The sequence below is a fragment of the Anaerosolibacter carboniphilus genome, from assembly GCF_014205875.1.
In the GTDB taxonomy this organism is placed as follows: Bacteria; Bacillota; Clostridia; order Peptostreptococcales; family Thermotaleaceae; genus Anaerosolibacter; species Anaerosolibacter carboniphilus.
Genome location: NZ_JACHEN010000017.1, coordinates 1 through 57,671, shown reverse-complemented (window position 1 = coordinate 57,671; position 57,671 = coordinate 1). Strand labels below are relative to the sequence as shown.

Below are 57,671 nucleotides of genomic sequence, written 5' to 3'. Positions count from 1 at the left end.
GGTTTGGCCGCCATCCCTGATGAAGATTGCTAAATAAAATGTATCTAGGTTTAAAAGAATCCAGCCCCTCGGGCTTGGATTCTTTTAACATTTTTAGAAAATATGTATATTCCAGGGCACAGTGCCAAAAAATAATGAATGAATTCAGGTGAAGGAGGTTTTTTCATGTCAGATAAAGATATTCAAAAATCCTATGAACACAGTGCAGAAAGAATGCGAGGTGATAACAAAACCTTTGCTGCGGATCTAACCGATAAGGATTACAATGATCCTCTCCGCCATGAAGATATCCATGACAGAGTGAAGATCGACTATGACAAAATTGATAAAATGCCTGGTATGGAGGAAGTACATAAATGGCAGAGAGAGCACATCGCCAAGGGTGACCAGTCAAAAGAAGGATACCCTTTAAATGTAATCATTGACCCTGCCATGCGGGAAATGTATCAGGCCGTCCATGATGCAGGCATGACCAACGTGTTTGACCGATTCAGCCAGCAGCAACCTACCCAATGTAAATTCTGTATCGAGGGTCTATCCTGTCAGCTTTGTGCCAACGGCCCATGTCGTATCAGCAAGAATGCACCACGGGGTGTTTGTGGTGTAGATGCCCATACCATGGTATCTAGAAATTTCGTGTATCGCCATGTGACCATCGGTACATCTGCGAACATCTTCCATTGCCACCAGGCTGCAAGAACGCTAAAAGCAGCAGGACAGCACCCTGAAAGCGGTTTGAAGATTCGTGATCCAGAAAAGCTGAAAAAATATGCCGACATGGCAGGTTTAGATGCCAATCAGCCCATCGAAAAGCTGGCTGTTCAATTTGCAGATTGGGTAATCGATGATATTCATAGCCCTTATCACATCGAATCAAAGACCGTTGAAGCTTTTGCACCCACAAAGCGTAAGGAACTATGGAGACAATTGGGCTTATTCCCAGGCGGTGGCTACAGCGAAGTAGCTTATGCCCAAACCCGTTGTATGACCAATTTTAACTCTGATCCTGTAGAATTCTTGCTAAACAGCGTTCGTCTGGGTATCGCCAATGAATATCAAGGGCTGTTCCTATTGGATATCGTTCAAGAGATCCTTATGGGAACTCAGGAAATCGCCATGAAGCAGCAGAACATGGGACTTCTAAAAGAAGGTATGATCAACGTGATCACAAATGGACATATGCCACTACTAGCTCATGTGGCGATTGACCTAGCTTCTACAGACAAATGGCAGCAAAAGGCCAAAGATGCGGGAGCCGATGGTATCCAGATCCTTGGTCATGTATGTGAGGGGCAGCAGCTCATCAACTATGAAGGCACCCATAATCAAAAAGGATATGGCGGTCAGGAAGGCGAATGGCTATCCCAAGAATACCTATTGGCTACAGGCGTCATAGATCTATTCATGTTTGACTATAACTGTACTGTACCTACCATGCCTCTTTTTGCGAAACGATTTGGTACCAAGCTGTTAAGCACCCATCCAGTCATTAAACTTCAGGGCACAGATACCCTGGATTTTGTACCTGAAAAAATGCAGGAGCAGGCAGAGAAAGCATTGGAAATGGCTATTGAATCCTTCAAAAAACGTAAGGCAGAAAACAGAAAGACCTACATTCCGCCCCATGTTTCTGATTGTATGGTTGGTTTCAGCACTGAATCTGTAAGAAATGCACTAGGTGGCAGTTTCCAACCATTGATTGAGCAGATTGCCAACGGTAATATCCGAGGTATCGCTACGATCGTTGGATGTACCACAGCAAGATATGGTCAGGGTGGCAGCAACATCTTTAAAATTACCCAAGGCTTAATCAAAAATAATATTCTGGTACTATCTGGCGGCTGTACCTCCAGCGTTATGGAATACACAGGCTTAACCAATCCAAAGGCGGCTGACGAGTGCGGCGAAGGCTTAAAGGCCGTATGTAAGCAGTTAGGAATTCCACCAGTACTCACCTATGGTGCCTGCGTAGACATCGGTAAGATGACCCATACAGCTAAAGAATTGGCAGATGCTCTAAATGTGGACACCAACAAACTTCCATTGGTTATCGGTGCACCTGAATATCTGGAGCAAAAAGCTGTGGCCGATGCTTGCACAGCAGTGGCATTGGGTTGGCTGGTTCATGTAGCACCTGTCCCTTCCATTACAGGCAGTGACGTGGTCGTAAAAACCCTTACAGAGACAACAGAAACACTAGGCCTTGGCAAGGTTGTGGTAGAAATGGATGCAGAGAAGACCATCCAAATCTATGTAGACCATATTGAAAAGAAACGTAAGGAACTGGGATTAAATTAGAATAAAATTTGTAACAGGTGATAGGTGACAGGTTGGAAATGCAATTTGGTCAATACTTTTACCTATAAAAACCCTTAGGGAGATCATATCCTCCCTAAGGGTTTTAAATTTGAACTTCGTATATATGTGGGCAAAAACATTCTTTATACGGAACGACGAGGACGTCGATCCCTGCAACTTTCAACCTATCTCTTATCTCTTTTGTCTTATAAATCGTAATACATTTTATACTCCAGGGGATGGGGGACGATACTGACTTGGACTTCATCCCTTCTAATTCTTCTGAGTTGATCCTGAATTAATCCTTTCGAAAACACACCGCCTGCCAACAAGAAATCATGATCTGCTTCCAATGCTTGGGCGGCTTCTTCCAGTGAATTTGGCAAGCCCTTAATCTTTTCCTTTTCTTCATCAGAAAGGGCATAGATATTTACATCATAGGGACCAAAGCCTTCATCCTGTGGATTGATTTTATTCTGAATTCCGTCGATGGCAGCCATCATCAAAGCGGCATAAGCCAAGTATGGATTGGATGTAGCATCAGAAGGCCTAAATTCAAAACGTTTTGCCTCTGGACTGGTGGCATAGCCAGGAATTCTCACTACGGAGCTGCGATTGGCAGTAGCAAAGCAAATGCTTACAGGAGCTTCATAGCCTGGTACCAAACGCTTATAGGAATTGGTGCTCGGATTTGTAAAGGCCATAAGGGCCGGAGAATGTTTTAGTACACCCCCGATGGCATAGAGGGCTATATCACTAAGCCCTGAATATCCGTCCTTATCAAAAAACAAAGGTTTCCCATCCTTGAACAACTGCATGTGAACATGCATGCCACTACCCGCTTCTCCAAAGAAGGGCTTTGGCATAAAAGTAACTGTCTTGCCATTGCCCAATGCCATATTTTTTACAATGTACTTTAATTTCATGGTACGATCTGCCATTTCTTTCAGGGGGCCAAAGCTAACTTCGATCTCTACCTGACCAGGACCTCCATTCTCAGAATGGTGATATTTAATGGGAACACCGTTATCTTCCAATGCTCTTACCATTTTGTTTCTTAAATTGAAGCTCACGTCATAAGGAATGTCTGCATGATAACCCTTGTGATGCATCACCTTATAACCTAAATTCTTCTCTTCTTTTTTTTCTGCACTCCATTCTGCTTGAGCAGAATCGATGAATACCTCTGTATGATTCGGTGAATTTTTAAAGGAAATATGGTCTAGGATATAAAATTCAAATTCAGGCCCCAGTAGATTTTGATCAGCGATCCCTAGCTCTAGCAGATACTTCTCTGTTTTTTCTGCTATGTATCGCGGATCTCCTTCAAAGCGCAGTTTTTCTTCCCCCGTTAAATAAATATCGCCAATCATCGTCAAAGTAGGCAGTTCTGCAAAAGGATCTATAAAAGCACTGGCAATATCAGGTATGAAAACCATATCCGATTTCTCAACAGACAAAAATCCATAACTGGAACCATCAAAGCCAATGCCATTCTTTAGGGTCTTTTCATTGAATCGCTCCATAGGAATGGTTAAATGATGCCATCGTCCTGCCAGATCAATGACCTTGAAATCAACTAGCTGTATTTTTTTTTCTTCACAGAAATCCAGTAGCTCCTTGATATTTTGAAACATATATATCCCCCTTTTTAGTTGTCCACCTGAATTTTCGTCGTTTCTTTGATGGTAGATAATACAAGATAGGTATGGGTATTAGGTGCTGCATGATTGATCTGGTCAATCAAATGCTCCAGTTCTTTTGTATTTTTTGTTTTTACCTTTACAAGAAAGCAAGTATTCCCTGTAACTTTATGACACTCCTGGACCTGAGGCATATTGCTAATCATTTCTGCCATTTCCTGAATCGGCATATTGCCCACTGGCACAGAGATAAAAGCGGTGATATCCATTCCTGTCTTCTCTCCATCTAGAATCACTGTATAGTTTTTGATAACCCCTTCTTGCTCCAGTTTCTTTACCCGCTCACTAGTTGCTGAGGTAGATAGTCCGATTTTTCTCCCCAACTCTGCCATACTGATTTTTCCATTGTTTTGTAGTTCCTCTAGTATCAGTACATCATATCTATCCATATTTCACCTCCCTGAAAAGGTTTTCCTAAATCTATTTTACTCTTTTTTAGAAAATTTTCAATTATTTTAATTATAAATTTTAAATAATTTAGTGAATTTCACTATAATCAATAAAAATAACCTTACAATTTTGTTTTTCTGCATAAAAGGGACTAGATACACGTGCTTCCCATGTGTATCTAGTCCCTTTTATATATCATTCCGTTTTAAAGTCTTTATTCTTTTTTTTCAATCAGTCCTAATGCATAGTTAAACATAAAGTCGTACTCTTTACCCAAGGTACTCTCAAAATAATACAGTCCCACACCTTTTTTATAGGTTCTAATTTCTTTATAGGTATTTTCTGGCATATCTGCCATAGGCACGGTGTATACAATGGTATAGGTTTCTCGTTTGTCCTGGGGATCTACATCAACAGATTCAATGACAGCCTTCAATGTCTCTTCTCTTCCATCGATGAGCATCTTCTGCTCCCAGCGATTCCCTTTTTCCAATGGTAATCTAAGTACTTCTAGCTCTGGAATCTTATGGGGCAGTTTTTGACCTTGGAGGATTTTTTCTGTGATCTTCTCGCTATCTACAATATACTGCATTTCAAGGGTAAACTCCCCTGTGGCTTCTCCCCCAGAAGGATCGTCTACCATCCCTACCACATGATAAATCTTTTTCCCTTCCTCCTCATCAATACGCTCAATGGTCTGTATATGACCATATTCTGCAAAACCATTATAGAAATATTGATCTCCTGTTGTTGTAGGCAGCACCTCTAATAGTGCTTGGGCAGGCGGTTTTATTTCCTCCGTAGGTTCCTCTGGTTCTTTGGATGGATCAACCTTCTGCACACACCCAGTCAATATCACTATGATGAGCACGATGATAAATCCTATGTAAATGCTACGTTTCATCATTTCTCCTCCCTTCAACTATAAATTTATTATACCCAAAATAAAGTTGACTACATCAAATTATTTTCTTTATGCATCCGCTTACAATAAAAGTGAGGGAAGCTTTCCCCTCACTGCAACGATCGTCTTTCATCCATATGCTCTACTAAATCGATGGCACCTAGTACCACATGGGCTAGGCCAAAACCTACAATACCAGCTGCGATCATCGGTGCCATATCTCTTCTTTTCATCATGGCTCCTGTCGCTGCAACAGCAGTACCGAGAACAGTGGGAATTAATCCTTCACGTACATCCATGAAAAAATCCCTCCTTATTTTTTGTAATACATTATTATCATGCAATGATCTGTTTCTTTTTATCCCTGTCAAAAGCTTTCATATATACCAGAAAAAATTGATATTTATCACAAGCTGTTTGATCTGGAATAAAAAGCGCATAATATATATAGGGAGATGATTATAGAATTGACGCTTCATTTGTATCAATATTTAAATCAAAATAGTAATCTATCTGGTTAGAGGTTTGCATGTCTAACGCTTAGGTCTTTAGTAATTTAAGCCCTGCAAGGTTGATCTTAAAACTTCTAACTACTAACCCAAAAGGAGGAATAATAATGAATGCCATTGAATTGATGATAGAAGAACACAAGCATATCAAACGGATTTTAAAAGTTACTCGCCATTTTTGTATTCAAATTGTGAATGGTGCCCCAGTCGACGATGCAGCCTTTCGCAAGGTCATTGATTTTGTCAGGAATTATGCCGATAAGCATCACCATAGCAAGGAAGAAGATATCCTATTTAAGAAAATGTCTACAGAGCTGGGTGAGGCCGTCGAAAAAGGCCCCATCATGGGTATGTTCGCAGAGCATGATTTAGGCAGACTCTTTATCAGTAACCTGGAGCAAGCCTTAGATCAGGTAAAACAAGGAAATCAAGATGCACGGGTAGACGTGATCGCCAACGCCATCGCCTACACGGATCTCCTGCATCGCCATATCGATAAAGAGGATCATGCTATTTACACCTTTGCTCAAAAAAGATTAAGCAAAGAGGCTTTGGAGGACATAGAGCGCCAGTGCAAGGCCGTAGAAACCTCCGCCCAGGAAAGAAAAACCCAGGAATACTACTTAGGACTGATCCATGAACTAGAAGAACAAATTCGATAAAAGCATTCATTGATTTTTTTTCTAGCATCTGTTACACTGAATATGTTAATTGAATAATTAAACGGGGAGCTGGATGAGTCTGGCTGAGAGGGAGATCCTATTGATACTTCGACCCATATACCTGATCTGGATAATGCCAGCGTAGGAAATTTTAATTTAATTAGAATGAAATGCTGCATCCATCCGATGCAGCATTTTTTATTTGAAAATGAAAAGGAGAATGTGTGATGAGAAATTTTTCTACAAAAATGCTCGTAGAAGCGGGCATTATGATTGCTTTGGCACAAATTTTAAGCTATGTGAAGATCTTTGAAGCTCCTTATGGCGGTTCTGTCACGGCAGGCAGCATGGTACCGATTCTGTTTTATGCAATTCGATGGGGCGCAGGTCCAGGGATCTTGGCGGGAGCCGTTTACGGCATACTGCAATTCGTATTAGGCCCTAAGTATTCCTTCCACATCTTATCAATTCTTTTAGATTATGTAGTAGCCTTTGGATTGTTAGGTCTTGCAGGCTTGTTTAGAAAAGATTTTAAAGGCGTCTTTTTAGGGGTTTTCTTCGGAATCCTAGGCAGATTTGTGTCTACAGTACTTTCAGGCGTGATTCTTTGGGCATCCTACGCCCCTGAAAACATGAATCCTTGGATTTACTCTATCGTTTATAACGGTGCATACTTGGTACCAGAACTAATCATATCCTTTGTATTGGTTGGTATCCTATATCGCGCCTTTAAACGTATCCCAAATTAGTATGTAAGGGTGGACAACACTGTCCACCCTTTTATATTACGCTAGAAACCACGATCAGGCAAAATCGCCCAACCCTACAAAACCTCAAGATATCAAGATCCGATATATGAGAAAAATAGATCATAAAACGGGCTTGCTGATGGTTACTGTCTTCTTCTCTTCATCTTGTTTTACTTCAAAGCCAACTACAGCTAAATCCTTTATCAAAATAATATAATCACCCTTCCACTCATAGGCCGGTATAAATTTTCCATCGATGAAAACCTTCTTGGGCAAATATCCAATATGGCCCATGAAATCTCCTTCTTTCAGTCCCTCTCCCCATGTTCCTAAATCGCTTTTCTCTATACTCGCTAAGCCTTTCATGAAGCTAATATCTTCATTCTCACCCTCATACTTTATCGTGTAACCCCTTCCTACAAAGTCCCAGGGGAAAATGGCTAAATCTTCTCCTATATTGATCACTTTTATCCTATCTCCATTGAAATAGGCTTCCATACCGCTAAACTGGACCTTCCCAGATAAGAGTTTTGGCGGGATGGGTATATTGATATTCAAATTGTCTACCTTCATATTTTTTATCGTAACCCCTTGGGCTTCACTGGATTCTTTTACAAATCCCTGGGGTGAATAATAGCCACTATTTAGCAGTGGATAGGCTGGCCCAACCCACATACCAAACCTTGGTCTAAATATTCCATATAGTGTGAGGTCATACTGTATGATATAGTTTTCATTCGCTATGACATCCATCTCATAGTCGATGGATGTAGCATTTAGAGGAACCACAATATCTTTCACGATCATTTTAGATGAAGACGTATTATCTTCCTGCTTTATCGCTGAAACCCTTAACACCCTATTCTCTACTGCATCCTCTATGGCTATCTTCTCCGATAGGTGGACTGTTCCTGCTAGCTTTACCTTCTTGAAAATTTCCAGATGAAATTGATCATAATCCACTCTGAAATCCTCAAGGTCTCTTACAAAGGCACTGTAGTCTTCCCTGGCCGCACCGCTCTCCTCATATAGAGAGCCGCTGAAATATCCATAGCTATCGTCAATCTCATATCCTACATATGAAGGGTCATACATATCGTTCTTCACTATCATGGTATTTGTGGGTATATACATATCATAGGCAGACTTATTTGCACGATAATTTGCTTGACTAATTTCATAATTGCTAGAATTCTTACCTTCCTGGATTTGAAACTTTTTTACAATTGATTTCTCTGGAATCCCTCTGTGTCCATAACCATATACAATGATATTTCCCTTAATGCCGCCTTTAGGGGCCACGTCCCCTGCTGGCAGGCTAATTTTCCCTTTCAAAGCAAAGATCCGTCTCTCCTGATCATACTTTCTGTTGAAAACAATATGATGATTCTTCATCAGATCTGTAATCTTGATTAACGAATATCCACCTATGTTGAAACTTGGAAACAACACACCGTCCACATAAATCTGGATATCGCTGTAGTATATATTTCCATTCCCTTTAATGTGTTTTGTTGTTCCTTTTATATTTTTCCCATCAAAAGTTAAATGTGTTTGCCGTTTCTCTCCATCCCATTCTCTTTTATACCCATAGTATTCCAAGTCCTCTGCACAAATGAAAAGATCTCCATCAATCTGATATGTAGGAATGCTCTTCTCACCTATAATAACTTCTAATGAGGGGTCTATTCTTTCAATGGATACAACAGCAGTACTCTTTTGAAAAGAACCGATAATATCTCCTATTTTGTACGGTTTTTCAGAAGCATTCTGTCCGTGCACAGAGAGCATACTTGAAACTAGCAGTGCTATTACCGTAAAGAGAGTGATTATTTTCCTATGTAACATGTATCTTCCTCCTATTTCTTTTATAGTTTTATTGTATCATGTATGCACTTCCCAATCTCTTACAATTAATTTACAAATTTTTATACCCCATTACGAAACTACCTTATAACGATAGTGTAAATAAATATCTGAGAAAAGTAATAAAATGAACAGAGCAAGGAATCAAGTGGTCTATTCATAACAAAAGGGGTTGCATGCTGTGCAACCCCTTTTGTTATGCAATTAACAAGTCTCCAATAACCTTACCTACTTCTACACACTGGTCTACCCCTTCGTCTGCTGGTGCAAACTTTATCCTTAACGGCAGCTGTATATGGGTCATTCCTGTAGATTTAATAAGTAAAGATGAATCGACCACCTTCATACCTGATGTCATTAGGTAATCCTGGATCACCTGAATTGCCTCACCACTCCAACCATAGGATCCAAAAGCAATGGCTAGTTTTTCACTTAAATCCATATTTCTCAATTCCTTCAGCACATCTTCCAGTTTACCTACCATGTCTGCATATCTCGTTGAGCTTCCTAAGAACAGGGCGTCGGATTCCAGGATAGCTTCCTTGATTGTTTCCTGATCCGCATTATCTACATTAATGATTCTGAACTCAATACCTTTTTCTTCTAGTCCTTCCGCGATTAATTTTGCGACTTTCGTGGTATTCCCTGTCATGGTACTGAATAAAATCGCTGCTTTTTTATCTCCCTTTGGTTTACTCATTTCATCATAAGCTTTGATATATTTCTCCACTTCTGTTCTTAGAATATAGCCATGGGATGGCGCGATCATTTGAATGTCTAGCCCGCTGATCTTCTGAAGCATGTCTTGAACATAAGGTCTGTGAGGATGCATGATTAGCTGATAATATACGTTAAAATCAGGTGAAATATCCTCCTTCGCCAAATCATTGAATAGCTCATAGGTAGCCACATGAGAACTAAATTGGTCACAAGGATATAGGATCTTATCTTCAACGCAGTATGTCACCATGGTTTCTTCCGTATGAAGATAAGGTGTTTCAAAGAACTGCAAGGTTTTTCCCCCAATGTCCAGGGTATCCCCGTCTTTGATAATGACAAACTCTCTATTGTGTAGTCTAAACATATTCTTTAGCTCTTCTGCACCCAATGCAGTCGTCACAATCTTTGCATTTTTTGCTTTGCTTATCAACGCTGGCAATGCACCTGCATGATCTGGTTCCACGTGATTGATGACGATATAAGCTAGTTTCATTGGATCGATGATTTGACTTAAGTTTTCTACAAATACCTTGCCAAATTCGATATCTACTGTATCAATCAGGGTTGGTTTTTCTGTATCTAAAAAATAACTATTATAGGTTGTACCTTTCTCTAAAATCAAACGGTGAAATGGCACTTTTCTATCATCCACATAACCCACCCAGTATGCATTTGGGGCGATTTCTAATTTGTTTAACATATAAATTCCTCCTCTTTCTTATATCTCTTTCTTATGTCTTTATTATAGAGGAGATCTTCTATGGAGAATGTGATTCCAATCAAATGGAAAAAGATTATAAATAGTATTTTGTATAAACTCCATTCTTAGTGAAAAGGCTAATAAAAGAACGCAGCTATTTGCCATGCTAAACATGTTTTCTATCAAAATTAGGAGTGATATACATGAAAGCCTGTGTCTATGAAGGTATGAAAAATGTACAAGTTGCAAATGTAAAGGACCCTGTAATGATGAAGCCTGATGATATCATCGTCAAAGTTACTTCCACAGCCATTTGTGGTTCTGATTTGCACTTGGTTCATGGCAGGGTTCCAAACATGCCAAAAGGTTTTATTTTGGGTCATGAAACCATGGGAATCGTTATTGAAGCAGGTCCTGAAGTTACGAAGGTTAAAAAAGGCGATCGCGTCATTGTTCCTTTCCCCATCTCCTGTGGCCACTGCTGGTATTGCGAGCATGACCTATGGAGTCAGTGCGACAACTCTAATCCCCACGGAGAAGTAGGTGCTATTTTCGGTTATAGTGATACCTATGGTGGCTATGATGGCGGACAAGCAGAGTATTTAAGGGTTCCCTACGCCAACGTGGGTCCTACCGTAGTACCCGAAGAGCTCACCGATGAACAGGTTCTCTTTTTAACGGATATTCTTCCAACCTCCTATTGGGGTACAGATATTGGGAATGTAAAACCTGGGGATACCGTAGCTGTCTTAGGCTGTGGTCCCGTGGGACTATTAACTCAAAAATGGGCAGCTTATAAGGGAGCCAATCGCATCATCGCGGTAGACTATGTGGACTATCGACTTGACCATGCAAAAAAATATAATGGTGTAGAAGTAGTAAATTTTAGAGATCATAATGACACGGGAGAGTACATCAAGGATACAACCAACGGTGGGGCTGATGTGGTGATCGACTGTGTAGGATTGGATGGCGTCATGACAGCCTTTGAAAAACTGGAAACTATGCTCAAGCTGCAAGGTGGCTCTAAATCAGCCATCGAGATCGCTTCCAGATCTGTAAGAAAAGGTGGCACGGTGGCTTTAGTAGGTGTATATGGCACGCGATATAACCTATTTCCTTTGGGAGATTTCTTTGCAAGAAATATTACCCTAAAAATGGGACAATGCCCTGCCCACGCTTATGTGGAGCCTATCATGAAGTTAATCAAAGAGGGCCAATTTGATGCCACAGATATTATCACCCACCGTCTGCCTCTGGAAAAAGGCTCCTACGCCTATGGAATTTTTGATGAGAAAAAGGATGGCTGCATTAAAGTAGTCTTAAAACCATAAAACGGAGGCCATGGCCTCCGTTTTATGGTTTTAAGACTATTCTTATTGGTTTCCAATTTCGTCAGCATAGATTTTCAAAGATGGTCGCGGTGTAATCACCACGAAACAAGACATATTTTCACCGGTATCATTCTTCAAACTAAATGTCTCCTGCCCTACACAGTAAACCACATCCCCCGCGGTGATGCGCTCTACTTTTCCATCTACGGTCAGCTCTCCACCACCGATGAGTACATGAAGCACCAAATCACAATCCTCGTGCTGATGGGGTGGGATTACCTGCCCCGGTTTCATGTTCAACACAAAGTTTAATACTTTTTCTTCACTGAATATTACCCGCTTCGTAAAGGTCGCATCGGAGTAAACAATTCGCTCTGCTATTTTTTCAATTTTCATTTTTACACCCTCCTCAAAATCCTGCGGTTATAATAAAATCTGCTCCCCACCAATTCTCTTCAAAATCAATTTCTAAATAGGAAACATATTTTTCTTCCTCTTGGTCCATCATAAAATACAAATCCCCTACTTGATACAAGCGGTCACTATCCCTTGGTTCATCCTGAACCATTTGGTAGGTAATGCCTGCTCAAGTCTTTATCTTAGGAAAGATTCGTATCTTTTTCCCTTGAAACGTTTCCATGAGTTGTTTTTTTGCTGTATCTGTAATGATAAACTCCATGGACTCACCTTCTTTCACTATCCTAGGAATAATATCTCCCATTTCATTCTTTTTTATCGATACATCTATTCATCTGCTGTATGCTTCTGTCCTTATTCTATAGAAAATGCAGCTTGCAGGATGTGATTCAAATCAAAGAAGGGAAAATTAGTTTAAACTATTTCATGGTGCCTATCTGCTCCACCTTTGCTTTTACATGGACTTCTGTTTCAATCTGCGTAAAAATTTCATGCCATCGATCCTTCACCTGATCCCAGGTATCGGGAGCATATCGCTGCATGATCACATTGAAATGGAAAACATCGGCACCAAATTCATCCTGTACGTATTTCACCGTATCTTTCATTTGCGCCTCCATCAAGTTCTCTGCCTTTCTCTCTAACGCCTTTAGATATGCCTCATCTAAACTTTTTCTAAAATGGGCTTCTGTCTTCTCCGCCTGGTTAAAGGTTACCTCGGTCTCAATTCTCATCTTGATATCATGTTCGGTGATAATCGGCCTAACTTTTGTGTTTATCTTCCTTATCTCTAGTGTAACGATTGCCTCGGGATTTCCGGGCATATCTACGACGATGACACCCCCTAAAGCAGAATCTCGGATAATCTTCATATATGCCGTATCAATTTCTCCCAGCCAGCCAACCATTTTATCTCCTTTGAAAACAGCAGATCCTGCATCCTTGACTTCATCCTTGCTGGCAATGACTCTAGGCAGCACAAAGTCTGTTTTGGTATGAAGGCTTTGAGAGACTTCTCCCAGGTCTGTCTTATGGAGCAATCTGGAAGTTCTGTCGGCGTTGAAAGGCAAAGCTGCCAGATATATTGCAGGATAGTCACTAATCCTGGGTTTTACATCTAAAATCTTCTTCGCCTCTCCCGGTGCAATAAAGATTTTTGTTCTTCTTCGCATCTCATGGTCTCGCAGAAATAAATCCAGAACACGGCTAATCCCCTGGCGGGCCACATCCTCACTGATAACAATGGCTTGAAGATGCTCATAAAAAGGTGGATAATCTAATCTAGTGGAAAATTCTCGATTGACTTCCATAAAGGAGTTCCCCCGAATGGTCAATTCCCAGGATGCCGCTCCTTCCCCACCACCGCCAGTCGATCCAGTCGGTTGACTCTTTGCTAATGCGATGACCGGCAGTTCAATGGTAAAGGAATACTCAGGGTTTTTTCTATGGGTAGGCATAACTTCAAGGTCCCTTTCACTCATATAGGATTTTTCCGGCTCTTGGCCCTTGGGAAGAGGATGGGCTTTATCGATGGCTACCCCCAATATATAACCTCTCTGCTGGATCTCCTGATGATCCCAGCAGCCTGTAAGAAGTGTAAGACATAACACTATCAATCCTAAGTTACGCGCCATGATCTCCCCTCCTGTTCCTATAGAATGCGATTGCTGCCGCCACGGGCATAAATACTAAAACAATGATCCTTCCTAAGAAATAGACGTACTTTTTAAACACATCCAATTGAACCACATCTTGGGGCAGATAAACAAGGGCCATAATCAAAGGCATTTGCACATAAATCAGCAGATTATTCTTACTTGTCTGAAACAGGGCTTTTAAATTTAAAAGACCAACGAAATAGGTCAGAACGATCACTAAGAATGTATGTATGATCCAGCCTGCCATGAATAGACTTTCTGCCCGCTCAAAAAGTTGGGCTTTGAATTGAAGAGATTTCGCCAAGGTCATGGTGGGATATAGCAAATAAGTCGTCTCCTCCGCGCCAAAAACCATGATACACATGGATACGATCCCCAGATAAAGACTCGTAGCAATACCAATCCCAGCAGCAATCCATTTCGGTGTTCCCTTTGCCTCTTTGAAATAGGGCAGGATGTAAGCAATAATGGTAAAACTATAGATCACATCCAGCATCTCCAAAGCACCCATCGTTACAGGTTTGATTCCCCCATGCAATATCGGTAAAAGAGCCTTTACATCCATCCTGTTCATCGGCAGTAAAATTAAAGTGATCTTAATCAGTATGGAAATAGGCACCAGAATATTGATCAAAGCAGCAATGGTTTTTATGCCTTTCCTTAATGCATAAACACTTAGTAGAAGTAATATACCTGCTGTAACACCCAAGGGTGTTTCGCTTAAAAGATATAGGTGTATACTATCTCCAAAGGTGCGTAGGGACAGCCCCATGGTTGCGAGAGTATGGATGGAAATCACAATTAACCCCGCGCTTCCAAACCACTTTCCATATACCCTCAGGACGATTTCAGAACCATTTAGACCCGGATATTGACCTGCCAGCCAGTACAACACAAGAGCAAGAACAAGTACAAGGAAACCTCCAAGCAGCACGGAGATCCATGCATCATTCCCTGCCTCTTCCACGATATATCTGGGAAATGCCAACAGTCTTGTTCCCAAGGAAGCCTGGACGATAAAAGACATCATATCCACACTGCCTAATTCAACCTTTTTTTTCACAGGAATTCTCCTTACTGTTTTTTTCTAGTCCTCTGCCGCTGCGTATCCTCGGGCTTTAAAAACTCAGGCCGCTTGCCCATGAGATACTTGGGTACACGTATAAACGTATCCTTTAAATCCCTCAGCCGGAAGGGTGAGAAATCTTCTAAATACCCCACACCAAAGCTTTCCAAAGAAGACATATGGGTAAGTAAAAACATCCATAATACCATGATGCCGTATAATCCTAAAGTTGATCCTGCAATCATGAAGGGAATCCTAAGCACTCTCGTCGTAAGGTTCAGGCTGTAGCTGGAAAGGGTAAAGGAAGTGATGGCCGTCATAGCTACAATAATTACCACTACAGGGCTCACCAGGCCAGCCTGCACTGCTGCTTGCCCGATGACGATACCACCTACAATCCCCACCGTCTGTCCAATGGCTTGGGGGAGGCGAAGCCCCGCTTCATGGAGGACTTCTAAAATGGTCTCCATGGCAAACATCTCTACCACCGTTGGAAATGGCAGGGCTACTCTGGTTCCTGTAATGGATAGGGCCAATGCCACCGGCAGCATTCCCGGATGAAAGGATGTAATAGCGATATAGACCCCTGGTAAACTGGCTGATATGAAAAAACTCAAGTATCTAGTAAACCGTATAAGCGAGGATACGATGGCTCTTTCATAATAATCGTCTGGTGAGTCTAAAAACATGGAAAAGGTAGCAGGCGCCAGCAAGGCAAAGGGTGATCCATCCACTAGAACTGCTGCCCTCGCTTCTAAAATAGCTGCTACAGCTCTGTCGGGTCGCTCCGTATGCTGAATTTGGGGAAAAAACGTCCACTTGTGATCTTCAATGAGACCCATTAGTTCCGTGCTGTCAATAAGCCCATCCGTATCGACCTGCTGAATTCTCTTCTTGATCAATGCTACGATTTCCTGTCGCATAACGCCTTTTAGATAAACAATGGCCACATCCGTTTTAGATCTCCGCCCTACTTGCAGCATCTCCACCGCCAAATTTGGATCACGGATTCTTCTTCGAATCAGCACGATATTGTTCTTAAGGGTTTCTATAAAACAATCCTTTGGTCCCTTTACACTTTTCTCCGTCGTAGGCTCAGAAACACCCCTGCTCTCCCAGCCCTTACTCCCTACGATCAATCCATGGGCTGATCCCTCCATAAAAACAAGGGTATCTCCAGATAACAATGCAAGTACCAATTTATCAAAGGTTTCTACTTCATTTACCTCTGTGGCACTGACCAATTGGTTTTTTACTTCTTCCAGGGTGAATTTTTCTTTAGCCAGGAATGGGTTCATCTCCACCATCATGGACTTTAAAATTTGATCATTCAATAGTTTCTTTTCTGCCATGCCATCCACATAGACCAGTAAAAATTCCTGATTTATAGCTCTTATACTAAATTCCCTATAAATAATATCCTGACTTCCCTTTAATATTCTCTGTAGATAGTCTAAATTATCCTTGAGTTTCTTAGAAACATACGCTTTTTGAAATTCCTCATATTCAAATATTTTATTTTTAGCTGCTTCCCTTTTTCCAAATAGCCCTTTTATTCTATCCATCAGTCTCATCAGGAAATCGCTCCTATTCTTTGAGGATATTTTAGTTTGCCCCTAAGAAAATATAAAAATAAGTCGATCTTTGTCGATCGACTTATTTTTATTCCATTTAATAGTTCTCAGGTACTTTTTCAAGTGCCACCTTCAAGTCCTTCTCTTCTCCATTTCTCACAATCTTTAAATCAATCTTATCTCCAGCGCGGTATTGGTAAAGCTGTCTCACCAGCTGACTCATGCTCCCAATCTCTTGATCATTGATTCCTACAATCACATCCCCAGCGGTAAGTCCTGCCTTGGCAGCTGGGGAATCTTTGGAGATCTCTACCACATATACCCCTTTGTCCTCAGCCAACTGTGTTCTCGTTGCATTTTCAAACACATCCACATTCACACCCTTGATACCCAGATATACCTTGCTGAATTCACCCTTTTCAATAAACTGATCTACGATGGGTTTTGCTAAATTGATGGGAATAGCGAAACCTAAACCTTCTCCTGACTGAATTTTAGCAGTGTTGATTCCGATAACTTCCCCCTTGCTATTGAGCAAAGGTCCTCCGCTGTTGCCTGGATTAATAGATGCATCGGTTTGAATCAGGTTCTCTATGGTTTCGTTAGCACTAATCTCGATACTTCTTTCCAATCCACTGATAATTCCCGACGTGACAGTCCTTTCAAACTGCATTCCCAGAGGATTTCCAATGGCAATAGCAGCCTCTCCTACCTCAATGTTATCGGAATTTCCCAGATCTGCTGGGGTTACGTTCACTCCATCCACCTTAATTACCGCCAAATCCAAGGAAGGATCATTCCATAGGATCTTCGCCTCTTTATTGGTGCCATCATGGAATACAACGTTGACGCGTTCCACACTGCCGTTATTCACTACATGGGAATTGGTCAAGATATAACCCCTGTGATCCACTACAACCCCTGTACCTACTCCCTGAGACTTACGAGCGCCAAAGAAGAGGTCCTGTTGCACAGTCTCCGTGGTAATTCCTACCACCGATGGCATGGCTTTTTTTGCCACAGCAGAGATCAAGGATGTTGTATCTTGAGATTCCACATTGATGACCTGCTTTACGTCTTTTCCAAAATAATTGTCGGGATAGGGCAGTAGATTTCCAAAAACATATACTGGAAAAATATAACTGGATAATATCCCTCCAATCAGCGCTGAAATCAAAGCCGTGGTCCCAAGTTTCCAATTAAACCGTCTCTTTTCTCTAGGCGGTTTCTCCGGTTCCAAAATGGTAAATGCATTTTCAACGTTTCCACCATCCTCTAATGGATAGAGGTCCTCCATTTCTTGTGTGCTTTCCCTTTGTTCTTCATTTTCTGTATTCAATAGATTTTGTTCATCTTCAAATCTCATCTTCATAACCTCCTTGAGTAATATAGTTTTATTATAGAGGGAGGTTATGAAGAGAATATGAACAAATTATGAACAAGAGAAATTTGTTATGCCAAAATCTTCATGGCTGTATTTGTCAGAAAAAGAAGGATTTAAAAGAAATCTGTCAAATTTTTATAGTAACTGTAATTTTTATCCTATTACATAGCCATTTATCAAATTAAAATACACTTTAGGGAGAAATTTATGCATCGACTCAATTCGAAGAACATTGCTATGAAGATATTCATATTTTCCTTGTCTATCAGCATCTTGCTCACCACCGCTTTGGTGACCATCTCCTATTATTTGACGGAGGAGCTTACCTTTGACTTGGTCCACGATAACAGTTCAAAAAACATTCGAGCCCACGGAGAATCCGTAGGCCATTGGATAGATAAACAAATCACCGTTATGGAGACCTATGCCAGCAGTCCTACCATTCGAAGTATGAACTGGGATCAGATAGAGCCCTATTTAAGGAATGAAGTCCTTAAGGGTAAGGGGCCCTATGAGCAATTTTTCCTCGCTGACCCTTCAGGAAATTATCATACTACTGGAAAGCGTGATGCAGGCAATCTCAAAGATAGAGATTATTTTCACAAAGTAATGGCAGGAAACTCGGTTTTTACCCAACCCTTACTTTCAAAAACCTTGGGACGATTTACATACATCATAGCCATCCCTATATGGGGAGAAAAACAAGAAGTCATCGGTCTTTTGGGTGCCAGTATAGATTTTTCCACCTTGAAAGCCTATGTTGATTCATTCCGTGTAAACCATAAATCTTCCTATTCTTATATTGTCGATCAAAAAGGCTATGTAATCGCCCATCCCAATACCGACTATATAACAAAATTAAATATTACGATACCTTCCAAAGTCATCCCACCAGAGCTCGCCAGAAATGCATGGCAAGTTATTCAAAATGAGGAAGGCTGCATTGATTACACTTTTAAGGATGTAAAAACCTATGCCTATTATAAGAAAATACCTCATACTGACGGATGGACTTTGGTGACAAGAGTCCCCTTTGACTATTTATATGAGCCTATCAAAGCAAAAAACAGAAGGTTATTTATTATAGGATCCATCGCAACCATGTTTATCGGATTTTTCTCCCTTTTTATCGGGATGTTGGTTTCTAAACCTTTGGTTCACTTAAAAAAAACTTTGGAGGAAAACACCTCACTATTGGAAAAAACCCTTCGCCATGATCAGTTTAAGACAGAATTTTTTTCAAACATATCCCATGAATTGAAAACACCCCTAAATATCATCTTCGGAAACATTCAGTTGATGGAATTGGCGAGCAATCAAAAACAAGATAGTCCTAGTTACTTTAAAAGTACGAAATATTTGAGTGTCATGAAGCAAAATTGTTATCGTCTTATGCGTTTGATTGATAATCTGATTGATATCACAAGGATTGATGCGGGCTATATCAAACTCAATCTAGAAAACCATAATATTGTAGAAATCGTAGAGGAGATTACCCTTTCCACCGTTGAATACATTGAGAACAAAGGAAAAATGATTGAATTTGATACCGATACAGAAGAAAAGATGATGGCTTGCGATCCTGATAAAATCGAAAGGATCATGTTAAATCTCATTTCTAATGCCGTGAAATTCACAAATCTTGGCGATCTCATCCAAGTGAATGTTTTCGATCATAATGAGCGGGTTCTGATTTGTGTCAAGGATTCAGGCATTGGTATTCCAGAGGAAAAACAGCAACAGATTTTTGAAAGATTTGCCCAAGTAGACAGCTCTCTAAATAAAAATCAAGAGGGCAGCGGTATCGGCCTTTCTCTGGTAAAATCTCTTGTGGAAATGCATGGAGGCACCATTTCTGTAGAAAGTCAAGTTGGAAAAGGAACAGAATTCGTCATCAGCCTGCCTGTCCAACATGTTCATTCAGATGATAACACCATGGACGGCGCCCTGACTAGTAAACAAAATAAAGTGGAACGTATCCACATCGAATTCTCCGACATCTATTCATAATAACGATAACAGGAAATTCTCAACTGTCGATCAATAGAAAACCTCCAGGATTAAACTTATCCTGAAGGTTTTCTATTGATCAGCTATGATCAAACTGAATTGAAAAATCGTACCTTTTCCTAGTTCGCTCTCAACTTGAATTTGCTCCCCATGCCTTTCTACGATTTGCTTGGCAATATGCAGACCTAATCCTGTGCCTTCTTTGTTTCTGTTTCTTGCTTTGTCTACCTTGTAGAACTTCTCCCAAATCACCTGCTGTTCCTCTTTGGAAATTCCTATGCCATTATCCTTTACAGCAATCCATGCTTTGTTTTCCTTTTCCTGAATCCCTATGCCGATCTTTCCGTCCTCATCCACAAATTTTAAGGCATTTTCTATCAAATTAGCTAGTACTTGTTCTATTCCATCTCGATCTGCCATTACAGCAAGAGCATCCTTTTCAAAGTCCAGTTTCATTTTGATTCTTCTTCGCTCAATTTCCTCCTCGTATTTCAACAGCGTCCTTCGGATAAGCTCACAGATATCAAAACGCTCTGGATGGATGGGATAAGCATTGGATTCCATTCTTTGCAGATCCAGTAGATTGGTGATTAACTTTCCCAGTCTGGTTGTTTCCTTTAAAATAATCTGAAGATATTTTGATTGTTCATTCTCTTCCACGGTCCCATCCACAATTCCTTGTACAAATCCCTTGATTAAGGTAAGGGGCGACCGCAACTCATGGGCAACAGCTGAGATAAAGCTCCTTCGGTTTTCTTCCATCCTCTCCAGCTGCGCAGCCATATCGTTAAAAGTTTGAGTCACTCTTCCAATCTCATCTTCCGTATAGACCGCTACTCTTTGAGAAAAATCTCCCAAGGCCAGCTTTCTGGCAGCTTGATCCATAGATTGCAGCGGTTGAGAAAGTTTTTTGGAAAGGATATAAATGACCACAGAAGAAATAATAAAGGATATGGCCATGGTAACCCAAATAATCTTATGTACTTCCTGAATGGTATTGTTGATTACATATAGGGGTGAATGCATAATGATTGCATTTTCCACCTGCCCATTTACCAGGATGGGCATACCTACCGTTAACATGGGGGTCTGCCAAGTTCCTTGGAATGTGCCCTTCTTTACGATAATTCTCCCCTTTAAAACATCCACCATCTCTTTTGCTGTGATTTGCTTTCCAATCCATTCCTTTTCATTACTGGATACGCCATAGATATATCCCCTTTTATCCAGTATCCAGATACGGGTATCTAAAAACCGCTCCACAGACTGTAGTTCCAAATCCAAGCGTTCCTTCGTGATATAGTGATTCAGATAGTCAATCACCAAATCATTAATTTTCTCTCCCTCTTCCAGGAGCAGTTCTTCATGTTGGTCAAAAAAATAATTCCCCAGAAGTTGGGAAAAAAGCAAGCCTAACAATAGGAAGCTTACGATGATGATACCGAAATATGTGACCATTAATTTTTTAAAAACTGTATCAAGCATGATCCATCACCTCAAATTTGTAGCCCACACCCCAAACTGTCTTGATTTGATAGCGCTCTTCAATAGGCTCTAACTTCTCCCGTAGTCGCTTGATATGCACATCAATGGTACGGTTATCTCCTTCATAGTCAAAGCCCCATATTTGTTCAATCAGCTGTTCCCTAGTAAATACTCGGTTTTGGTTTTTCACTAGAAAATATAGTAACTCCATCTCCTTTGGTGGAAGCTCATACACTTGATTTTGTATCCTGATCTTATAAGCTTCCCGATCTACCATGAAGCTGGGTAAAATGATCTGCTGTACACCATGACTTTGTCTATGATATCTTCTTAAAACAGCATCCACCCTTGCCATCAATTCCCTTGGTTCAAAGGGCTTGACGATATAATCGTCGGCACCGATTTTTAAACCCAGGACTTTATCAAAGGTGTCATCCTTAGCCGTTAGCATGATGATGGGAATATCACTGATTTTCTTTAGTTCCCTGCATACATCCCATCCATCCATTTTGGGAAGCATAATGTCTAAGATTACGAGATGCGGGACCTCTTCCTTTACGGTTTCTATAGCCTTCAGCCCATCATGAACCATCACCGCGTCATAACCTTCTTTTTTTAAATAAAGAACAATCAACTCACAGATATGAACATCATCATCGACCACCAAAATTTTCTTACCCAACATCATACCTCTACTCCTTTTGATAAAGCTCTAGTTCTTCGTACTTTTTCATTTTTTCCATTACTTTTTTAGAATATGTAGTTATATAATGTCCCTTTTCTTTATAATAATTTTCTGCCTTATAGTATCCTCTATTGTATTCTGTAAAAATGCGATGGTAATCCTGAGGATAGGCTTTGTACAAATGCCATAGGTAAATGGTTCCCAGGGCAATATTATAATCTTCATCAAAAATTCGTTTGGGATCATATGTAATACCAAATTGTGCCCCATACTTCTTGCAAAGCCAGGCCTCCGTCTCTGGAATAATCTGCATGAGTCCCCGATCTTCACTGGTTCCCACCGCATCCTTGTTAAAACTGCTCTCCTGCTCCATGACAGCCAGAACGATTTTTACTGGCATCCCTGTTCTCTGCTCATATTGGAGGATTTGGGCGATAGCACCATCGGATAAGTTTGTCCTTTTTTTGATTTCAGCGGCCAGTTGATCTCTTTTTTTCTTTTCCTCTGCCAAAGCTCGATTTTCTTTGGTTTGAAAAATAGTCTGCAGCTTTTCACGGATACCAGCGATGATTTCTTTAAAGCTGATCTGCGATTTTCCGCTTTCCACTTTGACCTTGTCATTTATCTCCACAGGTTTCTTCATATCCCTTTTTCTGTCCTCGCGGTTCTTTACCTTTTGAGGCTCAGATTTTTCTTGGGTATTTACCTTTACACTAACGATAGGTGGATGCTGTCGTTTTTTCAAATATATGCGAATATCCTCCCCATAATTTCTCATCATCCAAAAAGCAAAAGCCATATCCATCAAGGCCAGTAATATAGCAAAGGCAATATAGGGTTTCCATTTTGTCATGTTGTCTCCTTATTAGATAATCTGTGCACAATCGCTTATCTATCTGTATTATAATTACTATCATGGTAAAAATCAACGCAGTCTACTACTCCCTTTTATATTCAAAGGAAAAAAATCCTCGGTAATTATTTCCTTGTTTACTTCCTTTAAAATTTCTATGCTATAATATATATCGAAACTATTGCTGGATTTATACAGTGAAAATAACCCGTACCGGATTAATAAACGTACAAGGAGTAATGCGAAATGCGTCTTATACCTGTTAATTGCATAAAAGAAGGCAGTACTTTGGCTCAGGCCCTTTATGACAAAGATGGCCGAATCCTTCTTCATAAAGGTGTTGAACTAAATGATGGTCTGTTAAAAAAAGTAGAAGATAGTGGAATCAGTATGATTTATATCAACGATGAATACAGTAGCAATGAGATTGAAGACATCATTGAACCGAAAGTTCGGATCGCTGCCATCAATGCCTTACGGGAGACTTTTACATCCTTTGAGAGAAATAATCAACAGTTAAAAGGAAAAACAAATTCCCTAAAGGAAAGACAATTGCTGAAGCAGCGAGATGATTATTTTCACAACCTTAATAGTCTTACAAAAAATATTGTGGATGAAATATCCTCGGCGAAGAGTGTCTTGGTAAGCCTGGTCGATATCAAAAGCATGGACAACTATACATATGAGCATTCTGTCAATGTGGCAGTGCTTTCCCTGGTATTAGGCACAGAGCTGCGACTAAGTAAAAATGATTTATACGATTTGGCCATCGGTGCCATGCTCCATGATATCGGAAAGGCCTTTATCCCTAAGGATATTCTACTAAAGAAAGACCCTCTTACCGATGAAGAATACGCCATTGCCAAGGAACACACCACCAGAGGTTATAGCTATCTGAAGGAGTTATATAGCATCCCAGGCCCTGCTCGGATTATTGCCCTTCAGCACCATGAGAAGGTGGATGGCACAGGATATCCCGGCGGTTTAACAGGCAATAAAATTAGCAAATTGGCGAAGATCATCGCCATCACCGATACCTATGACGCCATGACTTCAGACAAGCCCTATAAGAAGGCTGTGGCGCCCCAGGAAGCCATCGAGTATATCATGGGTAGTGCAGGTACCCATTTTGATTTTGAAATGGCCCAGACCTTTGTTCGCAAGGTGGTCCCTTATCCTGTGGGCACATTGGTTCGGCTAAGCAACGGAGATTATGGAGTGGTAGAGAAAGTCGTTCCTAATTTTCCCTTACGCCCTACAGTAAAAGTCATTCGTCAAACAGCTGTTAGCATTAAAATGGTAGAGATAGATTTATTAAAGGAAACCAATCTGGTCATTGAAGGCATCCAATATGAAACACCCGATTTATCCGTACAAACATATTTGAAAAAAAAATAAAACTTCCATGGCGTTGTCCATGGAAGTTTTATTTTGATTATAGCATCACGCTTAAGGTTTTACTGAAAGCTGCTAGCTTCGCTTTCGTTACTTCCTGATCATATTCATTCAATAATTTATCCAACTGTTGGCTAATGGTAAGGATTTCTGGGGATAGGAGATTCTCTTGTCTTTGAATCTTTTCATGCATTATTTTTCTTAGTCGTTCTATGGAGATCTCCAGCTTTTGAAGCTTTGCCATTCCAATACTCTCTTTTGTATGCATAAAACCTACCTCTTCCCTAATAATAATTCCTTTAAAGATATTCTAACTGGTTTCCTACTATTTTCCTATAGGACCCGAGCATTATCCTCTCTGGGCTTACTGTAGGGAATCCCATTACTAGAAGGCTATGCGTATTCATTTTCATAGGTCTATGGTCCTATCCAGCCTTTCCTTCTGCCCTTCCAAAAACCACAAGGCATGTTACCTACTCACCACATCCATGAAAATACGTACTTCTTTCGTATTTATACCCTCCGAAGTCAATATACTTTGCCACCTGAGCTTTGGGTCCAAGGACAACATCCTTTAAAGCATATTCCTTGAATACATGGTACCCTGTTCGATCGACGATATAACCGATATGCTCCTTTCCTAAAGGTGCTTCCTTATCAATATATTCCTCGATGAAGGTATAGGTATTGGTAATAATCTTAATGACAGTTTCTTCATCTACCCACTCCAAAAATGTTTCCGCCAATCTTGGATTCTTTTTACCCGTTCTTCCCATAATCACTACGCGATAATACTTTTCTGGATTTCTACGCCATGCCCCTGTAGGACATTTTAAAATACACTCACCACATCCTAAACAGCGATCTTCATCTCTCTTCACCTTATAGTTTTCCATTCTCAAGGCCCCTGTTACCCGTTTCTTACAATTCTTTACGCAGGCTTCACATCCTACGCATCGGGAGGCCTCATATACTGGCTCTACCTGACCAATGATGCCAAAGTCCTGCATATGGGCCTTGATACAATCATTGGGACATCCGGTACAAGCGATCTTTACATGGCGATCATTGGGGAAGATCGCTTTCTCAATCTTAATCGCTAAATCCGTAGTGTTATAGTTGGCAAAGGGGCAGACTTTATTTCCGATACAAGCGGATACGTTTCTGGTTCCTGCCGCAGGATAACCGTCTTCTATGTCGTCAATATTGACACCATAGTCTAACTCCAATCCTTGGATGATGGGAGCAATCATTTTATTGATTTCAGGAATTTTATCGAAATCAATGCCCGGCACCTCAAAGCCCTGACGAATGGTCATATGAACGCTGCCATCTCCATACTTCTCAGCAACCTCTTTGATAATATCAAAGTACTTTACATCCAGATGCCCCCCAGGCACTCTGATTCTTAAAGCCGTCTTTCCCCTTGTCTTGGTAACACGATAAGCATTCTTCTTTATTTTTTTTGTATTAATATCCATGGTGATCCCCCCTTAATCTATCAGTTTTTTTGCTTTGGTATAGTTGAATACGGGACCTTCTAGACATACATAGGTTTCATCAATCTTGCAGTGGCCACATTTGCCGATGCCACAGCTCATCTTTCGCTCGAAGGACACCCATATCTGTTTTTCCAAGATTTCTTTTTTGAGAAATTCTAATGCTGTAAATTTCATCATTAAAGGCGGTCCTACAATAATGACCTCCAGGTTCTCATCATTTCCTATTGTACCATTAGAGATATACTGGGTAATCAACCCCACATTTCCTGTCCAATCTTCATCTCCCTTATCCACTGTAAGAATGACATTGAACTTCTCATTTTTCATCCAGCCCTGGATCTCATCCATAAATAAAATATCTTTTGATGATTTAAAACCAATAAACAAGTCTAATTTTTGAATTTCATGGGAATTTCGGTGGAAGTAATTGATGATGCTTTTTACTGGTGCCAAGCCTGTTCCTCCAGCGGCAATCACCAAATGCTTACCCTTATAGTGATCTAGGGGGAATCCATTGCCATAAGGTCCTCTCAGATACATATGGTCCCCAGGCTGTAAGCTATGAAGATAATCCGTTACCTTTCCTACCCTTCGTATGGTCATATCGATGTATCCATCTCCGAAATCACTAATGGAAATTGGAGCCTCTCCAATTTTAGGGATAGAGAGTTCAACGAACTGTCCATTTTTGGGTTTTATGTCACAAGCCAAACGAAATGTATAATCGATATCCGTTTGATGCTGAATATGAAGAATGCTATATTTGTTAGGTATATATGGGTTTTTCATCATTTTCTCTCCTCCCCTACAAGCTCCGTAACCTTGTTGATGCAGCTGGAAAAAGATATATATTCAGGACAGATATCATCACAGCGGCCGCATCCTACGCACATATGATAGCCATTTCTTTTCTTGAAGTCATTAATCTTATGCATGGTCTTAAAACGCATACGATCCCCATAGTTTTTCCTAAAACCATGGCCGCCTGCCATATCTGTAAACCCATCTACATGACAGCCTGCCCATACCCTTCTTCGCTCTCCATTATTGCCGTTTTCATCGTATGCGATATCCTGCATTGTCCAGCAGCTGCAGGTCATACAGACAAAGTTACACCTACCACAGGCAATACACCTTTGCGTATATTCCTTCCACATGTCATCCTCAAAAATCTCTGTCGTAATTTTCTCTACATCAGGAAGCTTTACTTTCACTGAGTTCTCTTGGATAAACTGAGGTTGAAAATCAACGGTTTCTCCTTTTGTCCGGAAGGTATCCATCAGCGTTTCGTCCTTGATATCTAAAAGCATATCCTCACCAAAACGAATGGCGGCTGCATAATTCTCTGTTTTATTGGCTCCCATGGAAACACAGAAACAGTTATCAAAGCCCTCTGTGCACTCTATCATGAAAAACTTAACCTTCTCTCGCAGCCGCTCATAATATATATCCTTGTCATCTCCATTTTGTAAGAAAACCTGATCTAGCCTCGTCACTCCGTGGATATCACAAGGTCTTAGGAATATGATTAACTTTTTTTCCTCATCCTTTGGCTCTTGATAAGCCCCTTCTGTGAAATAGAAGAGAGTTTGGGTAATTGGAAATAGGATCTCCTTTGGTGAAAAATGAGCTTTTTCATGGACCTCAATCTCATCTACCGTAGAAACTTCTCCGTATCTTACCACATCCGTATCTGAAAATCGTCCCTCTCCTTTGATGCGGATGGGCCCATAGATCTTATATTCTTTTCCTAAATCCTTTAATACATCATCAAAGGCCTTTTTACTTAGTTTCAATGACATTTGTCTTCCCCCTTTTCTTAATGGGTTAGTGGATAGTCGATAGTGGTTAGTGGTTTTTAAAGACCTTGCCTCAGGTTTTAAATCCCAATTAGATAGACCCTGACGCTACTAACCTCTAACTTCTAACCTCTAACTACTCTTTAGATACATACCAATACATTGCTCCGATGAACAGGGCTCCACCCACTATATTTCCAGCGGTGGATGCCAGTAGATTTTTTGCATAGCCAGCGATGGATATTACAGCAGGATCATGAGGTATAAACAATGCCATCCCCATCATGGACATATTGGCAATACTATGCTCAAACCCCGAACCGATGAATGCAAACAAACACCACCAGATCAGAATCAATTTGGCCATATCTTCCTTGGCGCGGGTAGCTGTCCAGATCGCCAAGCATACCAGCATATTACACAGAATCCCTCGAATAAAAATCTGTAGGAAAGGTGCGTTCATCTTTCCTGCTGCCACTTTTAGAATAAAGTCAGATTGAGGCGCATTACTGATTAAACCTGACTTTGCTACCAAATAGGCTAAAAATAATGACCCCAGTAAATTCCCAATATAACTAAAAGTCCATACCTTCGCCGTATCTCCCAGTGTTACGCGTTTGGTCAGATTTCCTATGGTCATCACCATATTGTTTCCAGTGAAAAGTTCTGCTCCTGCAAAAATGACCAGTGTCAATGCTACCCCAAAGGATGCACCCATAATAGCCTTTGTAGCAGGAGAGCTTGCGGCTGCAAAAGGCGCCCCAATAGAAAAAATAAGCATAATACCAAATCCCACGTAGATTCCCGCCATGATGGAAAGGATCACATACTTGATGACACTTTTGTTCAGGTACTTTGCCTTGTTCACGGCACTGTCACCCATTTTGTTTACTGTTTCTAAAAACATTTCCTCCACCCTTTCTTGTTTTGTTGCGGTCATTGAAAGCCTTTTCCTTGTTATAAATATATCAACTATTTCAAAGGGATACTGTGAGGAATATCACAATCCCCTTGAAATTCTTTCCAAAAAGAACAAAGCGGACATTTTCATGCCCGCCTGCTACTCTTCTCTTACATCGATAATATATTCTTCCAATACCTCCATAATTTTATCCATCCATTCATACTCTTCTTCGCAGTCAAAAGGATATTCCCAGTCTTCCATTTCAGGACTCGTGAGAATCGTAGCCCGGGTGGTGCCATGGACATTGTCCACATGGATCATGAGCATAATCGGTCGGTTCTCCCGCTTATGGATATACTCATAGACCATATATCCAAACCCTCTTCCTTGGTCTACGGCACAATAGTCGCTATGAATCAAATCTCCGTCAATCTCTCCCATGGATAACTCCAGCACTTCTCTCGGATCGATGGATAATGATACGATTCTGGCACTCATGATAGGCCCCCCTCATCGGATTTATAGGTACGATCTTTTATTTTTATCTATATTCACAATCTATAAAATTGTTGCAATGAAATTTAACATTTTTGTTATAATAGGAGTGTTAAGAATTTGCTAAAGTGAGGGAATGATCATGAAATCTATCAACATATATACGGATGGTGCCTGTTCAGGTAATCAAAATGAAGAGAACATAGGTGGTTGGGGTGCCATCCTCTCATATGGTGAGCATACCAAGGAGCTCTGCGGTGGCGAAATCAATACTACCAACAATCGAATGGAAATGACAGCTCTTTTGGAAGCATTGAAAGTCCTATCCAAAGATCAGCTTTCTATCAATGTTTTTTCTGATAGTTCCTATCTGATTGAATGCTTTACAAAAAAATGGTATGTCAAATGGCAAATGAACGGCTGGATCACTGCCAGCAAGACACCCGTAGAAAACAAGGAGCTTTGGGAAGCCCTTCTTAGACAGATTGATCGCCAGAAGGAAATCAACTTTTACCGGGTCAAAGGTCATTTAAACGTGAACAAAGAAGCAGAACTGAAGAAGTGGTACAATAAATTTAAGGAATGGAATGGCCAGCACTTCTCCATGGATGATTTTCTACTGGCAACAAAAATGAACATTCAAGCCGATGTCTTAGCCAATAAGGGCATGGATATCATAAGGAAAACCCCAATCACAGACTAGCCTGTGATTGGGGTTTTCCTTATCTATTGAACATCCTGGAAGGTTGGTTAACTATTGCCATCCCTCTGTATTTCGCGTGTAATTTTTATCAATGATAGCGTTGGTCAGCTGATATAACTGCCCATGATGGGTGGCACCAAAGGATAAAGTCATCACAAAATGAATATGATCTGTACCACGGGTTCCTTGGTAAATATCGTAGGCACTGCCTATGTTTTCAAGATGATACCTTTCCTCAATACGATCCTTTACTTCATCCACAGCAGCATCAATAAAATATTCAGCCTGCTCTAACAGAGCAGAAGTGTATTCTTCTTCATCATCGCTCATGTAACCTTCCTCTTCCAGGTCATGCTCTATCTCCGTTTCTAGGATGGATTGATCCAACTTCACCTCATAGGCAAATACATCATCATCATATACATGGTCACTGATATCTCTTACTTCCTCAAAGTAGTTGCTGTTGCTAACGATCTCTTCAATTTCCCTACTGTTTATACTGACTGTACCATTGATAATACTGGCTCTAATTTGCTTCATATGTATTTCCTCCTCGTCCATATATATTTCTATAATTGGCAGGAGGTCAATGATTTATACCTTACTTCAAGCTTTCTACAAATAATTTAACTTCACTATTTCTTAATCTGAATAGCCACATCTACATTGAAATTTGGCATCAAGAATCCATCATTGTTCTCGATGGAAATTTCCACAGGAATAATGGTTTCGCCATTTTTTTGCACTGCTATGCGGGCAATCCGATTTACCTTTCCCTTATACACTTTCTCCTTATTGGCTGCAGGAATAATTTCCACCTCTGCTCCCACGTTTACATCCTTAATGAACTCTTCCGGCACCTCCGCTTCTACCATCATCGTATTAAGATCCAACAGACTTAGAAGCTTCTTCGATTCATCGATCAAATCCCCTGCTTGATAGCCAATATCATAAACTACCCCGTTGGTTACATCAGCAACGATGGTATTTCCCTGCATATATCCCCTATTTGACTTCTCCTGCATGGCTTGTAGTTCAAATGCTGCAGAAGCTATTTCCTCATTCTTGATTTTCAGATCATCTAGCTCTTTCTTTTTGTTTTTCTGGATATTCTCCAGATCATAACGGGCGTCTTCCTGTTCTTTATATCTCGTATCCACTGTCTTTTTAAAATTATCAAATTCTGACTGAGAGATAGCGCCTGCTTTAAGTAGAGCTTCCTGGGAAGCTAGATCCTTCTTGGCTTGAATATAAAGATCCTCAGCCAGCTTTAACCCATTGACTGCCTTCTTTATGTTGGGATCATTCTGCTCATCCCCAAGTAGATCATTTTGAAGCTTATTTTTTTCCAGCTGCACAATGCTTAATTTATAGGCTTTGTCTTTTAGGGCTGCCTCATAATCCTTCATATTCAGAGTAATCAGCACATCTCCAGCCTTGACTTGCTGACCCTCCTGGACATGAACCGCCTCCACAGACGCTGAAAAATCGACCATGACATTTTTTATATTCTCTGCCTTAATAATGCCAAAGGCTTCTACCATTTCTCTCTCCTTGGGAGCTTCTACCTGATCCATATTAGCTTTTTCCTCTTTTTTACTACAGCCTACTGCCAGCATCAACGCTCCTAATAATGTAAATATTAATAGACGCTTCATCCTTTGCTTCATCGCTCCCACACCTTTCCATCTTTCACATAGATAATCCGCTGACCGTAATCAGCCGCCTCCCTTGAATGGGTTACTTGAACGATATTTTTCCCTCTTTCTTGATTAATTCTCCGGAGCAGCTCCATCACCTCAGTTCCTGTCTTGCTATCCAGATTCCCGATGGGTTCATCGGCTAGGATGATATCTGGATCATTCATCAGGGCTCGAGCAATCGCTACCCGCTGCTGCTGCCCCCCCGACAGCTCTCTAGGGGTATGGTGTCTTCGATCAGAAAGTCCTACCACTTCTAAAATCTCATGAAGTCGTTCCTTATAGTCTTTCATCTTTTTTCCATCTAATAGAATAGGCAGCATGGTATTTTCCTCTACGGTTAAATTGGGAATCAAATTATAAAACTGAAAGACAAAACCCACATCTCTTCTACGCATGACACTTTGTTCTTGGTCCTCCATCTCTGCCAGTTCTTTTCCATTGATTTTGATACTGCCAGAAGTAGGTTTATCCAATCCTCCCAGAAGATACAAAAGGGTACTTTTCCCAGAACCCGAGGGTCCCATGATGGAAACAAATTCTCCTTTTCTGATGGTTAGATCAATATTTTTTAATATTTCCACGTCCAGCACACCTAACTTGAATGTTTTACACAGATTTACCGCCTCAATAATTCCTTCCATTCCCTCACCTCTATTCATACTTGATAGATTCAATAATATTTAGTTTTGTTGATTTAAAAGAAGGACTTACCGAGGAAATCACCGTTATGATGACCCCGCTGACCATGGCATTGATAAACATCGAAGGTACATAATGCATCTGAATGGGTAAATCCATGGCAGTCAGTATAAAAGGCATCAATAAGATGAAACATAGTCCCCCGAAGGCTCCAGTTATTCCGCCAATCAGACCTCCAGTAAGGGCCTCAATAAACAGCATCTTGGTCGTCTGCTTTTTACTCATTCCTACGGAGCGCATTACTGCTAAAGATCGTCTTCTGCTGAGGAAGTTCACCACAAAATTATTCAATACGCCAAAAACCCCGATTACCATCGTCATGAAAGAAAAACCCTTTAACAGAACAAAAATCTGGGCATTACTTTCCATATTGCTGCGTTCCATCTCATTCAATGTCATACCAAATAGCTGATCCCTTTTGAATTTTTCCTTTATCCTTTGGAGCACCCCTTCAGGATCTTCATGGGTTTTCACATATAGATCTGAATAATATCGCAGCTTCATATCCTGCTTTAGATATCTCTCTGGAACCAGTGCAACATTTCCATTCTGCATGAGGGTATCGACAAAACCGATTACTCGATAGTCTTTGTTTCCTCTCTCCGTTTCCAAGGTAAGCATATCCCCTTCCTTTAGTTCCAACTTATTTTTCAAGGAACTGCTGAGGATAACATTCCTACTTCCATCGAATTTATCCAATACCTCTGTCCGTTTTCCTACAAACTCAAAATCCCAATTATCGAAAAATTTATTTGGATCAATACCATAAACACTTGATATCTCTTCCTTTGTCCCTGCAACCTTTACATTTCTTACCTCATAAAGACCATAAGTAGCGCTAACCCCTTTGACGCCCCGAAGCCGCTGCTCTACATCTTTATTCCCTTTAGGGTGATTCAGTAGGATATCAAATTTACCCTCATTATAAACATTCAGAACTTCGATACCCACACTATAGCTTAGGGTATTGATCATCAACAGGCTGGCAATACCAATGGATAACAGAGCAATGTTATTTAACACACCTTTGTTATCCCTCAGATTCTTCACCGCAATAATTCCTATATTCCCAAATAAATAACGATAGATTTTTTCTAACAAACCGATACATTTTTCCGTTATAAAAGGAATGAATAAAACCAAGGCCATAGAAATCAGTATGAGACAAATACTATTGACAAGCAAAGCGATTTCTCGAGGAACTACCAAAGGAATCGTCGATGCAAGAAAAAATAGTAGAAACCCAATCATCATACTCTTGTTCTTATTTCCTTTCTTGTTCTCATAGGTGTTCAGTACAATATCCCGCACGGAAACCTTTGAAACCACCAAGATAGGCACCGCTGAACTACCGAAGGATAACAGAACCGCTCCAAGAAACGAAATCATCAACTGTCCGAAGGTTATCGCTAACTCTACTTCCATCTTTGTCGACTGGTAGGGGTCAGATGCCATCACATGGATCATGCCATACAGAATCAGATACCCTAGGCCACAACCCAAGATTCCTCCCACAATCCCATAAAGGATGCTCTCTGCCAGCAGTAAGAAGTCTGTCATTTTCTTCGTGGCACCGATACTTCGAAAGGTTCCAATCAGAGGCATTCGCTCCATGGAGATGACCTTAAAGGAGGTATAAATGACAAAGACACTGATAAATACCACCAACACTAACATAAGCATAAACGGCTTGGAAATCATGCTCGTATACTGCTCAATATCCTTTTCAGTTATGGTTCTTTCCACCACATATCGTTTGTAGCTCCTAGAAAGATCATCTAGCACCTTCTGGATCAGGCTGCTGTCTTTTGTCTTAAGATACAGAGTAGAAACCCTGCCTTTTTCCCCAAACAGGTTATTCGCCGTCTCCAAAGGCATGACCGTTGTAGCACTTTGATCACTGGGTGTCAGCAACCCTCCAGTAGATGCAATCCCTGCAATGATAAACCTAAACTTCTCTTCTTCTACCTTGATTTCTATAGGATTTCCAAGTTCCAGTTTATACTTCTCTGCAGTAGCCCGGTCAATGATCAACTTCTTTCCATTGAAAGGATACAGATGATATTCCTGCTCAATAGTGATAGGATTCATCTTCTGCAGGTCTTCTAGTTCATAGCCTTGAAGACTGAATACAATTTTCTCTTGGGGAGAATATTCGAAGATTCCCCTTTCACTGGTATTCCCTATCATGTATTCAAGTTGCTCCATATATTTTTCTGCCTGGCTAGTACGAAAATAGTTGGAGGGTGAGTCCTTATCTGCATAAATTATGATCTCTGCCGATCCCAAAGTTTTCTGTATTTCTTTCAGATACATTTTTGCGATATTGTCCGACATGCCTATGGAGGCAAAAAAGAGAGCCGTAGACAGCGTGATTGATAATAGGATTAAAAATGTGCGGAATTTCTTTTCTCTGATATTTCGCAGCAAAAACTTCATCATAATTTTCATGTTGTCACCACCATTTTATTGCAATATGTATTCATATTTGCGACAGGATTCTATCCATATTTGTTCCTTCCTAAGTTTTTTCAACGAATTGTGTGGAGGGAATTCTGCCTCGTCGTTACGAGAAATATATAAAGGGGACCAAAGTCCCCTCAACACTAGCTCCTATATTAGACATTAAGGACTCACTACTAAAAACAAGCATTACCGAATGGTGATGTTTCCAGATGTATTCCGAAGCACAACTTTATTGTTTTCACTCTTTACAACACCTTTTAATTGATTTTTCTCCGATTTCCCATTCACAGTAACGGGAAAATCACACGCTATATCTCCTAAGGCTTCCGCATCCAGAGCAAAAGCTGCATCATCCGGAAGATCTATAATAATATCACCAGAGACAGCTTCAAAATCGATATCATAATCAAAAGTCAAATAGCTTATCTTAAAATTGCCAGAGGTGGATTTTCCCTTTAAATTCCCCTTAAAATTATTAATATTCATATCCCCGGATACCACCTCAATCCTTGTACTTTCTGTAGAAATATCTTCCATTGTTAGGTCTCCTGAGACGCTTTCGAAGCTTAGATTTTTAGCTGTAAGATGCTGAATCTTTGCATCCCCAGAGGTTAGGTTTAAGGAAATATCACTAAGACCCCATTCTTCTTGCATCTTCACATCACCTGATACAGAGCCAACCTTCAGATCTCCTCCATAGTTTTTAGGTATAAACACATCCAATGTTAAATCTGATGAAGAGAACTCTATATGCATCTTTTTCGATTCTTCAACCTTTACCGTTACTTTATTTCCAGACACCGTAACCTTCATTTTGGGTAAATCGGAAGAAGTAATTTTGCCATAGAAATGGGACTTTATATCGTTCCTCTCTTCCGGAATGATATTGATATCTGCGGTAACACCCTCTATGACAATCTGAGTAATGCCCTCCATCGTTCCTATTTGTACATCATCTACGCTGAAAGATCCGGAACTCTCATTGGAGCTTGAGAAAAATCCTCCTGTAAAGGATGCAATAGCAAGGCCTATTCCTATCCCTACGACGGCAATAAGGGCCAGATAAATCACTATTTTTTTGATATTCATTCTATTTCACTCCTATTTTTTTATGATTTCAGCATTCCATTTTAAATACTTAACCGTCCCTCTGAATAACAGCCTTCCGATATAGATATCGAATAGGAAGAAAAGAAGACCTAATGCTGTGATTCCTATGCCTAGGAAAAAAGCCGCTGCAGGATGCACTCCGTTAATAAAATCACCTGCGAATATGATTTCCGCAAAGGGGGCAGCAATAGCAGCAATACCTCCGAATATCAGACCTAAGGCGGCTGCAAACAATCCTCCCAGTACAGCTACAACACCTAAGAATGGTCCTAATACGAAAATCAAATTGAAAAATCCCAAAGACACAGCAGCAATAACAGCCTTAAATACATTGGAAGGGGTAGGATTCGCATGGGCACTTTCAATAACGATAGATGCTTTATAAGCTTTGGCTAGGGTTTTGGGGTCTCCTAATGACTTTATAATTTCTTCTTCTGTCTTTCCCTTTTCCAGCCCTACATTAAAATGTTCTTCATAATCATATAATATATCTTCTAACTCCTCCTTAGGCAGTTCACGAAGCTCTGTCCTTAATATGTGTAAAAAATCAATTTTATTCATGTTTTCCCTCCTTGTAGATGATAAAATTTACGCCTTCAACAAAATCAGTCCATTCTTTAACCAATTGATCTTTCGTGCTTTTTCCCAGCTCTGTAATGCGATAATATTTTCTGGGCGGCCCCTCACTGGACTCTTGAAGATAAGATTCAAAATATCCTTCCTTTTGCAGTCTCCTCAATAGGGGATAGATGGTTCCTTCGGATATGTCAACATATTTTGAAATCTCTTCCACCAGCTCATATCCATAATAATCCTGTTTGCTCAGCAGTACTAGAACACATAGCTCCAATACACCCTTCTTAAACTGTATATTCATGCTGACATCCTTTCTTAAATCGTATTTTTATCATGATAGTATCAGTATAATACATAGTATTGTATAATGCAAGGTACTGAGTAATATTTTTTTTGCATTTTTTGTCATGAATTTCCTGTTTAGTATGCACATATTATTTCTATGATATTACGAATCCATATTGGTAGAAAAATACGTCACAACGATAACGGTTGGACAGGGTCGTCCAACCCTACGATAGGTCGATTCATCATGGTTTTGTGTAGGGAACGACGACTCTGTCGTTCCGTAGGATATAGATAAAAACCACGGAACGGCAGAGAGCGCCGATCGATACTGTACACATCGGTAGGGGCGATTCATGAATCGCCCTTAGACCTTAGATACCACCCCAGCTACTATCCTGGGCATGGAACGCCCCTTGTGTCGTTTCGGTTATGGGCGGACAATAATTTGGAACGTTTCCCTATGATTATGTCGTAATCTTTATCTTTTACGTACTAAGAGCCAGTGTATATGCTTCTATTGTTTTCGAAAATCAATACCAAATTTAACAGAATTCTCACATAAGAAAAAACACCCGAAAAGAGAGTGTTTCTCCTCTCTGGGGTGTTTTCACCGTTGTAAAATCTCATATGTACTTTGGCACAAGATTATATCTGACTCTATCTATCCTATAATCTTCCTTTATAGATAATCTCCGCTTCTCTTTCGATGTAATCATTTCTTCTTTCTGTGAGTTTCTCAAAGTACTTTTCCATTTCCTCATCTTCTAGAGCTACGATTTCTCGCATGTTATCAAAGTTCTCCATCATTTCCAGACCCATTTCTAGATAAGCTCTGGAAATATCTAACTGGCACCAGCTGTATAGCGAATCATCCTCTGCCTCATACTCATTGATAATCTTCTGATAAATATCAATGGCTTGGAAGTAATCTCTCAATCCCATATAACCTACCACGTCAGCCAAATGCTTCAGGGCCCAATAATATATCTTCTGATCTTCACCAGCCTGTTCCATAATACCTTTATAATGTTCGATGGCCTCGCCAAAATTATGCTCACTCACCAATTGTTCTCCTTCACGGAACAATTTATTCCAATCCATCCCAATTCCTCCCCATAATATATTTTATTATTAGATTCTAGCTATAGGGCTAAATTCCTTCCATAAGCTTGAAATCCTTTCTTAGAGATTCTTTCCGGTCTAGATTGCGTAAACTGCGATACGCTGTTCATTAAAAATAAAAGAAGTCATCCTTTATTCAAAGATCACTTCTTCATATCCTGCGCCTTTTAAGAACTGTCTGATGGACAGCTTTGCATTTTCTACTGCCTTTTCTAATATCCCCATCTCTATGGCCTGTTGCTCCAAGTCCTTTTCAAATGCTTCCAACGCATGAAAAGTATCCTCATTTTTGATGTCATTAAATAAGCTATCCTTCTCATCATAGGCCTTGTACTCTAATATTTCCTTAGAGGTAATCTCTGCTGTGGGTAACTTAATTTTTATCGTCTTTTTATCCACAATCTGTATATCTTCTGTGTTTATTTTATTGAGGTTAATGCCCGCTTTCACCTTTGCTCTCACAGTAAAAATAAACTTCTTTTTGGTAAAGGGCAGCTCCACTTCATGGAAATACTTTGCGTCCTCATAATCCACGATATCATGAAAATACATTTCCACTGTATTGAGCTCAGAAATAGGCTTGATTTGTTCCAATACACTGGAAACGTTCGTGGAAGTTTGATTTTTAAACCCCAGACTTGTGTACATCCAGCTAATCTGCAATACTATGATCACTAAAAGGGCTATCAGCATACCCATTCTTCGAGTTTTCATCTTATTTTCCCCCTTGTCGCCCTTACCTTTCCTCTATTATACCAATAATTCCCCCTATATGCTATATTATGTCTACTAGATTAGAAATGTTCATCTTTAACATACAGAAAAATAACTGCTGAAAAGTTTCAGCAGTTTTGTTCTAAAACATTGATTTCTTTTGTGCCCTCTATCATTGCACTTGTGCAAAATGGACATACAGGATTTGCTGATACAGTAAACTCCTTTTGCATCCAACCGATACAATCGGGGCACTGCCACACATCCACCATTTGCTTTACATATACAGGTTTCACTTCCTCTTGATGATGAAAAAACATATTCTCTCCTCCTCGATGTCAGTCTCAAAAAGATGTTTATAGTATCTCCTGGAAGAAGAGAATGTTATACTAGGAAATATTGGTATATAAATATAAAACCTTGGATAGTCAGCTATCCAAGGTTTTATATTTATTTCATACTTATATACTCTTTACACTATTGGTCCATTTGGCACATTTATCGCCCCACATGGCCGCAGTCTCTCCATTGATCTCCACCTTGATCACTTCACATAGGTTGCTACATCCACTGCATTCAAAGCTAGATGGTGTAAACGCAATATCTGCCGCCTCAAACCCCCTAAACTTCGTGGAATGACCTGTATGCTCCACATATTCCTTTGAAAGAATCGCAGCCCCCAGGGCACCCATCACATCAAAATACTCTGGCACGGTGACCTTCTCTCCCAGTTCCTTTTCAAAGGCAGCCCGGATTCCTGCGTTGGCAGCTACCCCTCCCTGGAACACATAAGGCGGTCTAATTTTCTTTCCTCGACCCAAATTGTTGATATAATTCCTTACCAAAGCTTCACATAGCCCGTTAATAATTTCCTCCTTAGAGAAACCAAACTGCTGCTTGGAAATCATATCTGACTCAGCAAATACAGTACAACGTCCAGCAATCCGCACCTTTCGCTGGGCTCGTAGGGCGTAGTCTCCGAACTGTTGAATGGGAATGCCCAATCGCTCAGCCTGATGATCCAAGAAGGATCCCGTCCCCGCTGCACAGACCGTATTCATGGCAAAATCGGTAATCAAGCCACTATTCAAAAAAATAATCTTAGAATCCTGTCCACCAATCTCAAAAATAGTATTGGCACCTGGCACATAATTGATAGTTGCCGTCGCATGGGCTGTAATTTCATTCTTCACCACATCGGCCCCTATCATAATTCCCACCAGCTGTCTGCCGCTGCCTGTCGTTCCTACGCCAGAAACTATATATTTTCCATCAATATCGTTCTTCAGATTCTTAATCCCTGTCTTCACAGATTCCAAAGGCTGTCCATTGGTTCGGATATATTGCTTAGACAATACCCGGTTATTTGCATCAATAGCGACCACATTTGTACTTACAGAACCTACATCAATCCCTAAATAAACTTTGTCCATGATCTGTCCCCCACATCTCTAGGATACTTTGCTTAATCTATTTCTTTTTTTATTTCGAATGAGATCTAAAAATGCTTCAATCCGTGTCAGATTATTAGAGATTCCCGTCTGTTCATCCAGGGCAATGGTTAACACTGGAATATCTAAATCATCCATCAACTTTGGCATAATACTTTGGGATACCAATTCAGGCAAACAACCAAAAGGCATTAAATGGATGATTCCGTCGAAGCCTTGATCATGAAAGTCTACAATATTTCCCATGGTCTCCTTGGCGTGTCCGCCTATCTGAATCTCGATATATTTTTCACCTTTTTTCAAAATTTCTTCTTCATGGGACTTGGAGAATACCTTTGGAATCATATTGTGCTCAATCCACTCCGACAAGTAGTGGCTTCTTCTCACTTCACAGCCAAGACTTCCAAGGGTCTCTTCCATTTTCATATTGGCAGCAGACTCCATGACTACATAAATCTCTCCCACAATACCAATCCGAATCTTTTGTTCCTCGCCAACCTCTGCCAGGGCAACGTCATCGATCAGCTGCTGACATTGCTTCCTTGCTTCCTTTAAATCCTTTTCATCCTGCACGCCGTCATAGATATGCTGTATCTTATCCCAAACTCGGGTACTGTCTCCCTTTCTTATCTCGTAGGCCCGCTTCGTCTGTAATTGCATCTCAAAACCATCTACATCCTTCGCCACCTGGTACAACAGCTTCAGAATCGTCCATAATCTCATCCAGGAATGATTTCCCTTTAGCTTTCTTACAATATTCATAAAGTTACTATAGTCTCTTTTAATGGAATCAAATACCCATACATCTACATCATATCCAAGATTATTTAATATCCGTTTGTGCATTTCTCCATAAAAGCCTGCTCTACAAGGTCCATGGCCTCCAGAAGTTAGAATCACTTCAGCGCCCTTCTCCAATGCCTCTATATAGCTGCCCATAATCACCTTCATAGGAAAGCAAGCAAACTCTGGACTATGTTTCACCCCTAGGTCTATGGTTCTTTGGCTGGGCCTTGGTGGTGAAATAGCTTCATGTCCCAACATTTTCACCAGCTTTCTATATACCAGTGTTGAACCCATATGGGGAAAGGTTACTTTCATGGGACACACCTCCTGCCATTTTTTTTCTACGTATCATATCTACAAAGGCCTCTACCCTTGTCTGCAGATGGCTCTCACCCGTATGCTCGTCGATACGAACCGTCATGAAGGGCTTTTCAAAATGATTAGACTCAAGTTCCATCATTTTACCAATCATGGAATCTGGGCCGCAGTTAAAAGCAGTCACTTGAATAATACCATCTACCTTTGGATTTTGATAAAAGTGATACCCTGCTCCTAAAAGTTTATTGCTGAAGGTCCAGAATAGCTTCTTACGCATAAATTTGATGCTATCCTGAATTTCCCGATCTTCCAGCATCTCAAAGGTAAGAATATTCACGTTCAGTTCCTTCAGCTTATCTGTTATATCCATGCTAATAAATGGATCATATATATCATAAACATAGCCTAATATTCCGATGGTGACTTCTCCATCCTTGAAGTTTGGCTCCTTGGATGGTGCTTTCTTCCCCTCAAATATATCCAGCGCATCGCTTAAGACATATCCCTTTCTACTTAACCCTCTAAAGCTTTTCCAAGCCTTATCCGCCTTCTTCAGCGCTCTGTGCAAATCCCAGGAACTGATGCCCAAACGGCTCTTTAATTCTCCATAGAACTTAGGGTTTGCAATACTATCGCTATCTGATTGTATTTTGGGACTTAATATCTTGTTAAGAGCTCCTGGTACTGTATATTTAATCATATCAGGCAATCCCATAAATTTGGGGCAAAAATATTCTTTTTCAGAAATAGATACCATTCTAGGTATAAACACATAATCTACTTCTTTGATAATCTGTTCCACATGACCTGTATACACCTTCATGGGCACGCAGATTTCAGGTACAGAGAATTCGATTCCCTTGTTCACGATTTCCTTGGTAGTAGGACTAGATACAACGATTTCTACTTTTAATTCTTCAAAAAAAGTTTTCCAAAAAGGATAATAATAATGATACAAAAGTCCTCTAGGAATGCCCACCCTCATTTTTTCCATCTCCTCATCCGATCATGGTTACTGATTGATTGCTCTAACAAATAATTATGATTGTTAAAATTCTTTTATTCACTGTGTTACGTTCAAATTATATTATTTTTCATGAGGATAATCCAAGTTCATTTTTACCGTTTTTTGCCTTATTCGGTGGTATTTGTTTCACCTATAGAAATCATGTCCTTCCCATGTTCATTCTCTTGCACTAGACCCTTCAATCTTGCGTTTATGCCATTTATTAAATTCCATATACTTATTATTTTATAATTTTTTCTTTGAACTTTCCTATATATATAAACAATATATCTCTATAAGTTTTGCTGATGAATTACGGCGCAAAAAAGAGCCTGCATTTTCCATGCAGACCCTTGATACACAACAAATAAAAGCACAAATGTTCACTTATGCTTTTTCTTGAAGTGGAAACGTTCCTATCTCTTTCAAATTCTCTGGCTTCTTTCTTTTTCTTGTAATGGCAAGTCCGCCGAAAATGAGAACCGCACCCACTCCCTGCAGCATTTTCAATTCTTCTCCCAATAATAGTCCGCCACAGATCACCGACACAATGGGTGTCACATTATTATATAGAGAGGTCTTTGTGCTGCCCACTTGGCTCACCCCCATATTCCAAAAAACTGTTCCGATAGCGATAGAAAGAGCACCAGAATATAGAATACCTAATATGCTCGTTCTAGAAAGCTGGTGCCAGTCCTGAGAAATGATGGAGGGCATCCACAAAAAGAGCATCGATACAAATCCCATGGTGACACCATAAGTCGTAAGCTTCAATGCAGAGTACTTTTCCAAATACCTTTTGTTTAAAATGGTATAGATAGCCCAGGTGACCGTTCCAAAGAAGGCCATGATATTTCCGTAAAAATATTGGTCTGTCATACTCACCTTGTTTCCTGTACCCATAACAATCAATAGAATTCCTGTGAAAGATATCATGCTACCAATGATTGTTTTTTTATCAATCTTCTCCAATCCGAAAACAATACTTATGCAAGCCACCACCATGGGAAGGCCCGCCATGATCAAAGAACTGTTCCCTGCTGTGGTATTATTGACACCCATAATAAAAAAAGCTTGATTTACAAAATTTCCAATAAAGCCTACCGAAAGGACACCCAAGAGATCCTGTCTCTCAATCCTCCAATCTTTCTCCTTGACCCATAAAATCATCCAACTGACAATGGTGGCTACCAAATATCGGGCAACATTGAAGGCAAAAGGAGACACCGTTTTAAGTCCCAGCTTCACCACCGTAGGATTGCTGCCCCATATGATGACAGTAATCAGTAGTAACAGGTCTATGAAGGTAAAATTTCTCTTCTTTGTATTGCTATCTATCATCCCTATCCACCATTCCCCTCTATGTAAGTTATAAAATTTAGCCCCACGAAATAATTATACACCTAAAACTTTACTTACTCAATTTTTTCAAAATAAAAGGATGCATCTCTGCATCCATTTTTTCCTTAGTATTCCTCACGGATCTCTTCTAGCTTCCATCCCCTCAAATTAAGCTTCCACTTATACACCTGCTCCTGCCAACGGGAACGAAAGTGCATCTCCTTGATGTAGTAAAGACATCCTCTTCTTAACTTATACCTCTTGATCATCTATATCCTCCAAATCTAATATAGCAAGCCTATGAACCTTTGGATGCCAGTGTAAAAATCATATTGTCTATGAACCAACTGTAACCCTAGTCTCATCTTCACTACATACAGAATAAACAACCATTCTTTATTAACTAACGTATATAAGTATACAATGTCCATTGCTATTATTCAAATCCGAGAAAATCATTAATTTTCGTCAAATTATCTTATTTTATTGTCCTATAACCCTATAGGTTCTTCCCTCGTTTCCACAAGCGATTTGTCGTCAATTTACAAGTCTCAGTGGATAGATTCTTTTTTCAAACAACAGCCTCCATATACGTATATGGAGGCTGTTATTATCTTCTTCCGTTTATTCCCAAAACCTTAATGTAATCTACATATGGATCTTCTGTACCTTGAAGCAAGCTTTCCTCTTCTTTCAGTACCTTGATATATTCAATAATCTCCTTGCTGATTCTTTCTCCTGGTGTCACCACTGGAATTCCAGGAGGATAGGCCATAATGGACTCTCCGCTGATCTCTCCTACAGCGTCCTCCAGCTTCACAATGCGCTTTTCACTATAATAAGCATCTCTTGGAGATACAATGATATCAGGATTCTCTAGGGCTCCCTTTGTCAGCTTCACTTCCGCATCCCTACGATGCTTCATAGCAATATCCTTTAAGGCATCTACCAGAGCGCTGAGAGCTTCTTGGGTATCTCCAAGACTGATAATGGCAAGAACATTATACATATCGCCAAGCTCTGTCTGAATGTTGTACTCGTCTCTTAATATGTCATAAACCTCAAAACCTGTGAGTCCTATGTTTCTAACGTTTATACCCAGCTTTGTTTCATCAAAATGATATACCCCTGGTGTCCCAATCAACTCTTTTCCAAAGGCATAAAGTCCATCAATCTTATTGATCTCATCTCTCGCCCAACGGCTCAATCGTAAAACCTCTGAAAGCATTTCTTCACCCTTTGTAGCTAACTGCTTTCTGGCCAAATCTATACTTGCCATGAGCAGATAAGAGGCACTGGTTGTCTGGGTTAGGTTTAAGGTAGTCTTTACTGTTTTTGCATCCACAATTCCTTCTCGAAGCAATAACAAAGAACTTTGGGTTAAAGATCCTCCTGTTTTATGGGTACTTACGGCACACATGTCTGCCCCCAATTCTATGGCATCCGGAGGTAATTCTGGATGGAAGTTCATATGGGCACCATGGGCCTCATCTACCAAAACAGCCATCCCATATCGATGGGCTATTTTAACGATGGCTTTAATATCAGAGATCGCTCCATAATAGGTTGGATTTACAATAAAGATTGCTTTGGCATCGGGATGTCTTCCAATGGCCTTTTCTACGCTCTCCACGCTTACACCCATGGCGATTCCAAGGTCTTCATTCACCTCTGGTTGAATATATATAGGAATTGCACCACTTAGAATGAGTGCTGTTACAGCTGATTTATGGGCATTTCGAGGAAGGATTACTTTATCTCCCGGTTCACAAACACTCATGATCATGGCCTGTACCCCTGCCGTTGTCCCGTTTACAAGAAAAAAGGAGTGATCCGCATAGTAGGCATCTGCCGCCAATTCCTCTGCATCTTTAATCACACCAATGGGATTACAGATATTGTCCAAACACTTCATGGCATTTACATCCAACTCCAACATGGTAGAGCCGAAATATTTCGCCATTTCTGGTATTCCAACACCGTGTTTGTGCCCAGGCACATCAAAAGGGATTACATTTTTCTTGTGATAATCCACCAGCGCCTCAAAAAGAGGAGCCCTATTTTGATCAAGTTTTCTCAAATCTATCACGCCCTTCCTACGCAAATACTGCTTGTATAATTATCCATCTTGTCTGTATGCTTAAATACCAATAGATATATTAAAATATATTTTTGTGGAAAATGCAATAGTTTTTTTGAAATATAATCCCTTTCTAAGCAAGGCATTTACATGTATTCTATCCATTTCCCACCAAAAAGAATCCCCCCCTATTCTTCTACATAATCTACCTTCTTTTCTAAAAGAAATAGGGGCCTTAAAGCAGGAATATATAAAAATATGTAGAATTTGGTAAAGTTGTATGTAATTACCCTATATTCTAGCAAATTCAAATACAGGAGGAAGTGTGCCGTGTTTCTCAGTAGAACAGTAAAAAAGGATAATGAGAATATCTCATTTCTGAATCTTCCTGGCAAAGATTCTCCCACAGCGAAAAACATATGTTTAAGGATCACATTCCTTTATCTATCGATTGGTCTCCTGTGGGTATATGTTACCGATTTCTTGTTGGAAGAATTTATCCATGATCTATTTGTTTTGAATAAAGTACAACAAATCACTGGTGCAGCCTATGTTTTGTTTACTACCATAGTACTTTATCTTATTTTAAAGCGAGATGTCCAGCTTATCTTTTCGTTAAAGGATCAAGCGGAGCTAAGTACCCAGGAAGTGAGAACGATTATAGAAAATTTTACCGATGGTATTTGGGAATATGACATTTCTTCTAGAACCCTTTACTTGTCTAAAAAATGGAGAAACGCCATGGGATACTTGGATCGAGACTTTGATTATAACGTTGAACTTGCCAAACATTTTATACATCCCGAGGATTTGAAATGTTTCCACAAAAGCATGAGTACTTATCTCAAAAACAGAGAAGGGGCCTATGAATCAGAGCTTCGTATCAAAACCAAAGTCGGAGACTATGAATGGTTTCTTCTCCGCGCCCAAGGATCGTGGGATGCCCTTGGAAAACCCGTGAAAATAACGGGAACCATCATCAACAATCATGGACGGAAATCCGCTGAAGAAATTGTTGTGCGCAGCGAGAAAAAGTTTCGCAAGCTTTTCCATAACGCCAATGACCTGATTTTTCTTTATCAGTTCCATGAGGATGGTACGCCAGGAAGATATATAGAAATAAACGACGTGGCTTGCCAGCGATTGGGCTATGATCGAAATGAACTTCTTTCCATGACCCCCTGTGGTATCACCTCCCCTAATAAAACAGCAGAGGGTCGCGAAACCATAAAAAAACTACTGCATCAGGACCATATCACCTTTGAAACCGTGTTGCTTACAAAGGATGGTCAAGAGATTCCCTATGAAAATAATGCCCATTTTTTTACCCTCAATGGTGAACGGGTTGTCCTCTCCATCTCCAGAGATATTACAGAGCGAAAAAAAGCGGAAGCTCAATTAAGAAACATCATGAATCAAAATCAAAAGCTACTAAAGGAGACCTTAGAATACGATGCATTGAAAACAGAATTTTTCTCCAATCTGTCCCATGAATTTAAAACGCCTTTAAATGTAATTCTCGGTGCCCTTCAGCTCATCTATGCCAGGCAAGGAGAAAATCCTGATCAAAATTGCCCTGGCATAAGCAAGGACCTCCATATCATAAAACAAAATTGTTTTCGCCTCCTCCGGCTCATCAACAACTTAATCGATATTACTCGGGTAGATACTGGTTTTATGAAACTCCAATTGGAAAACCAAAATATCGTCAATATCGTAGAGGATATTACCCTTTCCGTTGCTGAATTTATAGAAAGCAAAGGAATTACCCTTGAGTTTGATACCAACGTGGAGGAAAAAACAATCGCTTGCGACGCCGATAAAATTGAAAGGATTATGTTGAACCTTCTATCCAATGCTATAAAGCATACGCAGCCAGATGGGCGCATATGGGTAAACATATTGGACCAAGGAGATCACGTATTGATTTCAGTCAAGGATACCGGTAGAGGTATTCCTTTGGATAAGCAAAAGATTATTTTTGAGAGATTCCGCCAAGCAAATCCCCTCATGAACAGAACTCATGAAGGCAGTGGCATCGGTCTATCTTTGGTAAAATCCTTCGTGGAGATGCATAAAGGCACCATTACCGTAGAGAGTAAAGAAGGAGAAGGCAGTCAGTTTGTTGTGATTCTCCCCGGATGCAGGATTCAAAGCAAAACATCTGGTACTCCCGTTTATTCCAACATCGATTCTCCAAAGGTGGAAAAGATTCGTATCGAGTTTTCTGATATATATTCGTAACAGAAAACCTCCAGGATTAAACTTATCCTGAAGGTTTTTGTATTATGCTACAGTTTTGATGATTTCTAGTACCAATCTTGCTGTGTTTACCAAGTCTTCGATTTTCAAATGTTCTTCCAGAGTATGAGGCTTCTTTTCTCCTATTCCTAGGTTTACTGCTGTGATGCTATTTCCATTAAGAATGTTCGTATCACTGCCACCTCCTGAAGAGCTGGTAAAAGCTTTCAGGCCTATATTCTCACATGCCTTCTGCACTATATGAACAATCTCGGCATCCTCGTCAATCACAAAAGCCCCATACATTCTTTCTGTCTCGATTTCTACCTTCGCACCAAATTCCTCCGCTGCTTCCTTTAGGCATTCCACCATGTGGGCCGTTTGCTTATCAAGTTTTTCATTGCTCAAACTTCTTGCCTCTGCCTTGATTTCCACTTCAGGACACACAATGTTTGTCACCTGTCCCCCTTGAATTACACCAATATTGGCTGTCGTTTCTTCATCGATTCTTAAAAGATTCATTTTCGTAATGGCAGCAGCCGCCACTTGGATGGCACTGATGCCTTCCTCTGGAGCAACCCCTGCATGGGCAGGCCTACCAATGAATTTTGCATTGATTTTATCTTGAGCAGGACCCTTTACTACGATTTGGCCTGGGTCCCCGCCACTGTCTAGCACAAATCCCATTTTTGATTCTAATTTGCTATAGTCAAAATTCTTTGCCCCAAACAATCCACCTTCTTCAAAAATGCTAAAGGCAACCTCGATAGGTCCATGCTCAATATTGTTTTCTTTAATGACTTTCAATGCTTCGACCACAGCGGATATTCCAGCTTTATTGTCTCCACCCAGGATTGTGGTTCCATCACTATAAATCACATCATCCTTGATGATGGGTTTAATACCTACACCAGGAGATACCGTATCCATGTGGCAGCTAAAAAGAATTGGAGCAGCATCCTTTACGCCTTTTAGCTTCGCAATGACATTTCCAGTATCAGATCCTACCTTCTCCCCTGCATCATCTATGTATACCTCTAGTCCGATATTCTTTAATTCCTCACTAATGAATTTCGCAAAATTTCCTTCTTGCTTTGTGGGACTATCAATTTGTACATACTTTAAAAACTCATTGACGATTCGTTCTCTGTTGATCATTTTTTTTCCTCCATTTTTCCAGATACTTTCTCTATTCTCTAATCTTTCATATTTCCCTGCATTTCATACATAAGATAGTAGAAGAAAAGGCACCTAAAAGGTGCCTCTTTATTAACTACATACCTGGTAGATACATTTCTGCTCCAGGTCCAATTGGTAAACCAAGTGCTGACCAGATTACCAGCATGATTGTCCATCCTAGTAAGAATATGATGGAGTAAGGTACCATTGTAGAAATCAGTGTACCAATACCTGTTTCTTTATCATATTTTTGTGCAAAGGCAACGATTACAGCAAAGTATGACATTAATGGAGAAATAATATTTGTTGTTGAATCACCAATTCTGTACGCTACTTGTGTAAACTCTGGAGAATAACCTAATTGCATTAACATTGGTATGAATACTGGTGCCATAATTGCCCACTTCGCTGAAGCAGAACCGATAAATAGGTTAATAAACGCTGATACAATGATAAATCCAATGATTAATGGGAATCCTGTCATACCTGTGGCCTTTAAGAAAGTTGCTCCCTTAACAGCTAGGATTGTACCTAGATTTGTATAACCAAAGTACGCCACAAATTGTGCTGCTGCAAACGCTAATACTAGGTATGAACCCATGGAAGCCATGGCTTTCCCCATTGCACTGGCAACATCCTTATCATTCTTAATCGTTCCAGCAAAACCACCATAAGTTATCCCTGGTATTAAGAAGAATAACATGATAATCGGTACCAATCCATCCATAAATGGAGAATGGCCAAGGATTGTTCCGTCTGCAGGATTTCTTAAAATTCCGTTAGCTGGTGCTACTAAAGCAACAATTGCAACTACGAAGATGATCATGGAAATAAGTGCTGCATTTAAACCCTTTTTCTCTGCAGCTGTTAGGTCATGTAAATCAACTTTTTCACTGCCTTTGTATTCACCCAATCTTGGTTCAACTATTTTTTCTGTAACCAGTGTACCAAGGATCATAATTAAGAATGTGGATACAATCATAAAATACCAGTTGGCAGTAGGTGCTACAGTGTAGCCTGTACTTACCAATTTTGCCGCTTCTGTACTAATTCCACCCAATAGTGGATCGATTGTACCGATTAGCAAGTTGGCACTAAAACCACCAGATACCCCTGCAAAGGCTGCTGCAAGACCAGCCAATGGATGACGACCAAAGCTTAAGAATATAATGGCACCCAATGGAACCAATACAACATAGCCCGCATCTGAAGCAACATTAGACATAACCCCAGCGAATACAACCACTAATGTGATTAATCTCTTTGGTGTGCTTAATACTAATTTTCTTAATAATGCCTGAATAAGTCCTGTTCCTTCCGCTACACCAACCCCTAGCATCGCCACAAGTACTGTTCCTAATGGCGCAAAACCTGTAAAGTTTGCCACCGCTTTGGAGAACATATAACGAATTCCATCGGCATTTAATAGGCTTACCGCCTGTACTGTCGTTAATGCCACTTCCTTCGTTGTCGTATCAACCTTATTAAATTCAACAGATACACCTGCCACTGCCGCAATGTGCGAAATAATTGCTACAATAACACTAAATAGTACGAAGATTGTTGCTGGGTGAGGTAACTTGTTCCCTACAACTTCAACCATATCAAGAAATCTTGCAAATAAGCCTCTCTTTCTTGCTGATGGTGTGATTTGTTTAGCATTTGCCATGATTTTCTCCTCCTTCTGATTCATTTTGCTAGCAATTGGGTTTCTATTGCTACATTCCATGACTTATGAGGATAAAAATAAATAAGTGCACTCTGGAAAATGTTTTCCATCAGTAAAAATTATAATCCTTCATAAGTTCACGTTATAGATGATATCATAGTCCCATTATTTTGTGTTTTACATTTCTGTAATAGGTCTGGTAGAAATATTAAAAAAATTTAATCCGCTTCAATTTTTTTTATAAATCAGCCATTTGTTTCCTCCTTGGTACCTTTAGGCTCCCTGACGAATACTATAGGATAGAGGGAGGTGCATCCATTCATGTCTATCTCAAGCCCAGTCAAAGTCTCTCGAGACAGCCTTTTGTTCTTTTTCTTGCTGTTAATCCTATTACTTAAGGATACACCCTATTGCAGTAAGCATCCTACAAACTTCTTGTTTTTCTTCCTCCTTTTGGTGATTTTGTTTGGAAAGTATTACACAATTGTTTAAAGAACAAAAAATGGATGCTGCTGGCAGCATCCATTTCTCATAAGATTCGGTAAAGATGGGGTAAATTTCATATTGGGTATCCTTATTATATCATACTGTCCAAGTTCCAATGACCCTTGTCATGGGATCTTAAAGCAACTGTAAACTCTGTAACATATCCTTTCTTTTATTTCCCTTCAGTCTTTATGGCGATGGTCTGGTACTCATCGCAAAGGACTAGCTTGTTGATAGCATTAAAATTGGTTTTCAAAATTATTTTATTCCCCCAAAGGGTTACCATGGCCTTTAACAATTCAAAAACATATTCCTGCTGCAACTCTCTGCCATCAAAGACATGCTCCACCAAGAGAGCTCCATCCTGGGGACGAACCTCCTTTATTTGTATCACTGGTATCCGCTTTGTTCCCATCAAGTCCAACAGGTTCTTTTTATGTTTCTCCAGCACACCTTTTTCAAAACCACAAATGCTGCTTAATTCCTCATAAACTGCCTGATCTAAATACTTTTCAATGAAGCTTCTATCCGTCTCTTCTCGTCTCACATCGAAAACTTTAGCTTTACCGTAAGCTTTTTGAATACTCTTAAAGATCAAAGTTCCCAATCGTTCTATACTAATGTAGCCTGCACCATCATAAAAAACCAGCCCCTGGAGCTTTAAGCATGCTTCTCGAATCTCGTTTGGCAGATCTAAAAGATCTAGAATTTTTTCATACCAAAAGCCAGCCCAGCCTTCATACATTACCATGGTTTCTAAATGGGGTACAAAGTAGGCAGTTTCTGCTGCTATAATGTCCACCAATCTCCGCTGCCATTCTGCCATGCTCCCGTGTTCCATCATAAAATCAAGGAGATGATTTTCCTGAAATCTAACTACATGGGCGCTTTCCAAAATCTTTTTTACTCCTTTGTTCTCTAATTCCGCCTGATTTATGGTTTCTACGATATATCTTTGGTTCATATCAAAATTCCCAAGGGCGTCTTGATCTTTATAAAGTTCCCTCAATAGCCGATTGTGCTTTACAAAATCACTATAGATATGGAGATGAATCATAGCAAATATCTTTTCCTCAAGGGTGCTTTTTTCGGAAAAATATGCAATATCAGGATGTACATAGAGAGCGATCCTATAAAACAATCCTCTATGATCCAAAAGATTAAAGGGTTGCTGTTTTTTACTAAACCGCCAACGCGGTAATTGCAGAGGAAATCCATAATGGAGCCGGTGTATGGCAAAATCCTCTTCATTCAGCACATTTATTTCTTGAGGATAAGGTTCTAGTCCAAGACTTAAAACTGCTGAAGCAATTCTTTCCTTCCATTTCATAAAATAATCCATTCTGTCTTTTTCCATATTTCCCTCCTAAGTCACATTCAGGTTTTCCGCCCCATTTGTATGTCTACTATTTGCGCCCACAGATCTCTATTGTTCTTTCGAAGGCGTATCGTGTCAAATCATATCAAATTCTTATTAATATAATATACATCTATATGCCCAATGGCTCATATTGATGTATATTTTCTTTTTTCAAATATCTCTCAACAATCTAAAAACGTATAGTTTTAGATTGTTGGCAAAAACTAATACCATTCTTTTTTCTCTAATAAATTTTGAGGTGGGTGATGCTTTTGTATGTGGTATATCATGATTCCAGTGGAACTCACTCTTCGGTCATTGCAGCCGCAATCCACTTAAATTTGCTGCCTGCAGATAGAATACCTTCCACTAGTGATCTTTTAAATATTCCTCTTTTTGACGGATTGGAAAGAAAAGATTTAGGCAGGCTTTTTTTTCACGGAAAAGATGAAAATAACAATCAAATCTATACCATTGGCTGCCATCGTGTCCCCCAGTTAGTAAGCCATGCTCTATCTTCTGTTTTCCAAATGATTGATAGAAATCCTGAGGAAATATTATGTGTAGATACCTCTCCTACGATCAATCAGTGGATACGGATTGGAAACTGGAGCTCAAGACAATTGGGTTTCGTTACTCTCGGTAGATCGCTGGTAGTCCATGGCACCTTTAATGCCTATCCAAAGATTGTATCCATCGTAAAAAATGCAAAACTAAAAGTAGCACCATAGGTGCTACTTTATAAACTTTACGAGAGTATTTAATACTTTTTCTACTTTCTCTTTTTCGATCATCTCCCCTTCGTCCACATTGATGAGGCAGTCTTTGGCATGCTCCTCCATAATCACAAGTCCCACCTTATGGATCGATGCCTTAATCGCTGCAATCTGAAGCAATATATCATCACAGGATTTATCCTCTTCAATCATTTTCTCTATGCCTGCAATGTGTCCTTTGATGGTTTTCAACCGATTGATTACATCACTTTTCGCTTTTTCCCTTGACATATGACACTTCCTTTCCTATTGATCTATTATTTCTATTTTGCCACAAAACTACCTGTAAAAAAAGAGAATTACTAGTTTTTCATTATTTTTGTTAATGCCAGGTAAAATAAGTTAATTTTCATGCAATTCCGTTAACAATCGTGTTTTCGTATTTATTTTAAAAATTATATCCATTATAATCCATTTAGAAGAGTCAATGAATGGCTCAAAAATATATAGGGGGTATATGAAATGAAAAAACTAATCAGCAAGGTGCTGACATTCATGATGATTGTAAGCTTATGTGCGCCCATGTCTGTTGCCTTTGCAGCAGATCAGAAAGTTGTTATCGCAGGTTCTACTTCCGTACAACCATTGTCTGATGAATTGGCAGCTGAGTTCATGAAAAAGAATCCTGGTATCAAGATTGAGGTCCAAGGTGGTGGCTCTTCCGTAGGTATCAAGGCAGCGCAAGATGGCATAGCAGATATCGGGGCTTCCTCAAGGGAATTGAAGAAAGAAGAACAAACTGTAAAAGAATTTGAAATCGCTTTAGATGGTATCGCTGTTGTAGTGAACACTTCTAACGACGTAGCAGATTTATCGATGGACCAAATCAAGAAGGTTTTCACTGGCGAAATCACAAACTGGAAAGAAGTTGGGGGAAAAGATAAGCAGATCGTTGTTGTAAGTAGAGAAGATGGCTCAGGAACAAGGGGAGCATTTATCGAAATTACTGGGATTCAAGGCAAAGATGCAGCAGGCAAAACGGTAGATAATACATCCAAAAACTCTTTGGTACAGCCATCTACTGGAGCTGTAAAGCAAACTGTAGCTTCTACACCTGATGCTATCGGATATGTGTCTCTAGGTTCTTTGGACAATGCCGTTAAGGCTGTAAAGGTTGAAGGTGTTCCTTGTACAGAAGCAAACATCAAAGCAAAAAAGTATAAGATTTATAGACCTTTCTTATATTTGACAAAGAGCGCACCAACAGGTGCAGTGAAGCAGTTTATTGACTTTGCATTAAGTGCTGAAGGACAAAAGATTGTTGCAAAGGAATATATTACAGTTAGTGAAGGCACAAAACTTGAAGGTACTACACCTGTCGCACCTAAAACAATCACAGTAAAAGTAAATGGTAAAGCTGTTGCATTTGATGTAAATCCAATCAATGAAAATGGTAGAATATTGGTTCCTGCAAGACAACTCCTAGAGTCCCTTGGTGCAAATTTAACTTGGGATGCTAAAACACAAAAAGTAACTGCTGTACTTGGCAAGGACACCGTAGTAATGACCCTTGGCAGCACAAAGGCTACAAAGAATGGTAGCGCCATCGATGGATTAGATGTCCCTGCAAAGAGCATCAATGGCAGAACTATGATTCCTGCAGGTTTCATCGCCAAAGCCTTTGGTGCAAAAGTTGAGTGGGATGCAAATACAATGACAGTAACCATTACAAAATAAAACCATATAATAGAAATGAAGATGGTGATCTTAGGATACCATCTTCATTTTTATTATATAAATAAATTTACATTGGCCTCATCGGCTTCTCCTAAATAGCTGGCTACTCCTGCTAGTTCCACACCATCTATCAGTTCTTCCTCTTTAATCCCCATCACATCCATAGACATGGTACAAGCGATCATTTTGACACCCATCATTTGAGCACTTTCAATGAGCTCTGGCAAACTATTTACATTCTTCTTTTTCATAATACTTTTCATCATTTGGGTACCCATACCTCCAAAATTCATTTTGGATAAACTTAATTTTTCTGCACCCCTAGGCATCATCCAGCCAAACATACTCTCCATAAAGTCCTTCTTCACTTTCACCTTCTTGGCCTTTCTAAGGGTATTCAAACCCCAGAAGGTAAAGAACATGGTTACCTCACTGCCCATGGCTGCCGCGCCATTGGCAATGATCAGGCTTGCCATCACCTTGTCCAGATCTCCACTAAATACAATAATCGTCTTTTTATCTCCCATAGTTTCTCCCCTTACTTTCTAAGGATTTTTGCTTGAATTTCAGTGTCTCCATCTACAAGCTCCAACAGTTCATTCCCTGTTTTCTTGCACCAAGCCTGGATATCTTTAGAAAATCCTCTATCTGTTACCTTTACGTGAATCACATCACCAACGCTTGCTTCCTTTGCAGCTTTGAATACCTGCATGATAGGGCCAGGGCACTGTAATCCCTTACAATTTAAATGAATATCTGCCATTCGTTGTTCCTCCTCGTTTCTCTATTTATTCTCGTTCAAAAGGATAAGCATTCATGCCTCCTTCAAGAATTCTAACCTGCTTAAATCCTAATTCTTTTAGCTTTAAATACGCTAGATAAGCATTTTTACCAATTTTACATACCAAAACTGTCTCTTTATTTTTATCTAGCTCTCCGGCTCTCATATATAATTCTCCGGAAGGAATATTTACAGCCCCTGGAATGGTACCAATCATAAAAGATCCTTCATCTCGAACATCAATTACTTGCAACTCATGGACTCTGTTTCTCATCTCAATAGGGCCGATTCCTTTTACCTTTCCTGTCAGCTTATTTACTAACACATTGGCTGCTAAAATCGTAGATGCCATGGCCATTGAAAATGGTGGTGCATAAGCCAAATCCAGCTTTTCTAAATCCTGTACCTTTGCACCAAAAGTGATGGCAGTGGCAATAATATCGATAGGTTTGTCTACTACCCCTTCACCTACTACTTGGGCACCTAATATTCTATGGCTCGCTTTATCTACAATGAGTTTTGTGATGATCTCCCTATATCCTGGATAATAGTGAGCTCTATCATTGGCAGGTACCAATGCGGTCTCTACTTCAAACCCTGCTTTAAGAGCATCTCTTTCCGATAGTCCTGTTTTTCCAGCATTCAGCTTAAATAGTTTTACGATGGTTGTACCCAATACACCCTTTAGGCTGTCTTTTTCTCCATTGGCCATATTGATACCCGCAACTCTACCCATTTTGTTCGCTGTAGACCCCATCGGATACCATGCGGGCTGCCCTGTAATCAGATTTATGTTTTCTGCACAATCTCCCACAGCATAAATATTTGCCTCGCTGGTTTCCATATATTCGTTTACCTTTATTGCTCCCGTAGGGCCTAGTTCCAAGCCTAATTCTTTCGCTAGTTGATTGTTCGGTCTCACCCCTACCGACATAATCACTAAATCTGCTTCAATTTCCCGCTGGTCTGTAATTACCTTTGTTACCTGGCCATCCTGACCTGCCAAAGAAAGAACTTTTTCACTGGTATAAATATGGACCCCTTGATCCGTCATGTAATTTTGTGCATAGAGGGCAATCTCTTCATCAAAAGGTGGTAGGATATGAGGCACTAGCTCCACGATAGATACCTCAATGCCCTTATGGTGAAGGTTTTCTGCCACCTCCAATCCAATAAATCCACCGCCAATAACCACAGCCTTTTTTACAGCCCCTTGATCTACCAGTTCTCGAATGGCCTGGGCGTCATTTACTGTTCTTACTGGATAAACTCCCTTTAGCTCCCTACCTTCAATCGGCGGCACAAAGGGTGATGCCCCTGTGGCGATCACTAGATCATCGTAAGTATACTGTTTCACTTCTCCCGTCACTAAATTTCTAACATCCACTACCTTTAACGCTTTATCAATTCTAATTGCTTCCTGCTTTGTAAAAATATCAATTCCTGTTAATAGCTTGAAATCTTCTGGGGTCTTTACCACCAATTCCTTCTTTTCTTCAATGATGCCACCAATGTAGTAAGGTAACCCGCAGCCCGCATAGGAGATATACTCATCCTTCGTTACAACCACAATCTCCGCCCTAGGATTTTCTCTTTTCATTTTGGCTGCAGCTTTAGTACCTGCAGCTACGGCCCCAATAACCAGTACCTTTTGACTCATTTCTTCCACTCCTATCTTCCTAATTGATTTAACTGACTTAATAAGGCATCTATATCCACACGATAGTTTTTAGAAGCATAGCCTATGCTTTTATAAAGAGCGCCACCTCATCCAAAGCACCGAATGCCGAATTCTTTAAAAATCCTCTCTGCATCTGGATACTTTGCCAAAACATCATAAATAATTGAATCTTGATGAAACACTTCGTTCACCTCTTTCCCCCTCCCCCTGGATATGGGGTATTTCTAATATTATATTATTCTCTCCCTAACAAAAAGTCAACAATAAATTCATATTTAATAAAAGAAAAAAGGGCCTAAGAGTTCTAATGTTGCATCAAAGAAATAATTACAGATTGACAATGGAAAAATTTTAATAATGAAAAAAAGAACCTCTTTTGCTTTAATGGAAGTACGC

57 protein-coding genes and 1 riboswitch (1 of these 58 running past the window's edge) are annotated in these 57,671 nt (G+C 40.1%); of the genes, 11 read left to right on the top strand and 46 right to left on the bottom strand.

What is annotated here, in order from left to right:
- Together HNQ80_RS13955 and cooS are read left to right on the top strand one after the other, a co-directional pair.
- Positions 1-33, top strand: the 3' end of a protein-coding gene (locus HNQ80_RS13955; RefSeq protein ID WP_207727023.1) for a CsxC family protein. It extends 864 nt beyond the left edge of the window; 33 of the gene's 897 nt are visible here — the last part of the coding sequence; its start codon lies beyond the left edge, outside the window; the stop codon is at positions 31-33.
- Positions 34-165: 132 nt separating this feature from the next.
- Positions 166-2,298 carry an anaerobic carbon-monoxide dehydrogenase catalytic subunit gene (gene cooS, locus HNQ80_RS13950; protein WP_184311284.1) on the top strand — a complete coding sequence of 711 codons (2,133 nt, stop codon included), beginning with the start codon at positions 166-168 and terminating at the stop codon, positions 2,296-2,298.
- Between the two features lie 206 nt (positions 2,299-2,504).
- Here cooS and glnA read toward each other — a convergent pair whose 3' ends face one another.
- The 4 genes from glnA to HNQ80_RS13930 all read right to left on the bottom strand — a co-directional run bounded on the left by glnA (position 2,505) and on the right by HNQ80_RS13930 (position 5,594).
- On the bottom strand, positions 2,505-3,935 hold the full coding sequence (gene glnA, locus HNQ80_RS13945) for a type I glutamate--ammonia ligase (protein ID WP_184311283.1): 1,431 nt from the start codon (positions 3,933-3,935) through the stop codon (positions 2,505-2,507).
- 14 nt (positions 3,936-3,949) lie between these two features.
- Positions 3,950-4,390 (bottom strand): Lrp/AsnC family transcriptional regulator, encoded by a 441-nt coding sequence (locus tag HNQ80_RS13940; RefSeq protein WP_184311282.1) that lies wholly within the window; start codon positions 4,388-4,390, stop codon positions 3,950-3,952.
- A gap of 215 nt (positions 4,391-4,605) precedes the next feature.
- Positions 4,606-5,295 (bottom strand): hypothetical protein, encoded by a 690-nt coding sequence (locus tag HNQ80_RS13935; protein WP_184311281.1) that lies wholly within the window; start codon positions 5,293-5,295, stop codon positions 4,606-4,608.
- Positions 5,296-5,405: 110 nt separating this feature from the next.
- Positions 5,406-5,594, bottom strand: a complete 189-nt coding sequence (locus HNQ80_RS13930; protein ID WP_184311280.1) for an asparagine synthase — start codon at positions 5,592-5,594, stop codon at positions 5,406-5,408.
- Between the two features lie 317 nt (positions 5,595-5,911).
- On the opposite strand from HNQ80_RS13930, the gene HNQ80_RS13925 reads away from it, so the two are divergent.
- A complete protein-coding gene (locus HNQ80_RS13925; RefSeq protein ID WP_184311279.1) occupies positions 5,912-6,466 on the top strand; it encodes a hemerythrin domain-containing protein in 555 nt (184 codons plus the stop codon).
- A gap of 52 nt (positions 6,467-6,518) precedes the next feature.
- A riboswitch (TPP riboswitch) is annotated at positions 6,519-6,632 on the top strand.
- Positions 6,633-6,693: 61 nt separating this feature from the next.
- Entirely contained in the window at positions 6,694-7,215 is a 522-nt protein-coding gene (thiT, locus tag HNQ80_RS13920; RefSeq protein ID WP_184311278.1) for an energy-coupled thiamine transporter ThiT, read from the top strand.
- Positions 7,216-7,335: 120 nt separating this feature from the next.
- Here thiT and HNQ80_RS13915 read toward each other — a convergent pair whose 3' ends face one another.
- Positions 7,336-9,063, bottom strand: coding sequence for a hypothetical protein (locus HNQ80_RS13915; protein WP_184311277.1), 1,728 nt, complete (start codon positions 9,061-9,063; stop codon positions 7,336-7,338).
- A gap of 214 nt (positions 9,064-9,277) precedes the next feature.
- Positions 9,278-10,501, bottom strand: coding sequence for an FprA family A-type flavoprotein (locus HNQ80_RS13910; protein WP_184311276.1), 1,224 nt, complete (start codon positions 10,499-10,501; stop codon positions 9,278-9,280).
- 203 nt (positions 10,502-10,704) lie between these two features.
- Here HNQ80_RS13910 and HNQ80_RS13905 point away from each other — a divergent pair, with 203 nt between their 5' ends.
- Entirely contained in the window at positions 10,705-11,835 is a 1,131-nt protein-coding gene (locus HNQ80_RS13905; RefSeq protein WP_184311275.1) for a zinc-dependent alcohol dehydrogenase, read from the top strand.
- Between the two features lie 42 nt (positions 11,836-11,877).
- Here the strand turns inward: HNQ80_RS13905 and HNQ80_RS13900 are convergent, their stop codons facing one another.
- The 7 genes from HNQ80_RS13900 to htrA all read right to left on the bottom strand — a co-directional run bounded on the left by HNQ80_RS13900 (position 11,878) and on the right by htrA (position 17,916).
- Complete coding sequence (locus HNQ80_RS13900) at positions 11,878-12,231, bottom strand: cupin domain-containing protein (protein WP_184311274.1); 354 nt, start codon at positions 12,229-12,231, stop codon at positions 11,878-11,880.
- A gap of 13 nt (positions 12,232-12,244) precedes the next feature.
- On the bottom strand, positions 12,245-12,403 hold the full coding sequence (locus tag HNQ80_RS13895) for a hypothetical protein (protein ID WP_184311273.1): 159 nt from the start codon (positions 12,401-12,403) through the stop codon (positions 12,245-12,247).
- 18 nt (positions 12,404-12,421) lie between these two features.
- Entirely contained in the window at positions 12,422-12,556 is a 135-nt protein-coding gene (locus HNQ80_RS26285) for a hypothetical protein (protein WP_279288997.1), read from the bottom strand.
- A 115-nt stretch (positions 12,557-12,671) separates the two neighbouring features.
- Complete coding sequence (locus tag HNQ80_RS13890; protein ID WP_184311272.1) at positions 12,672-13,886, bottom strand: Ger(x)C family spore germination protein; 1,215 nt, start codon at positions 13,884-13,886, stop codon at positions 12,672-12,674.
- Complete coding sequence (locus HNQ80_RS13885) at positions 13,876-14,973, bottom strand: GerAB/ArcD/ProY family transporter (protein ID WP_184311271.1); 1,098 nt, start codon at positions 14,971-14,973, stop codon at positions 13,876-13,878. The genes HNQ80_RS13890 and HNQ80_RS13885 overlap by 11 nt, the downstream gene beginning before the upstream one ends.
- Before the next feature lie 11 nt (positions 14,974-14,984).
- On the bottom strand, positions 14,985-16,550 hold the full coding sequence (locus HNQ80_RS13880; protein WP_184311270.1) for a spore germination protein: 1,566 nt from the start codon (positions 16,548-16,550) through the stop codon (positions 14,985-14,987).
- Positions 16,551-16,647: 97 nt separating this feature from the next.
- A complete protein-coding gene (htrA, locus tag HNQ80_RS13875) occupies positions 16,648-17,916 on the bottom strand; it encodes a serine protease HtrA (protein ID WP_184311269.1) in 1,269 nt (422 codons plus the stop codon).
- Between the two features lie 255 nt (positions 17,917-18,171).
- On the opposite strand from htrA, the gene HNQ80_RS13870 reads away from it, so the two are divergent.
- Positions 18,172-19,944: a sensor histidine kinase gene (locus tag HNQ80_RS13870; protein WP_207727022.1), complete on the top strand. Its 1,773-nt coding sequence runs from the start codon at positions 18,172-18,174 to the stop codon at positions 19,942-19,944.
- 72 nt (positions 19,945-20,016) lie between these two features.
- Here HNQ80_RS13870 and HNQ80_RS13865 read toward each other — a convergent pair whose 3' ends face one another.
- From HNQ80_RS13865 to HNQ80_RS13855, 3 genes are read right to left on the bottom strand one after another with little or no spacing between them, the layout of a single operon-like run.
- Complete coding sequence (locus tag HNQ80_RS13865) at positions 20,017-21,429, bottom strand: sensor histidine kinase (RefSeq protein ID WP_184311267.1); 1,413 nt, start codon at positions 21,427-21,429, stop codon at positions 20,017-20,019.
- Complete coding sequence (locus tag HNQ80_RS13860; RefSeq protein ID WP_207727021.1) at positions 21,422-22,114, bottom strand: response regulator transcription factor; 693 nt, start codon at positions 22,112-22,114, stop codon at positions 21,422-21,424. Before HNQ80_RS13860 ends, HNQ80_RS13865 begins: the two co-directional genes overlap by 8 nt.
- Before the next feature lie 7 nt (positions 22,115-22,121).
- Complete coding sequence (locus HNQ80_RS13855) at positions 22,122-22,967, bottom strand: lytic transglycosylase domain-containing protein (RefSeq protein WP_184311265.1); 846 nt, start codon at positions 22,965-22,967, stop codon at positions 22,122-22,124.
- Between the two features lie 246 nt (positions 22,968-23,213).
- Between HNQ80_RS13855 and HNQ80_RS13850 the strand changes: the two genes are divergently transcribed.
- Positions 23,214-24,365 carry an HD-GYP domain-containing protein gene (locus HNQ80_RS13850; protein WP_184311264.1) on the top strand — a complete coding sequence of 384 codons (1,152 nt, stop codon included), beginning with the start codon at positions 23,214-23,216 and terminating at the stop codon, positions 24,363-24,365.
- A 37-nt stretch (positions 24,366-24,402) separates the two neighbouring features.
- On the opposite strand, the gene HNQ80_RS13845 is transcribed toward HNQ80_RS13850, so the two are convergent.
- The 6 genes from HNQ80_RS13845 to HNQ80_RS13820 form a co-directional block, all read right to left on the bottom strand.
- Positions 24,403-24,630, bottom strand: coding sequence for an aspartyl-phosphate phosphatase Spo0E family protein (locus HNQ80_RS13845; RefSeq protein ID WP_184311263.1), 228 nt, complete (start codon positions 24,628-24,630; stop codon positions 24,403-24,405).
- 205 nt (positions 24,631-24,835) lie between these two features.
- A complete protein-coding gene (asrC, locus tag HNQ80_RS13840) occupies positions 24,836-25,843 on the bottom strand; it encodes a sulfite reductase subunit C (RefSeq protein ID WP_184311262.1) in 1,008 nt (335 codons plus the stop codon).
- Between the two features lie 12 nt (positions 25,844-25,855).
- The gene (gene asrB, locus HNQ80_RS13835; RefSeq protein WP_184311261.1) at positions 25,856-26,656 is read right to left on the bottom strand and encodes an anaerobic sulfite reductase subunit AsrB; all 801 of its coding nucleotides are present in this window, start codon (positions 26,654-26,656) and stop codon (positions 25,856-25,858) included.
- Positions 26,653-27,666 carry an anaerobic sulfite reductase subunit AsrA gene (asrA, locus tag HNQ80_RS13830; protein WP_184311260.1) on the bottom strand — a complete coding sequence of 338 codons (1,014 nt, stop codon included), beginning with the start codon at positions 27,664-27,666 and terminating at the stop codon, positions 26,653-26,655. Before asrA ends, asrB begins: the two co-directional genes overlap by 4 nt.
- A gap of 133 nt (positions 27,667-27,799) precedes the next feature.
- The gene (locus HNQ80_RS13825) at positions 27,800-28,603 is read right to left on the bottom strand and encodes a formate/nitrite transporter family protein (RefSeq protein ID WP_330602880.1); all 804 of its coding nucleotides are present in this window, start codon (positions 28,601-28,603) and stop codon (positions 27,800-27,802) included.
- Positions 28,604-28,723: 120 nt separating this feature from the next.
- Positions 28,724-29,065 (bottom strand): hypothetical protein, encoded by a 342-nt coding sequence (locus tag HNQ80_RS13820; RefSeq protein WP_184311259.1) that lies wholly within the window; start codon positions 29,063-29,065, stop codon positions 28,724-28,726.
- 139 nt (positions 29,066-29,204) lie between these two features.
- Here HNQ80_RS13820 and HNQ80_RS13815 point away from each other — a divergent pair, with 139 nt between their 5' ends.
- Complete coding sequence (locus tag HNQ80_RS13815; RefSeq protein WP_184311258.1) at positions 29,205-29,765, top strand: ribonuclease H family protein; 561 nt, start codon at positions 29,205-29,207, stop codon at positions 29,763-29,765.
- A gap of 51 nt (positions 29,766-29,816) precedes the next feature.
- Here HNQ80_RS13815 and HNQ80_RS13810 read toward each other — a convergent pair whose 3' ends face one another.
- From HNQ80_RS13810 to HNQ80_RS13735, 16 genes are all read right to left on the bottom strand, one after another.
- Positions 29,817-30,305, bottom strand: coding sequence for a hypothetical protein (locus HNQ80_RS13810; RefSeq protein ID WP_184311257.1), 489 nt, complete (start codon positions 30,303-30,305; stop codon positions 29,817-29,819).
- Between the two features lie 95 nt (positions 30,306-30,400).
- Complete coding sequence (locus tag HNQ80_RS13805; protein ID WP_184311256.1) at positions 30,401-31,435, bottom strand: HlyD family secretion protein; 1,035 nt, start codon at positions 31,433-31,435, stop codon at positions 30,401-30,403.
- Positions 31,432-32,109 carry an ABC transporter ATP-binding protein gene (locus tag HNQ80_RS13800; RefSeq protein ID WP_184311255.1) on the bottom strand — a complete coding sequence of 226 codons (678 nt, stop codon included), beginning with the start codon at positions 32,107-32,109 and terminating at the stop codon, positions 31,432-31,434. The genes HNQ80_RS13805 and HNQ80_RS13800 overlap by 4 nt, the downstream gene beginning before the upstream one ends.
- A gap of 10 nt (positions 32,110-32,119) precedes the next feature.
- Positions 32,120-34,618 carry an ABC transporter permease gene (locus HNQ80_RS13795; protein ID WP_184311254.1) on the bottom strand — a complete coding sequence of 833 codons (2,499 nt, stop codon included), beginning with the start codon at positions 34,616-34,618 and terminating at the stop codon, positions 32,120-32,122.
- Positions 34,619-34,819: 201 nt separating this feature from the next.
- Positions 34,820-35,722 carry a DUF4097 family beta strand repeat-containing protein gene (locus HNQ80_RS13790; protein ID WP_184311253.1) on the bottom strand — a complete coding sequence of 301 codons (903 nt, stop codon included), beginning with the start codon at positions 35,720-35,722 and terminating at the stop codon, positions 34,820-34,822.
- Between the two features lie 12 nt (positions 35,723-35,734).
- On the bottom strand, positions 35,735-36,304 hold the full coding sequence (locus tag HNQ80_RS13785) for an HAAS signaling domain-containing protein (RefSeq protein WP_184311252.1): 570 nt from the start codon (positions 36,302-36,304) through the stop codon (positions 35,735-35,737).
- On the bottom strand, positions 36,297-36,620 hold the full coding sequence (locus tag HNQ80_RS13780; RefSeq protein ID WP_184311251.1) for a PadR family transcriptional regulator: 324 nt from the start codon (positions 36,618-36,620) through the stop codon (positions 36,297-36,299). The genes HNQ80_RS13785 and HNQ80_RS13780 overlap by 8 nt, the downstream gene beginning before the upstream one ends.
- A gap of 653 nt (positions 36,621-37,273) precedes the next feature.
- Positions 37,274-37,708, bottom strand: a complete 435-nt coding sequence (locus tag HNQ80_RS13775; protein WP_184311250.1) for a tetratricopeptide repeat protein — start codon at positions 37,706-37,708, stop codon at positions 37,274-37,276.
- A 153-nt stretch (positions 37,709-37,861) separates the two neighbouring features.
- Positions 37,862-38,443, bottom strand: a complete 582-nt coding sequence (locus HNQ80_RS13770) for a DUF4230 domain-containing protein (protein WP_184311249.1) — start codon at positions 38,441-38,443, stop codon at positions 37,862-37,864.
- A gap of 128 nt (positions 38,444-38,571) precedes the next feature.
- Positions 38,572-38,763 (bottom strand): cold-inducible protein YdjO-related protein, encoded by a 192-nt coding sequence (locus HNQ80_RS13765; protein WP_184311248.1) that lies wholly within the window; start codon positions 38,761-38,763, stop codon positions 38,572-38,574.
- A 141-nt stretch (positions 38,764-38,904) separates the two neighbouring features.
- Positions 38,905-39,876 (bottom strand): acyl-CoA dehydratase activase, encoded by a 972-nt coding sequence (locus HNQ80_RS13760; RefSeq protein ID WP_184311247.1) that lies wholly within the window; start codon positions 39,874-39,876, stop codon positions 38,905-38,907.
- A gap of 18 nt (positions 39,877-39,894) precedes the next feature.
- Positions 39,895-40,995, bottom strand: coding sequence for a 2-hydroxyacyl-CoA dehydratase (locus HNQ80_RS13755; protein WP_184311246.1), 1,101 nt, complete (start codon positions 40,993-40,995; stop codon positions 39,895-39,897).
- Positions 40,952-41,983, bottom strand: coding sequence for an acyl-CoA dehydratase activase-related protein (locus HNQ80_RS13750; RefSeq protein ID WP_184311245.1), 1,032 nt, complete (start codon positions 41,981-41,983; stop codon positions 40,952-40,954). Before HNQ80_RS13750 ends, HNQ80_RS13755 begins: the two co-directional genes overlap by 44 nt.
- 408 nt (positions 41,984-42,391) lie before the next feature.
- A complete protein-coding gene (locus tag HNQ80_RS13745) occupies positions 42,392-43,345 on the bottom strand; it encodes a DMT family transporter (RefSeq protein ID WP_184311244.1) in 954 nt (317 codons plus the stop codon).
- A 125-nt stretch (positions 43,346-43,470) separates the two neighbouring features.
- Positions 43,471-43,614, bottom strand: a complete 144-nt coding sequence (locus HNQ80_RS13740) for a hypothetical protein (protein WP_184311243.1) — start codon at positions 43,612-43,614, stop codon at positions 43,471-43,473.
- A 341-nt stretch (positions 43,615-43,955) separates the two neighbouring features.
- On the bottom strand, positions 43,956-45,425 hold the full coding sequence (locus HNQ80_RS13735; RefSeq protein ID WP_184311242.1) for an aminotransferase class I/II-fold pyridoxal phosphate-dependent enzyme: 1,470 nt from the start codon (positions 45,423-45,425) through the stop codon (positions 43,956-43,958).
- Positions 45,426-45,755: 330 nt separating this feature from the next.
- On the opposite strand from HNQ80_RS13735, the gene HNQ80_RS13730 reads away from it, so the two are divergent.
- Positions 45,756-47,669, top strand: a complete 1,914-nt coding sequence (locus HNQ80_RS13730) for a sensor histidine kinase (RefSeq protein ID WP_184311241.1) — start codon at positions 45,756-45,758, stop codon at positions 47,667-47,669.
- Between the two features lie 42 nt (positions 47,670-47,711).
- Here the strand turns inward: HNQ80_RS13730 and HNQ80_RS13725 are convergent, their stop codons facing one another.
- The 3 genes from HNQ80_RS13725 to HNQ80_RS13715 all read right to left on the bottom strand — a co-directional run bounded on the left by HNQ80_RS13725 (position 47,712) and on the right by HNQ80_RS13715 (position 52,357).
- Positions 47,712-48,824, bottom strand: a complete 1,113-nt coding sequence (locus tag HNQ80_RS13725; protein WP_184311240.1) for a M20/M25/M40 family metallo-hydrolase — start codon at positions 48,822-48,824, stop codon at positions 47,712-47,714.
- 115 nt (positions 48,825-48,939) lie between these two features.
- Complete coding sequence (locus HNQ80_RS13720) at positions 48,940-50,514, bottom strand: AbgT family transporter (RefSeq protein WP_184311239.1); 1,575 nt, start codon at positions 50,512-50,514, stop codon at positions 48,940-48,942.
- A gap of 658 nt (positions 50,515-51,172) precedes the next feature.
- Positions 51,173-52,357: a SpoVR family protein gene (locus HNQ80_RS13715; RefSeq protein WP_184311238.1), complete on the bottom strand. Its 1,185-nt coding sequence runs from the start codon at positions 52,355-52,357 to the stop codon at positions 51,173-51,175.
- Positions 52,358-52,638: 281 nt separating this feature from the next.
- Here HNQ80_RS13715 and HNQ80_RS13710 point away from each other — a divergent pair, with 281 nt between their 5' ends.
- Positions 52,639-53,091 (top strand): DUF3189 family protein, encoded by a 453-nt coding sequence (locus tag HNQ80_RS13710; protein WP_330602883.1) that lies wholly within the window; start codon positions 52,639-52,641, stop codon positions 53,089-53,091.
- 3 nt (positions 53,092-53,094) lie between these two features.
- On the opposite strand, the gene HNQ80_RS13705 is transcribed toward HNQ80_RS13710, so the two are convergent.
- Positions 53,095-53,367, bottom strand: a complete 273-nt coding sequence (locus HNQ80_RS13705) for a metal-sensitive transcriptional regulator (RefSeq protein WP_184311236.1) — start codon at positions 53,365-53,367, stop codon at positions 53,095-53,097.
- Between the two features lie 231 nt (positions 53,368-53,598).
- Here HNQ80_RS13705 and HNQ80_RS13700 point away from each other — a divergent pair, with 231 nt between their 5' ends.
- Positions 53,599-54,813 carry a phosphate ABC transporter substrate-binding protein PstS family protein gene (locus HNQ80_RS13700; RefSeq protein ID WP_184311235.1) on the top strand — a complete coding sequence of 405 codons (1,215 nt, stop codon included), beginning with the start codon at positions 53,599-53,601 and terminating at the stop codon, positions 54,811-54,813.
- A 53-nt stretch (positions 54,814-54,866) separates the two neighbouring features.
- Here the strand turns inward: HNQ80_RS13700 and HNQ80_RS13695 are convergent, their stop codons facing one another.
- The 4 genes from HNQ80_RS13695 to HNQ80_RS25975 form a co-directional block, all read right to left on the bottom strand.
- The gene (locus HNQ80_RS13695) at positions 54,867-55,340 is read right to left on the bottom strand and encodes a DsrE/DsrF/DrsH-like family protein (protein WP_184311234.1); all 474 of its coding nucleotides are present in this window, start codon (positions 55,338-55,340) and stop codon (positions 54,867-54,869) included.
- A gap of 11 nt (positions 55,341-55,351) precedes the next feature.
- Positions 55,352-55,576, bottom strand: coding sequence for a sulfurtransferase TusA family protein (locus tag HNQ80_RS13690; protein WP_184311233.1), 225 nt, complete (start codon positions 55,574-55,576; stop codon positions 55,352-55,354).
- 25 nt (positions 55,577-55,601) lie between these two features.
- Entirely contained in the window at positions 55,602-57,254 is a 1,653-nt protein-coding gene (locus HNQ80_RS13685; RefSeq protein ID WP_184311232.1) for an FAD-dependent oxidoreductase, read from the bottom strand.
- 107 nt (positions 57,255-57,361) lie between these two features.
- Positions 57,362-57,466: a DUF1858 domain-containing protein gene (locus HNQ80_RS25975; protein ID WP_243183257.1), complete on the bottom strand. Its 105-nt coding sequence runs from the start codon at positions 57,464-57,466 to the stop codon at positions 57,362-57,364.
- Between the last annotated feature and the right edge of the window lie 205 nt (positions 57,467-57,671).

Bases quoted from the DNA above. Each gene is read 5' to 3' on its own strand.
- HNQ80_RS13725 (WP_184311240.1), bottom strand. From the start codon at position 48,824: ATGATCAACAGAGAACGAATCGTCAATGAGTTTTTAAAGTATGTACAA.
- HNQ80_RS13785 (WP_184311252.1), bottom strand. From the start codon at position 36,304: ATGAATAAAATTGATTTTTTACACATATTAAGGACAGAGCTTCGTGAA.
- asrA (WP_184311260.1), bottom strand. From the start codon at position 27,666: ATGTCATTGAAACTAAGTAAAAAGGCCTTTGATGATGTATTAAAGGAT.
- HNQ80_RS13700 (WP_184311235.1), top strand. From the start codon at position 53,599: ATGAAAAAACTAATCAGCAAGGTGCTGACATTCATGATGATTGTAAGC.
- asrB (WP_184311261.1), bottom strand. From the start codon at position 26,656: ATGATGAAAAACCCATATATACCTAACAAATATAGCATTCTTCATATT.
- HNQ80_RS13780 (WP_184311251.1), bottom strand. From the start codon at position 36,620: ATGAATATACAGTTTAAGAAGGGTGTATTGGAGCTATGTGTTCTAGTA.
- htrA (WP_184311269.1), bottom strand. From the start codon at position 17,916: ATGAGATTTGAAGATGAACAAAATCTATTGAATACAGAAAATGAAGAA.
- HNQ80_RS13685 (WP_184311232.1), bottom strand. From the start codon at position 57,254: ATGAGTCAAAAGGTACTGGTTATTGGGGCCGTAGCTGCAGGTACTAAA.
- HNQ80_RS13715 (WP_184311238.1), bottom strand. From the start codon at position 52,357: ATGGAAAAAGACAGAATGGATTATTTTATGAAATGGAAGGAAAGAATT.
- HNQ80_RS13770 (WP_184311249.1), bottom strand. From the start codon at position 38,443: ATGAAAACTCGAAGAATGGGTATGCTGATAGCCCTTTTAGTGATCATA.
- HNQ80_RS13860 (WP_207727021.1), bottom strand. From the start codon at position 22,114: ATGTTGGGTAAGAAAATTTTGGTGGTCGATGATGATGTTCATATCTGT.
- asrC (WP_184311262.1), bottom strand. From the start codon at position 25,843: ATGGATATTAATACAAAAAAAATAAAGAAGAATGCTTATCGTGTTACC.
- HNQ80_RS13815 (WP_184311258.1), top strand. From the start codon at position 29,205: ATGAAATCTATCAACATATATACGGATGGTGCCTGTTCAGGTAATCAA.
- HNQ80_RS13810 (WP_184311257.1), bottom strand. From the start codon at position 30,305: ATGAAGCAAATTAGAGCCAGTATTATCAATGGTACAGTCAGTATAAAC.
- HNQ80_RS13845 (WP_184311263.1), bottom strand. From the start codon at position 24,630: ATGCATACAAAAGAGAGTATTGGAATGGCAAAGCTTCAAAAGCTGGAG.
- HNQ80_RS13925 (WP_184311279.1), top strand. From the start codon at position 5,912: ATGAATGCCATTGAATTGATGATAGAAGAACACAAGCATATCAAACGG.
- HNQ80_RS13895 (WP_184311273.1), bottom strand. From the start codon at position 12,403: ATGGTTCAGGATGAACCAAGGGATAGTGACCGCTTGTATCAAGTAGGG.
- glnA (WP_184311283.1), bottom strand. From the start codon at position 3,935: ATGTTTCAAAATATCAAGGAGCTACTGGATTTCTGTGAAGAAAAAAAA.
- HNQ80_RS13935 (WP_184311281.1), bottom strand. From the start codon at position 5,295: ATGAAACGTAGCATTTACATAGGATTTATCATCGTGCTCATCATAGTG.
- HNQ80_RS13755 (WP_184311246.1), bottom strand. From the start codon at position 40,995: ATGAAAGTAACCTTTCCCCATATGGGTTCAACACTGGTATATAGAAAG.
- HNQ80_RS13905 (WP_184311275.1), top strand. From the start codon at position 10,705: ATGAAAGCCTGTGTCTATGAAGGTATGAAAAATGTACAAGTTGCAAAT.
- HNQ80_RS26285 (WP_279288997.1), bottom strand. From the start codon at position 12,556: ATGGGAGATATTATTCCTAGGATAGTGAAAGAAGGTGAGTCCATGGAG.
- HNQ80_RS13850 (WP_184311264.1), top strand. From the start codon at position 23,214: ATGCGTCTTATACCTGTTAATTGCATAAAAGAAGGCAGTACTTTGGCT.
- HNQ80_RS13900 (WP_184311274.1), bottom strand. From the start codon at position 12,231: ATGAAAATTGAAAAAATAGCAGAGCGAATTGTTTACTCCGATGCGACC.
- HNQ80_RS13915 (WP_184311277.1), bottom strand. From the start codon at position 9,063: ATGTTACATAGGAAAATAATCACTCTCTTTACGGTAATAGCACTGCTA.
- HNQ80_RS13865 (WP_184311267.1), bottom strand. From the start codon at position 21,429: ATGCTTGATACAGTTTTTAAAAAATTAATGGTCACATATTTCGGTATC.
- HNQ80_RS13800 (WP_184311255.1), bottom strand. From the start codon at position 32,109: ATGGAAGGAATTATTGAGGCGGTAAATCTGTGTAAAACATTCAAGTTA.
- HNQ80_RS13750 (WP_184311245.1), bottom strand. From the start codon at position 41,983: ATGAGGGTGGGCATTCCTAGAGGACTTTTGTATCATTATTATTATCCT.
- HNQ80_RS13820 (WP_184311259.1), bottom strand. From the start codon at position 29,065: ATGAGTGCCAGAATCGTATCATTATCCATCGATCCGAGAGAAGTGCTG.
- HNQ80_RS13855 (WP_184311265.1), bottom strand. From the start codon at position 22,967: ATGACAAAATGGAAACCCTATATTGCCTTTGCTATATTACTGGCCTTG.
- HNQ80_RS13805 (WP_184311256.1), bottom strand. From the start codon at position 31,435: ATGAAGCAAAGGATGAAGCGTCTATTAATATTTACATTATTAGGAGCG.
- HNQ80_RS13745 (WP_184311244.1), bottom strand. From the start codon at position 43,345: ATGATAGATAGCAATACAAAGAAGAGAAATTTTACCTTCATAGACCTG.
- HNQ80_RS13870 (WP_207727022.1), top strand. From the start codon at position 18,172: ATGAAGATATTCATATTTTCCTTGTCTATCAGCATCTTGCTCACCACC.
- HNQ80_RS13740 (WP_184311243.1), bottom strand. From the start codon at position 43,614: ATGATCAAGAGGTATAAGTTAAGAAGAGGATGTCTTTACTACATCAAG.
- HNQ80_RS13790 (WP_184311253.1), bottom strand. From the start codon at position 35,722: ATGAATATCAAAAAAATAGTGATTTATCTGGCCCTTATTGCCGTCGTA.
- thiT (WP_184311278.1), top strand. From the start codon at position 6,694: ATGAGAAATTTTTCTACAAAAATGCTCGTAGAAGCGGGCATTATGATT.
- HNQ80_RS13720 (WP_184311239.1), bottom strand. From the start codon at position 50,514: ATGGCAAATGCTAAACAAATCACACCATCAGCAAGAAAGAGAGGCTTA.
- HNQ80_RS13705 (WP_184311236.1), bottom strand. From the start codon at position 53,367: ATGTCAAGGGAAAAAGCGAAAAGTGATGTAATCAATCGGTTGAAAACC.
- HNQ80_RS13930 (WP_184311280.1), bottom strand. From the start codon at position 5,594: ATGGATGTACGTGAAGGATTAATTCCCACTGTTCTCGGTACTGCTGTT.
- HNQ80_RS13775 (WP_184311250.1), bottom strand. From the start codon at position 37,708: ATGGATTGGAATAAATTGTTCCGTGAAGGAGAACAATTGGTGAGTGAG.
- cooS (WP_184311284.1), top strand. From the start codon at position 166: ATGTCAGATAAAGATATTCAAAAATCCTATGAACACAGTGCAGAAAGA.
- HNQ80_RS13760 (WP_184311247.1), bottom strand. From the start codon at position 39,876: ATGGACAAAGTTTATTTAGGGATTGATGTAGGTTCTGTAAGTACAAAT.
- HNQ80_RS13910 (WP_184311276.1), bottom strand. From the start codon at position 10,501: ATGTTAAACAAATTAGAAATCGCCCCAAATGCATACTGGGTGGGTTAT.
- HNQ80_RS13765 (WP_184311248.1), bottom strand. From the start codon at position 38,763: ATGTTTTTTCATCATCAAGAGGAAGTGAAACCTGTATATGTAAAGCAA.
- HNQ80_RS13880 (WP_184311270.1), bottom strand. From the start codon at position 16,550: ATGAGACTGATGGATAGAATAAAAGGGCTATTTGGAAAAAGGGAAGCA.
- HNQ80_RS13695 (WP_184311234.1), bottom strand. From the start codon at position 55,340: ATGGGAGATAAAAAGACGATTATTGTATTTAGTGGAGATCTGGACAAG.
- HNQ80_RS13795 (WP_184311254.1), bottom strand. From the start codon at position 34,618: ATGAAAATTATGATGAAGTTTTTGCTGCGAAATATCAGAGAAAAGAAA.
- HNQ80_RS13825 (WP_330602880.1), bottom strand. From the start codon at position 28,603: ATGACCGCAACAAAACAAGAAAGGGTGGAGGAAATGTTTTTAGAAACA.
- HNQ80_RS13890 (WP_184311272.1), bottom strand. From the start codon at position 13,886: ATGGCGCGTAACTTAGGATTGATAGTGTTATGTCTTACACTTCTTACA.
- HNQ80_RS13940 (WP_184311282.1), bottom strand. From the start codon at position 4,390: ATGGATAGATATGATGTACTGATACTAGAGGAACTACAAAACAATGGA.
- HNQ80_RS13690 (WP_184311233.1), bottom strand. From the start codon at position 55,576: ATGGCAGATATTCATTTAAATTGTAAGGGATTACAGTGCCCTGGCCCT.